Annotated in this window: 60 protein-coding genes (2 of these 60 cut by a window edge); 55 read left to right on the top strand and 5 right to left on the bottom strand. The window is 46.5% G+C overall.

The features are described 5' to 3' along the window. The 6 genes from B1A98_RS08710 to B1A98_RS08685 form a co-directional block, all read left to right on the top strand. Positions 1 to 398 carry the 3' portion of an acyl-CoA dehydrogenase gene (locus tag B1A98_RS08710; RefSeq protein ID WP_063384489.1) on the top strand. Its footprint begins 742 nt before the window's first position, so the window shows 398 of its 1140 coding nt (coding positions 743–1140); its start codon lies off the left edge, out of view; it ends in the stop codon at positions 396 to 398. A gap of 138 nt (positions 399 to 536) precedes the next feature. Beyond that, entirely contained in the window at positions 537 to 1175 is a 639-nt protein-coding gene (locus tag B1A98_RS08705) for a TetR/AcrR family transcriptional regulator (RefSeq protein ID WP_063384490.1), read from the top strand. Positions 1176 to 1187: 12 nt separating this feature from the next. Further along, on the top strand, positions 1188 to 4457 hold the full coding sequence (gene icmF / locus B1A98_RS08700) for a fused isobutyryl-CoA mutase/GTPase IcmF (protein ID WP_063384491.1): 3270 nt from the start codon (positions 1188 to 1190) through the stop codon (positions 4455 to 4457). A gap of 210 nt (positions 4458 to 4667) precedes the next feature. Next, complete coding sequence (locus tag B1A98_RS08695; protein WP_063384492.1) at positions 4668 to 4889, top strand: hypothetical protein; 222 nt, start codon at positions 4668 to 4670, stop codon at positions 4887 to 4889. 91 nt (positions 4890 to 4980) lie between these two features. Then, on the top strand, positions 4981 to 5517 hold the full coding sequence (rpoE, locus tag B1A98_RS08690; protein ID WP_063384493.1) for a DNA-directed RNA polymerase subunit delta: 537 nt from the start codon (positions 4981 to 4983) through the stop codon (positions 5515 to 5517). Between the two features lie 199 nt (positions 5518 to 5716). Then, positions 5717 to 7315, top strand: a complete 1599-nt coding sequence (locus B1A98_RS08685) for a CTP synthase (RefSeq protein ID WP_063384494.1) — start codon at positions 5717 to 5719, stop codon at positions 7313 to 7315. Between the two features lie 51 nt (positions 7316 to 7366). On the opposite strand, the gene B1A98_RS08680 is transcribed toward B1A98_RS08685, so the two are convergent. After that, positions 7367 to 7888 carry a DUF2529 domain-containing protein gene (locus B1A98_RS08680; protein ID WP_063384495.1) on the bottom strand — a complete coding sequence of 174 codons (522 nt, stop codon included), beginning with the start codon at positions 7886 to 7888 and terminating at the stop codon, positions 7367 to 7369. 189 nt (positions 7889 to 8077) lie between these two features. Here B1A98_RS08680 and B1A98_RS08675 point away from each other — a divergent pair, with 189 nt between their 5' ends. The 34 genes from B1A98_RS08675 to spoIID all read left to right on the top strand — a co-directional run bounded on the left by B1A98_RS08675 (position 8078) and on the right by spoIID (position 38404). Further along, positions 8078 to 8440: a response regulator gene (locus B1A98_RS08675; protein ID WP_041095439.1), complete on the top strand. Its 363-nt coding sequence runs from the start codon at positions 8078 to 8080 to the stop codon at positions 8438 to 8440. A 121-nt stretch (positions 8441 to 8561) separates the two neighbouring features. Continuing rightward, on the top strand, positions 8562 to 9428 hold the full coding sequence (locus tag B1A98_RS08670; protein ID WP_041095438.1) for a class II fructose-bisphosphate aldolase: 867 nt from the start codon (positions 8562 to 8564) through the stop codon (positions 9426 to 9428). 129 nt (positions 9429 to 9557) lie between these two features. Continuing rightward, the gene (gene fsa, locus B1A98_RS08665; RefSeq protein ID WP_041095437.1) at positions 9558 to 10205 is read left to right on the top strand and encodes a fructose-6-phosphate aldolase; all 648 of its coding nucleotides are present in this window, start codon (positions 9558 to 9560) and stop codon (positions 10203 to 10205) included. A gap of 126 nt (positions 10206 to 10331) precedes the next feature. Further along, positions 10332 to 11618 (top strand): UDP-N-acetylglucosamine 1-carboxyvinyltransferase, encoded by a 1287-nt coding sequence (locus B1A98_RS08660; RefSeq protein WP_041095435.1) that lies wholly within the window; start codon positions 10332 to 10334, stop codon positions 11616 to 11618. Between the two features lie 105 nt (positions 11619 to 11723). Further along, positions 11724 to 12689 (top strand): class II fructose-bisphosphatase, encoded by a 966-nt coding sequence (gene glpX, locus B1A98_RS08655; RefSeq protein ID WP_063384496.1) that lies wholly within the window; start codon positions 11724 to 11726, stop codon positions 12687 to 12689. Between the two features lie 400 nt (positions 12690 to 13089). Continuing rightward, a complete protein-coding gene (gene rho / locus B1A98_RS08650) occupies positions 13090 to 14373 on the top strand; it encodes a transcription termination factor Rho (RefSeq protein ID WP_063384497.1) in 1284 nt (427 codons plus the stop codon). Between the two features lie 135 nt (positions 14374 to 14508). After that, entirely contained in the window at positions 14509 to 14715 is a 207-nt protein-coding gene (rpmE, locus tag B1A98_RS08645; protein ID WP_041095429.1) for a 50S ribosomal protein L31, read from the top strand. A gap of 103 nt (positions 14716 to 14818) precedes the next feature. After that, the gene (locus tag B1A98_RS08640) at positions 14819 to 15436 is read left to right on the top strand and encodes a thymidine kinase (protein ID WP_063384855.1); all 618 of its coding nucleotides are present in this window, start codon (positions 14819 to 14821) and stop codon (positions 15434 to 15436) included. Positions 15437 to 15666: 230 nt separating this feature from the next. After that, positions 15667 to 16737 (top strand): peptide chain release factor 1, encoded by a 1071-nt coding sequence (gene prfA / locus B1A98_RS08635; RefSeq protein ID WP_063384498.1) that lies wholly within the window; start codon positions 15667 to 15669, stop codon positions 16735 to 16737. A 1-nt stretch (position 16738) separates the two neighbouring features. Then, complete coding sequence (prmC, locus tag B1A98_RS08630) at positions 16739 to 17593, top strand: peptide chain release factor N(5)-glutamine methyltransferase (RefSeq protein ID WP_063384499.1); 855 nt, start codon at positions 16739 to 16741, stop codon at positions 17591 to 17593. Between the two features lie 59 nt (positions 17594 to 17652). After that, positions 17653 to 18354 carry a stage II sporulation protein R gene (gene spoIIR / locus B1A98_RS08625; protein ID WP_063384500.1) on the top strand — a complete coding sequence of 234 codons (702 nt, stop codon included), beginning with the start codon at positions 17653 to 17655 and terminating at the stop codon, positions 18352 to 18354. Positions 18355 to 18565: 211 nt separating this feature from the next. Further along, complete coding sequence (locus B1A98_RS08620; protein ID WP_063384501.1) at positions 18566 to 19618, top strand: L-threonylcarbamoyladenylate synthase; 1053 nt, start codon at positions 18566 to 18568, stop codon at positions 19616 to 19618. A 178-nt stretch (positions 19619 to 19796) separates the two neighbouring features. Then, complete coding sequence (locus tag B1A98_RS08615) at positions 19797 to 20336, top strand: manganese efflux pump MntP (RefSeq protein WP_041095419.1); 540 nt, start codon at positions 19797 to 19799, stop codon at positions 20334 to 20336. Positions 20337 to 20424: 88 nt separating this feature from the next. Continuing rightward, on the top strand, positions 20425 to 20895 hold the full coding sequence (locus B1A98_RS08610) for a low molecular weight protein arginine phosphatase (RefSeq protein ID WP_063384502.1): 471 nt from the start codon (positions 20425 to 20427) through the stop codon (positions 20893 to 20895). Beyond that, a complete protein-coding gene (locus B1A98_RS08605; RefSeq protein ID WP_063384503.1) occupies positions 20885 to 22174 on the top strand; it encodes a methyl-accepting chemotaxis protein in 1290 nt (429 codons plus the stop codon). The genes B1A98_RS08610 and B1A98_RS08605 overlap by 11 nt, the downstream gene beginning before the upstream one ends. Before the next feature lie 78 nt (positions 22175 to 22252). Further along, the gene (rpiB, locus tag B1A98_RS08600; RefSeq protein ID WP_041095415.1) at positions 22253 to 22693 is read left to right on the top strand and encodes a ribose 5-phosphate isomerase B; all 441 of its coding nucleotides are present in this window, start codon (positions 22253 to 22255) and stop codon (positions 22691 to 22693) included. A gap of 20 nt (positions 22694 to 22713) precedes the next feature. Next, entirely contained in the window at positions 22714 to 23286 is a 573-nt protein-coding gene (locus B1A98_RS08595; RefSeq protein ID WP_063384856.1) for a TIGR01440 family protein, read from the top strand. Between the two features lie 175 nt (positions 23287 to 23461). Next, on the top strand, positions 23462 to 24697 hold the full coding sequence (locus B1A98_RS08590) for a serine hydroxymethyltransferase (RefSeq protein WP_041095413.1): 1236 nt from the start codon (positions 23462 to 23464) through the stop codon (positions 24695 to 24697). Positions 24698 to 24894: 197 nt separating this feature from the next. Beyond that, positions 24895 to 25524 carry a uracil phosphoribosyltransferase gene (gene upp, locus B1A98_RS08585; protein WP_063384504.1) on the top strand — a complete coding sequence of 210 codons (630 nt, stop codon included), beginning with the start codon at positions 24895 to 24897 and terminating at the stop codon, positions 25522 to 25524. Positions 25525 to 25545: 21 nt separating this feature from the next. Beyond that, positions 25546 to 26685: a non-hydrolyzing UDP-N-acetylglucosamine 2-epimerase gene (wecB, locus tag B1A98_RS08580; RefSeq protein WP_063384505.1), complete on the top strand. Its 1140-nt coding sequence runs from the start codon at positions 25546 to 25548 to the stop codon at positions 26683 to 26685. 423 nt (positions 26686 to 27108) lie between these two features. Beyond that, positions 27109 to 27327 carry an AtpZ/AtpI family protein gene (locus B1A98_RS08570; protein WP_063384507.1) on the top strand — a complete coding sequence of 73 codons (219 nt, stop codon included), beginning with the start codon at positions 27109 to 27111 and terminating at the stop codon, positions 27325 to 27327. A gap of 6 nt (positions 27328 to 27333) precedes the next feature. After that, positions 27334 to 27723 (top strand): ATP synthase subunit I, encoded by a 390-nt coding sequence (locus tag B1A98_RS08565; protein ID WP_063384508.1) that lies wholly within the window; start codon positions 27334 to 27336, stop codon positions 27721 to 27723. A gap of 6 nt (positions 27724 to 27729) precedes the next feature. Further along, a complete protein-coding gene (gene atpB, locus B1A98_RS08560) occupies positions 27730 to 28455 on the top strand; it encodes a F0F1 ATP synthase subunit A (protein ID WP_041095400.1) in 726 nt (241 codons plus the stop codon). Positions 28456 to 28535: 80 nt separating this feature from the next. Continuing rightward, positions 28536 to 28748 carry a F0F1 ATP synthase subunit C gene (gene atpE / locus B1A98_RS08555; protein WP_006838507.1) on the top strand — a complete coding sequence of 71 codons (213 nt, stop codon included), beginning with the start codon at positions 28536 to 28538 and terminating at the stop codon, positions 28746 to 28748. 208 nt (positions 28749 to 28956) lie between these two features. Next, positions 28957 to 29472: a F0F1 ATP synthase subunit B gene (gene atpF, locus B1A98_RS08550; RefSeq protein WP_041095391.1), complete on the top strand. Its 516-nt coding sequence runs from the start codon at positions 28957 to 28959 to the stop codon at positions 29470 to 29472. Continuing rightward, on the top strand, positions 29472 to 30011 hold the full coding sequence (locus B1A98_RS08545) for a F0F1 ATP synthase subunit delta (protein WP_063384509.1): 540 nt from the start codon (positions 29472 to 29474) through the stop codon (positions 30009 to 30011). Before atpF ends, B1A98_RS08545 begins: the two co-directional genes overlap by 1 nt. Before the next feature lie 79 nt (positions 30012 to 30090). Further along, on the top strand, positions 30091 to 31599 hold the full coding sequence (gene atpA, locus B1A98_RS08540) for a F0F1 ATP synthase subunit alpha (protein ID WP_041095387.1): 1509 nt from the start codon (positions 30091 to 30093) through the stop codon (positions 31597 to 31599). Between the two features lie 90 nt (positions 31600 to 31689). After that, entirely contained in the window at positions 31690 to 32550 is an 861-nt protein-coding gene (gene atpG / locus B1A98_RS08535) for an ATP synthase F1 subunit gamma (protein WP_041095385.1), read from the top strand. A 210-nt stretch (positions 32551 to 32760) separates the two neighbouring features. Continuing rightward, on the top strand, positions 32761 to 34179 hold the full coding sequence (gene atpD, locus B1A98_RS08530) for a F0F1 ATP synthase subunit beta (RefSeq protein WP_063384857.1): 1419 nt from the start codon (positions 32761 to 32763) through the stop codon (positions 34177 to 34179). A gap of 22 nt (positions 34180 to 34201) precedes the next feature. Next, entirely contained in the window at positions 34202 to 34609 is a 408-nt protein-coding gene (locus B1A98_RS08525) for a F0F1 ATP synthase subunit epsilon (protein WP_041095383.1), read from the top strand. A 117-nt stretch (positions 34610 to 34726) separates the two neighbouring features. Then, positions 34727 to 34963 (top strand): DUF1146 family protein, encoded by a 237-nt coding sequence (locus B1A98_RS08520; RefSeq protein WP_041095381.1) that lies wholly within the window; start codon positions 34727 to 34729, stop codon positions 34961 to 34963. Positions 34964 to 35070: 107 nt separating this feature from the next. Further along, positions 35071 to 35892: a YwmB family TATA-box binding protein gene (locus B1A98_RS08515; protein WP_082821701.1), complete on the top strand. Its 822-nt coding sequence runs from the start codon at positions 35071 to 35073 to the stop codon at positions 35890 to 35892. A 29-nt stretch (positions 35893 to 35921) separates the two neighbouring features. Beyond that, entirely contained in the window at positions 35922 to 37223 is a 1302-nt protein-coding gene (gene murA / locus B1A98_RS08510; RefSeq protein ID WP_041095377.1) for a UDP-N-acetylglucosamine 1-carboxyvinyltransferase, read from the top strand. Positions 37224 to 37390: 167 nt separating this feature from the next. Next, a complete protein-coding gene (gene spoIID, locus B1A98_RS08505) occupies positions 37391 to 38404 on the top strand; it encodes a stage II sporulation protein D (protein ID WP_063384511.1) in 1014 nt (337 codons plus the stop codon). Positions 38405 to 38428: 24 nt separating this feature from the next. Here the strand turns inward: spoIID and B1A98_RS08500 are convergent, their stop codons facing one another. Beyond that, positions 38429 to 38863, bottom strand: a complete 435-nt coding sequence (locus tag B1A98_RS08500) for a VanZ family protein (RefSeq protein WP_041095373.1) — start codon at positions 38861 to 38863, stop codon at positions 38429 to 38431. Positions 38864 to 39038: 175 nt separating this feature from the next. Between B1A98_RS08500 and B1A98_RS08495 the strand changes: the two genes are divergently transcribed. The 9 genes from B1A98_RS08495 (at position 39039) to B1A98_RS20425 (ending at position 45498) form a co-directional block, all read left to right on the top strand. Beyond that, positions 39039 to 39866 carry a stage II sporulation protein SpoIIQ gene (locus tag B1A98_RS08495; protein WP_063384512.1) on the top strand — a complete coding sequence of 276 codons (828 nt, stop codon included), beginning with the start codon at positions 39039 to 39041 and terminating at the stop codon, positions 39864 to 39866. 333 nt (positions 39867 to 40199) lie between these two features. Further along, the gene (gene spoIIID, locus B1A98_RS08490; RefSeq protein WP_041095369.1) at positions 40200 to 40481 is read left to right on the top strand and encodes a sporulation transcriptional regulator SpoIIID; all 282 of its coding nucleotides are present in this window, start codon (positions 40200 to 40202) and stop codon (positions 40479 to 40481) included. 208 nt (positions 40482 to 40689) lie between these two features. Continuing rightward, on the top strand, positions 40690 to 41691 hold the full coding sequence (gene mreB / locus B1A98_RS08485; RefSeq protein WP_063384513.1) for a rod shape-determining protein: 1002 nt from the start codon (positions 40690 to 40692) through the stop codon (positions 41689 to 41691). 195 nt (positions 41692 to 41886) lie between these two features. Continuing rightward, on the top strand, positions 41887 to 42723 hold the full coding sequence (locus B1A98_RS08480) for a flagellar hook-basal body protein (RefSeq protein ID WP_041095365.1): 837 nt from the start codon (positions 41887 to 41889) through the stop codon (positions 42721 to 42723). Between the two features lie 22 nt (positions 42724 to 42745). Then, the gene (locus B1A98_RS08475) at positions 42746 to 43564 is read left to right on the top strand and encodes a flagellar hook-basal body protein (protein ID WP_063384514.1); all 819 of its coding nucleotides are present in this window, start codon (positions 42746 to 42748) and stop codon (positions 43562 to 43564) included. A gap of 15 nt (positions 43565 to 43579) precedes the next feature. Continuing rightward, positions 43580 to 43789, top strand: a complete 210-nt coding sequence (locus tag B1A98_RS08470; RefSeq protein WP_063384515.1) for a DNA-directed RNA polymerase subunit beta — start codon at positions 43580 to 43582, stop codon at positions 43787 to 43789. A gap of 18 nt (positions 43790 to 43807) precedes the next feature. Beyond that, entirely contained in the window at positions 43808 to 44230 is a 423-nt protein-coding gene (gene fabZ, locus B1A98_RS08465; RefSeq protein WP_063384516.1) for a 3-hydroxyacyl-ACP dehydratase FabZ, read from the top strand. A gap of 696 nt (positions 44231 to 44926) precedes the next feature. Further along, on the top strand, positions 44927 to 45325 hold the full coding sequence (locus B1A98_RS08455) for a hypothetical protein (RefSeq protein WP_041095355.1): 399 nt from the start codon (positions 44927 to 44929) through the stop codon (positions 45323 to 45325). Then, positions 45325 to 45498, top strand: a complete 174-nt coding sequence (locus tag B1A98_RS20425; protein ID WP_156136542.1) for a hypothetical protein — start codon at positions 45325 to 45327, stop codon at positions 45496 to 45498. The genes B1A98_RS08455 and B1A98_RS20425 overlap by 1 nt, the downstream gene beginning before the upstream one ends. Before the next feature lie 71 nt (positions 45499 to 45569). On the opposite strand, the gene B1A98_RS08450 is transcribed toward B1A98_RS20425, so the two are convergent. Then, positions 45570 to 46001, bottom strand: coding sequence for a YwpF family protein (locus tag B1A98_RS08450; protein WP_041095353.1), 432 nt, complete (start codon positions 45999 to 46001; stop codon positions 45570 to 45572). 238 nt (positions 46002 to 46239) lie between these two features. On the opposite strand from B1A98_RS08450, the gene B1A98_RS08445 reads away from it, so the two are divergent. Together B1A98_RS08445 and B1A98_RS20420 are read left to right on the top strand one after the other, a co-directional pair. Continuing rightward, positions 46240 to 46605: a single-stranded DNA-binding protein gene (locus tag B1A98_RS08445; RefSeq protein WP_063384519.1), complete on the top strand. Its 366-nt coding sequence runs from the start codon at positions 46240 to 46242 to the stop codon at positions 46603 to 46605. Between the two features lie 23 nt (positions 46606 to 46628). Then, positions 46629 to 46799 (top strand): hypothetical protein, encoded by a 171-nt coding sequence (locus tag B1A98_RS20420; protein WP_156136541.1) that lies wholly within the window; start codon positions 46629 to 46631, stop codon positions 46797 to 46799. Between the two features lie 122 nt (positions 46800 to 46921). On the opposite strand, the gene B1A98_RS08440 is transcribed toward B1A98_RS20420, so the two are convergent. Together B1A98_RS08440 and B1A98_RS08435 are read right to left on the bottom strand one after the other, a co-directional pair. Next, complete coding sequence (locus B1A98_RS08440) at positions 46922 to 49711, bottom strand: DEAD/DEAH box helicase (protein ID WP_063384520.1); 2790 nt, start codon at positions 49709 to 49711, stop codon at positions 46922 to 46924. After that, complete coding sequence (locus B1A98_RS08435; protein WP_063384521.1) at positions 49704 to 51344, bottom strand: SWIM zinc finger family protein; 1641 nt, start codon at positions 51342 to 51344, stop codon at positions 49704 to 49706. The genes B1A98_RS08440 and B1A98_RS08435 overlap by 8 nt, the downstream gene beginning before the upstream one ends. Positions 51345 to 51714: 370 nt before the next feature. On the opposite strand from B1A98_RS08435, the gene B1A98_RS08430 reads away from it, so the two are divergent. From B1A98_RS08430 to B1A98_RS08415, 4 genes are all read left to right on the top strand, one after another. Next, positions 51715 to 53121 carry an N-acetylmuramoyl-L-alanine amidase gene (locus B1A98_RS08430; RefSeq protein WP_063384522.1) on the top strand — a complete coding sequence of 469 codons (1407 nt, stop codon included), beginning with the start codon at positions 51715 to 51717 and terminating at the stop codon, positions 53119 to 53121. A gap of 104 nt (positions 53122 to 53225) precedes the next feature. Further along, a complete protein-coding gene (locus B1A98_RS08425; protein ID WP_125474348.1) occupies positions 53226 to 55163 on the top strand; it encodes a S8 family serine peptidase in 1938 nt (645 codons plus the stop codon). Between the two features lie 421 nt (positions 55164 to 55584). Further along, positions 55585 to 56607, top strand: a complete 1023-nt coding sequence (locus B1A98_RS08420) for a C40 family peptidase (protein WP_087903746.1) — start codon at positions 55585 to 55587, stop codon at positions 56605 to 56607. 149 nt (positions 56608 to 56756) lie between these two features. Then, positions 56757 to 57671, top strand: partial view of an S-layer homology domain-containing protein gene (locus B1A98_RS08415; protein ID WP_063384523.1) — the beginning only. It continues 1062 nt past the right edge of the window; 915 of the gene's 1977 nt are visible here — the first part of the coding sequence; it begins with the start codon at positions 56757 to 56759; its stop codon lies beyond the right edge, outside the window.

Here is a 57671-nt window from a genome sequence, read left to right as displayed (position 1 = left end):
CGCAGGCGGTGGGAATTGCTCAAGGAGCGCTGGACGCGGCGGTTGAATATGCCAAGGAGCGCAAGCAATTTGGCAAGCCGATCGCTGCCAACCAAGGTATTTCCTTTAAGATTGCTGATATGGCGACAGCTGTTGAAGCGTCCCGCCTGCTTACTTATCAGGCAGCCTGGCTTGAATCTAATAACCTGCCGTACGGAAAAGAGTCGGCGATGTCGAAGCTGATGGCTGGCGACACGGCCATGAAGGTGACGACAGAAGCCGTACAGATCTTCGGCGGCTACGGCTATACGAAGGATTACCCGGTTGAGCGTTATATGCGTGATGCAAAAATCACCCAAATTTATGAAGGCACACAGGAAATACAAAGGTTAGTCATTTCAAGGATGCTGACGAAATAATCAAAGCCCGGAACCGACAAAATCAGTTATAATGTGAAACAGCAGGATGAATGCAATAAAAATAAATCAGGGAGCAGACAGAGGGAAGTGCCGCTCTGCTGCTCTCGTTTAGGTATTTATTAAAGGCGGTTGATAACATTGAACGCGGGCAAAAGAAAAGTACACGCATCAGTAAAAGACGAACAGCTGATTGAAAAAAGACGATCAGAAATGATCAAGGGAGCCGTTCATCTTTTTAAACAAAAAGGGTTCCACCGTACAACAACGCGAGAGATTGCGAAAGCGGCTGGTTTCAGCATCGGCACGCTCTATGAATATATCCGGACAAAAGAGGATGTTCTCTATCTTGTTTGCGACAGCATTTACGATCAAGTAAAAGACCGTTTGCAGCGAATAGATTTAGAGGCGGGAACACTAGAAAGCCTGAAGCTCGGAATTGGGTATTATTTTAAAGTCGTCGATGACATGCAGGATGAAGTGCTTGTCATGTATCAGGAAGCGAAATCTCTTTCCAAGGACGCGCTGCCGTATGTGCTGAAGAAAGAAATGGATATGGTCGGCATGTTTGAAAGGCTGATCCGCCGCTGTGTAGAAAATGGAGAGCTGGAGATGGAAGAGCGCAAGATTCATATGCTCGCCCAGGATATTTTCGTGCAGGGGCAAATGTGGGGCTTCCGGCGCTGGGCGCTGCAAAAAGAATTTTCAATTGACGATTATATAGATGTACAGACGGATTTATTGTTTTCAGGCATTAACGGCTATAAAGCAAAACAATAAGGGGGAAAAGATATGGGTCAGACAGTGGAGGTTTATAAACCGAAACATCATATTCGTTTTGTGACAGCTTCCAGCCTTTTTGATGGACACGATGCATCGATTAATATTATGCGCCGCATTTTGCAGTCAAGCGGCGCTGAGGTGATCCACCTCGGCCATAACCGTTCGGTGGAAGAGGTTGTCAATGCCGCTATTCAGGAGGACGTGCAGGGGATTGCGATTTCTTCTTATCAGGGCGGCCATGTTGAATATTTTAAGTATATGTATGACCTGCTCAAGGAAAGAGGCTGTCCGCATATCCGTATTTACGGAGGCGGAGGCGGAGTCATTATTCCCCGAGAAATAAAAGAACTCCATGATTATGGCATTGCTCGGATATTTTCTCCGGAAGACGGCCGTGTGAATGGCTTGCAAGGCATGATTAACAGGATGATGCAGGAATGTGATTTCTCCACTGTTTCCGGCAATCTAGGAGAAGAAATCAATAAGCTTCCAAGCGGGGAGATTACAGCTGTGGCGAGATTAATCTCGCTGGCGGAGAACCAGATAGAGGCGAGTAAAGAAGAAAAAGCAGAAGCAGCTGCGGCCTTTGAACAAATTCAGTCTTTAGGGAAAGAAGCGCCGGTGATCGGCATTACGGGTACAGGAGGAGCAGGGAAAAGCTCTTTGACCGATGAGCTGATCCGCCGCTTCCTTAATGAATTATCTGATAAGAAAATCGCTATTTTATCAGTGGACCCAACGAAGCAAAAAACAGGCGGAGCGCTTTTAGGGGATCGCATCCGCATGAATGCCATTTTTTCCGACCGGGTATTTATGCGCAGCCTCGCCACCCGTAATTCCCGCTCGGAGCTGTCGCTCGCGATTCAAGATGCCATTCGTGTGGTTAAGGCCGCTGGTTACGACCTGATTATTGTAGAAACGAGCGGAATCGGCCAGGGAGATGCGGAGATTACTGAAATTTCGGATTTGTCAATGTATGTGATGACAAGTGAATTCGGGGCTCCTTCCCAGCTCGAGAAAATTGATATGATCGACTACGCTGATTTAGTTGTCATTAACAAGTTCGAACGGAAAGGATCGGAGGACGCCAGGCGCCAAGTTCAAAAGCAATACCAGCGCAGCCGCAGCTTGTTTGAGGAGCCGCTCGATAAAATGCCGGTGTACGGAACGATTGCCAGTCAATTCAATGATCAGGGGACGAACGCTTTATTTGCCGCCCTGGTTGAAAAGATCAATGAAAAAGCTGGGACCGACTGGGAAGTGTCTTTCAGCAAAGAAGTGGATGTCGAAAAGCAGAATGTCATTATTCCGAACGACCGCCGCTACTATTTGCGGGAAATTACAGAAACGGTCCGGCGCTATCATCAGAAGGCAGAGGAGCAGGAGCACCTTGCCCGCCGGCTGTTCCAGCTGGAGGGAGCACTGGAGGAAGCCAAGGCGAACCGTGCAGGCCAGGAGGTGATCCGTCCGCTGGAAACATTTAAAGCCGCAGTTGAGGAGCAGCTGACGCCGGAATCGAAAAAGATATTGGCCGGGTGGAAAGAACTGAAGGAAACGTATGCCGCTTCTAAGTATGTTACTAAAATCCGCGACAAAGAAATTGTTACTGAGCTGACAACGACGAGCTTGTCCGGACTTAAAATTCCGAAAGTCGTTCTGCCGAAATTTACAGACTACGGAGAAATCCTGCGCTGGGTGTATAAAGAAAACAGGCCGGGCTTCTTCCCATATACCGCTGGTGTCTTTCCGTTTAAGCGGAAGGGAGAAGATCCGAAGCGGCAGTTTGCCGGAGAGGGCACGCCGGAGCGGACGAACCGCCGTTTTCACTATCTGTCTAAAGATGACGATGCCAAACGGTTAAGCACCGCTTTTGATTCGGTGACGCTATATGGAGAAGACCCGGATTACCGTCCGGATATTTATGGGAAGGTCGGCGAAAGCGGGGTCAGCATCTGTACGCTTGAGGATATGAAAAAGCTGTATGACGGTTTTGATCTTTGCCACCCGTCCACCTCAGTATCGATGACGATTAACGGCCCGGCCCCGATCATTTTGGCGATGTTTATGAATACAGCGATTGATCAGCAGGTGAAGCGCAAAGAAGAAGAGCTTGGCCGCGTGCTGACGGTGGAAGAATTTACTGAAGTGCGGGCCCAAACGCTAAAGACAGTCCGGGGAACCGTCCAGGCTGATATTTTGAAAGAGGATCAGGGGCAAAATACATGCATCTTCTCAACAGAATTTGCCTTGCGGATGATGGGGGATATCCAGCAATATTTCATTGATTACGCAGTTCGCAATTATTATTCTGTCTCCATTTCCGGCTACCACATCGCTGAAGCCGGCGCCAATCCGATTTCGCAGCTTGCGTTCACATTGGCAAACGGATTTACGTATGTGGAGTATTATTTAAGCCGCGGCATGGCGATCGATGACTTTGCGCCGAATTTATCCTTCTTTTTCTCCAATGGCCTTGATCCTGAATACACAGTCATTGGGCGTGTAGCACGGCGGATTTGGGCAGTAGCCATGCGTGAGAAATACGGGGCCAATGAGCGCTCTCAAAAGCTTAAGTATCACATTCAAACATCGGGCCGGTCCTTGCATGCTCAGGAAATTGATTTCAATGATATCCGGACCACGCTGCAGGCGTTAATGGCTTTGCAGGATAACTGCAACTCTCTGCATACAAATGCATATGATGAGGCGATTACAACTCCGACCGAGGAATCGGTCCGCCGCGCGATGGCCATTCAATTGATTATTACCAAAGAACATGGATTGTCGAAAAATGAAAATCCTCTTCAAGGCTCTTTTATTGTTGAAGAATTGACGGACCTTGTGGAAGAAGCGGTATTGAAGGAGTTTGAACGTCTGGATGACCGCGGGGGAGTGCTTGGCGCAATGGAAACGCAATATCAAAGGGGAAAAATCCAGGAAGAGTCCATGCATTATGAAATGCTGAAGCATACGGGAGAGCTTCCGATTATCGGCGTGAACACATACTTGAACCCCAACCCGCCATCTGAAGAGGAAATTAACAGCATGGAGCTGGCACGAGCCACGAAGGAAGAGAAAGAACACCAGATCACTGAACTGCAAGCTTTCCAGCAAAAGCATAAACAAGAGGCCGAAAAAGCATTGAAGCGCCTCAAGGAAACAGCTGTAAACGGGGGCAATATTTTTGCCGAGTTAATGGAGACGGTGAAAGTGGCCAGTCTTGGCCAGATTACAACTGCTCTCTATGAAGTCGGCGGACAATACCGAAGAAATATGTAAAGCAGGACAGCCGTGAAAGAATGGCCTTTCTTTCACGGTGTTTTTTTCATTAGGTAAGATTATAATTGTAAAATAAAGGGTAACTTAATGGGAAAAGGCCGATTTTTGCGCAATTGCCCCTAAAGTTTTTTATAAAATGGGCGGATTTTTACTTTTATAATGATTGCTGAAGAGTATACAATAAGAAAAGGGTAAAAGGCGGGGTGTGAAATGATGAAGCAAATAGTGAACTTTATAGTGATCGGCGCCTGCGTGCCTGCCGCTGTTTGGCTTTATCAAATCCAGCTTGGAGCAGTGCCTTTTCTTGTACTGGCCCTTTTCTTGTTTTATCTCATGCGGACAGAGATGAAAAAAGACCGTCCATCCGCCGCTTCTTCTGAAGAAATCCTTCCGGAGAAGACGGACAAAAAAAAAGCGGAAATCGTTACATAAATATGGCATAATGAAAGCGTCGATGTTTATAATGGTGAATATGACCTTTTTCACTCAATAGAGTGCGTAAATAGAGAAGGGAAGTGCGGATGTGAATTTGAAGCAACTGTCTAAAGAAGAATTGAAGGAAATGTCCTTTATTGAAATCGCTTATGCTCTTTTGAAAGAGAGCAGAGAGCCTGCAGCATTTCAGGAAATACTTTCTCAAATCCAGGAGTATCAAGAGTTGAGCGAGGCTGAATTAAAAGCGCGCATGATTCAATTTTATACGGATCTGAATATCGACGGCCGTTTTATTACATTCGGAGAAAATCGCTGGGGCCTTCGTGCTTGGTATCCAGTGGATCAGTTAGAAGAGGAAGCAGCGCCGGCTGTAAAAGCGAAAAAGAAGAAAACGAAGAAAGTGGTAAAAGAAGAGCCGGATTTCGAAGAAGAAGAGCTCGAGGAAGAGGAAGAGCTTGAGGATGATCTTGACTTTGAAGACGAGGATCTTGACGAGCTTGACGAAGAAGTGGACAGCCTTGACGACCTAGATGATTTGGAAGAGGACGACGACGAATTCGAAGAAGATCTCGGCGAAGAGGATGAGTACGATTTAGATGACGAAGAGGAAGAAGACTTAAAATAAAGAAAATTAATCTTTTCTTGACTTCCTTTATCTCAAATTGTAGTATTTTATTTGGGCTCTCGAAAGAGACATGATTAATGCTTATAACGCTCCCTTTACTTTTTAAGTAATGGGGCGTTTTTGTTTTTTTTGCCCCAATAAGATTTGTGTATTCATTTAATCAATAAAAGAAACAATAGATTGAAGGGGGCTTTTCAAGTTGACTAAATATATTTTTGTGACAGGCGGGGTTGTTTCTTCTTTAGGAAAAGGGATTACAGCTGCTTCTTTGGGACGCTTGTTGAAAAACCGTGGGTTAAAGGTGACTATTCAAAAGTTCGATCCATACATTAACGTCGATCCCGGAACAATGAGTCCCTACCAGCATGGAGAGGTATTCGTAACCGATGACGGAGCGGAAACCGATTTAGACCTTGGCCACTACGAACGTTTCATTGACATTAACTTAAATAAGTACAGCAATGTCACTACAGGTAAAATCTATTCAACAGTATTGCGCAAAGAGCGCCGCGGCGAATATTTAGGCGGAACAGTCCAAGTCATTCCGCATATTACAAATGAAATCAAAGATCGTGTCTTCCTTGCAGGCAGAGAGACAAAAGCGGATGTCGTCATTACAGAGATCGGCGGAACAGTAGGGGATATCGAGTCTTTGCCGTTCTTGGAAGCTATCCGCCAAATCAAAAGCGATGTGGGTGCCGATAATGTAATGTATATCCACTGTACGCTGATTCCATATTTAAAAGCGGCGGGCGAGATGAAAACGAAGCCGACTCAGCACAGCGTGAAAGAACTGCGCAGCCTGGGCATTCAGCCAAATATTATTGTCGTTCGGACAGAGCTTCCTGTTTCACAGGAAATGAAAGACAAGCTGGCTTTATTCTGTGACATCGCGCCTGAAGCGGTCATTGAAGCGATGGATGCAGACACGCTATATGCCGTTCCGCTTTCTCTTCAAGAGCAAAAGATGGATGAGCTGGTTTGCCGCCATTTAAAACTTCAATGCCATGATGCAGAAATGGATGATTGGACAGCGCTCGTTGATAAAGTGCGCAACCTGTCCAAGAAAACCAAAATTGCTCTTGTTGGTAAATATGTAGAGCTGCAAGATGCATACATCTCTGTAGTGGAAGCTTTGCGCCACGCAGGTTATGCCTTTGATGCAGATATCGAGATCGACTGGGTAAATGCAGCTGAACTACTTGCTGAAGATGTAGAAGAGCGCTTGAAAGACGCAGACGGAATTTTAGTGCCGGGCGGTTTCGGTGATCGCGGAATCTCCGGTAAGATTGAAGCAATTAAATATGCGCGCGAAAACAAAGTGCCGCTATTTGGCATTTGTCTCGGCATGCAGCTTGCTTCCATTGAATATGCGCGAAACGTTGTTCAGCTAGAGGAAGCGAATTCATCTGAAATTGATCCAAAAACTCCATATCCGGTAATCGACTTGCTTCCGGAACAAAAAGACGTTGAAGATCTTGGCGGAACACTTCGCCTCGGCCTGTACCCATGTAAATTACAAAAGGGAACAAAGGCTTACGAAGCTTATCAAGATGAAGTAGTATATGAGCGTCATCGCCATCGCTACGAATTTAATAACGAGTTCCGCGAGGTTATGGAGAAAAAAGGATTCATTTTCTCCGGTACAAGCCCGGACGGCCGTTTAGTGGAAATCATCGAGCTTGAAGATCATCCGTGGTTTGTGGCAGCTCAGTTCCATCCGGAATTCACGTCACGTCCGACTCGTCCGCAGCCGCTTTTCCGTGCGTTCGTTGGAGCGACTTTGGCGAATAAATAAGATTGAAAAAAAGCCTTTAAAGCGCCATGCTTTAAAGGCTTTTTCAGTCTACTATTCCAGCTCCTGCAAAATTTCCTCAATGGTCAGTTTGAGGGCAAAGTAAATATAAAGCGCGGCGAGGCTGGAAGGAAACCCTGTCCGGCCGCCATTTTCGTCAGGAAGCAGTCCTTTAGTCAGCTTTGTATCAATAAAGACGTCGGCCATTTCAGCTAATGACGGCTCCTCATTTGGCATGCGTCCGGCAGCGGCAACGAAAGGAATGCCCCGCTCCCTGAGAGCAGCGGCGGCCGCTGCAGCTTCAGGGTCATGGGCAAAGCGGCTGACAAGCAGCACCCGGTCGTGTTCGGCCAGATCATCCATTGAATCCAATGGACAGCCGCATGGCAGCGGTTCGGCCCCTGACACTGCTTCGGCTTCTACAGCTTTCATTTCCTGAAATCCTTTTATGTGAATCTTTCCTTCACCGACAGCGGCTTGCGCAAGCAGGCGGGCACCATCTTCTATTTGGTCCGCTTCTTTATCGGCAATTCGCTGGAAAAGGCCATTTAATTGAGTGGTCAGCATTTTTAACATGGTTCGTCCTCCTTGATTGTGAAGTATATTATACATGTCTTTGAACTTTGGAGCAAAAGTCATAAATTATTTCCGCAGGCAGGAATTTCTAGTAGCTAACTAGAATTAAATTAGACATAAAGGGGAAAGAGTCAGTTGTTTTAAACCGTACATAGCAGAAAGACAATAAAGATCAAAGGGGCGAGGCAATTGAATGGGAAAATACTTATTGTAGATGATCAGTTTGGGATACGCATCCTGTTAAACGAAGTGCTTCAAAAGGAAGGGTATGAAACATTTCAAGCGGCGAATGGCATACAAGCTCTCGAAATTGTAGATAATCATTCGCCGGATCTGGTGCTGCTGGATATGAAAATCCCCGGGATGGACGGCATTGAGATTTTGAAGCGGATGAGACAGAAAGATGAAAGCATCCGAGTGATTATTATGACGGCTTACGGGGAGCTGGATATGATTCAAAAGGCGAAAGACCTGGGGGCGCTGACTCACTTTGCCAAACCTTTTGACATTGACGATATTCGCAAAACAGTGAAAGAATACATAGTTTCTTAAAGTGAAACCGGCTGCTTTTACATTGGTAAAGGGCCGGTTATTTTGGTATGATACAAATGTAAATTTATTCGAAAGTGTATACTAAGATGTGTATTTTAGTTCATCAAGGAGGAAAATCATTATGCCTTTAGTTTCCATGACAGAAATGCTCAATAAAGCAAAAGAAGAGAAATATGCTGTTGGCCAATTTAATTTGAACAACCTTGAATTTACACAAGCTATTTTACAAGCAGCAGAAGAAGAGAAATCACCGGTTATTCTTGGTGTATCTGAAGGGGCAGCGCGCTATATGGGCGGCTTCAAGTTTGTTGTTGCTATGGTAAAGGCGTTAATGGAAGAGTATAAAGTGACGGTGCCGGTCGCTATTCATTTAGATCATGGCTCCAGCTTTGAAATGTGTGCAAAAGCGATTCAAGCAGGCTTCACATCTGTTATGATTGATGGCTCTCACCATCCATTAGAAGAAAACATTGCTTTAACGAAAAAAGTGGTAGAGCTTGCTCATATTCACGGAGTATCTGTTGAAGCAGAGCTTGGCCGCATCGGCGGGCAGGAAGACGATCTGATTGTGGAAGATGCGGAAGCTGCTTATGCGATTCCAGCAGAATGTGATCAATTGGTGCGTGAAACAGGAGTGGATTGCTTTGCTCCAGCTCTTGGCTCCGTTCATGGCCCATACAAAGGAGAGCCAAAACTGGGCTTTGACCGCATGGAGGAAGTTATGAACCTGACAGGTGTTCCGCTCGTGCTTCATGGCGGAACAGGCATCCCGACAAAAGATATTCAACGCGCGATTTCACTTGGAACGGCCAAAATTAATGTGAATACAGAAAATCAAATAGCGTCAGCGAAAACAGTGCGCGAAGTTCTTGCCGAAAAACCAGATCTGTATGATCCGCGTAAATACCTAGGACCGGCGCGTGAAACGATTAAAGAAACTGTTAAAGGAAAAATGCGCGAATTCGGTTCATCTGGAAAGGCGCAATGATTGGATAAAGACGCATAAAGAGACCGCCTTAGTTACATAAGGCGGTTTAAATTTAGAAAAGCGGAAGGCGCCCGTTCTGAAATTTTCTTTCGGCATGGGAGCCGCCCAACAATAAGGAGAGAATGAATCATGAAATTATTTATCGATACAGCGAATATGGAAGAAATTAAAGAAGCCCATTCTTGGGGCATCTTATCCGGCGTGACAACGAATCCGTCCCTGGTGGCAAAGGAAACTGTTCCTTTTCATGATCGCCTTCGCGAAATCACTGATCTAGTCAGCGAGTCTGTCAGCGCCGAGGTTATTTCCCTTGATGCAGAGGGAATGATTAAAGAGGGCCGCGAATTAGCAAAGATTGCCCCAAATATTACGGTAAAGGTGCCAATGACGCCAGACGGATTGAAAGCGGTCGCGGTTTTTGCGAAAGAAGGCATTAAAACTAACGTCACATTGATTTTTAGTGCCAACCAGGCGCTATTGGCCGCCAGAGCCGGAGCTTCTTACGTTTCTCCATTTTTAGGCCGCCTCGACGACATCGGCCACAACGGATTGGATCTGATTGAAACCATCGCTTCTATTTTTGCGATTCATGGGATTGAAACAGAAATTATTGCCGCTTCTATCCGTCATCCGCAGCATATTACGGATGCAGCATTGCGCGGTGCCCACATTGCAACGGTGCCGTTTAAGGTGTTAAATCAAATGTTTAATCATCCATTAACCGATAAAGGAATTGAAGCTTTTCTAGCTGATTGGGAAAAGCGCCAAGTAAAATAAAATCATTTTTTTACATGTTTTTACTTGGTTGGGATAAACTATGACCAACGAAAATTTTTGCCAAGGTATGATGGAATAATTCTTTTTTTCGATGCTTAGCCAGTGCGTGAAGGAAGGGAGCATAACATGGAAAAGCTGAAAATTGTAGGAGGGCATCCGCTAAGAGGCACAATTAAAGTAGACGGGGCAAAAAACAGCGCGGTTGCTTTAGTGCCTGCTACTATTTTGGCGGAATCCCCAGTAACAATTGAAGGAATGCCCGATATTTCCGATATTCATATTCTGAAAGGATTGCTTGAGGAGATCGGCGGCCAAGTCACCTTTCAAAACGGTGAAATGGTTGTTGATCCGGCAGGCATGGTAGCTATGCCTTTGCCGAATGGCAAGGTGAAAAAGCTGCGCGCTTCCTATTACTTAATGGGGGCCATGCTCGGAAAGTTTAAGAAAGCGGTTATTGGCTTGCCGGGAGGGTGCCACCTTGGCCCGCGGCCGATCGACCAGCATATTAAAGGGTTCGAAGCTCTTGGAGCAGAAGTGACAAATGAGCAGGGCGCCATTTATCTGCGGGCGAATGAGCTGCGGGGAGCAAGAATTTATCTTGATGTAGTCAGTGTAGGAGCAACCATCAATATTATGCTGGCCGCTGTCAAGGCAAAAGGGCAGACCGTTATTGAAAACGCGGCAAAAGAACCGGAAATTATTGATGTGGCTACACTTTTAAATAACATGGGCGCCAAAATTAAAGGTGCGGGCACCGATATTATCCGTATTGATGGTGTGGACAAGCTGGACGGCTGCCGCCACACGATTATTCCCGACCGGATTGAAGCAGGAACATTTATGATTTTGGCAGCAGCGGCAGGGGATGGCATTGTGATTGATAATGTCATTCCTCTTCACTTGGAGTCGTTGACAGCGAAGCTCCGGGAGATGAATGTACCGGTAGAGATCGGCGATGACCAAATTTTCGTCGGCCGGGCTGAAAAGCTGAAGGCCGTTGATATCAAAACACTCGTTTATCCGGGGTTTCCGACCGACCTGCAGCAGCCGTTTACTTCACTTTTAACAAGGGCAGAAGGCTCTTCAATTGTTACGGATACAATTTATTCCGCGCGTTTTAAGCATATCGATGAATTGCGCAGAATGAATGCTGTCATGAAAGTAGAGGGCCGCTCAGCTGTCATCAATGGGCCGGTTCAGCTTAAGGGAGCGAAAGTGAAGGCGAGCGACCTGCGAGCAGGGGCTGCTCTTGTGATCGCCGGCTTAATGGCGGAAGGATTAACAGAAGTGACCGGACTTGAGCATATTGATAGAGGCTACAGCATGCTTGTGGAAAAACTGAGACTCCTTGGTGCCGAGCTTTGGCGTGAAAACTTATCAGAGGAAGATCTTGGACAAATGAAAAGCGGCTGAATTCTTCCCCTCATTTCCCGTTTAATGTGTTACAATATATATGTTAATTAGGTTATACTCATGAGAATGTAAAATTGTAGCTCTAATACGGGAGGAAAATATAAAATGGAAAGAAGTTTATCAATGGAGCTTGTCCGTGTAACGGAAGCAGCCGCTTTATCATCTGCACGCTGGATGGGCAGAGGACAGAAAATGGAAGCGGACGATGCTGCTACGACCGCTATGCGTAACGTGTTTGACACGATTCCAATGAAAGGCACCGTAGTCATCGGCGAAGGAGAGATGGATGAAGCTCCAATGCTGTATATCGGTGAGAAGCTTGGCACCGGATCTGGCCCGCTTGTGGACATCGCCGTAGATCCGCTTGAAGGCACAAACATCGTCGCTTCAGGCGGCTGGAATGCCTTGGCAGTACTTGCCGTAGCAGACCATGGCAACTTGCTCCACGCACCTGATATGTATATGGATAAAATCGCAGTCGGTCCCGAAGCGGTCGGACAAATTGATATTAATGCCTCTGTGATTGATAATTTAAAAGCGGTCGCTAAAGCGAAAAACAAGGATATTGAAGATGTGGTTGCTACGGTGTTAAACCGTCCGCGCCACGAAGAGATCATTGCTCAGCTTCGCGAAGCGGGCGCCCGCATTAAATTAATAGAAGACGGCGACGTAGCAGCGGCGATCAACACGGCCTTTGATCAGACAGGTGTCGATATTCTATTCGGTTCCGGCGGCGCTCCTGAAGGGGTTATCTCAGCCGTTGCGCTCAAATGCCTCGGCGGAGAAATCCAAGGAAGATTGCTTCCGCAAAATGAGGAAGAAATTAAACGTTGTGAGAAGATGGGCATTGACTTGAAGCAAGTGCTTCGCATGGAAGATCTTGTGCGCGGTGACGATGCCATTTTTGCAGCGACTGGCGTAACAGACGGCGAATTGCTTCGCGGTGTTCAATTTAAAGGTTCGCACGGACAAACTCATTCTGTTGTTATGAGAGCAAAATCCGGCACGGTCCGTTTTGTTGACGGCCGTCACAGCTTGGAGAAAAAACCGCACTTAGTTATGAAGCCTTAATCAACGAATAACTGTTTTTATTTATGATCATTCAACAGCATGGAGCGGGCTTGCGCCGGGAATTACCGGCTCTTCAGCCTGCCTTTGCTGTTTTTCAACACCACTCACAATATCGCCCGGTATGGATACCAGTGAAAGATTCCCTCCTTTTTTATTCAGTGATTGCGGCATTTACCCGAACAGGTTAAAATAGATATTATTTTAAGCAAAAGCCGATCATGCCTGGGGCAAGATGGGAAATCGATGTTTCCCTTCATGGAAACGGCCCGGCATCGAGCAGGCTGAGAATACGGTCATCGACCGGCCTGAATAGGAGCACAGATCAGGCGCGGCTGGCGAAAGAAAGAACCGCTCATCTTATCTATATAGGATGAGAATTAAATAAAAGTGTGGTGCCCAAATGGAAGAGTTAACAATTTCTTATTTAGAGAATTTAAAATTAAAGGAACTTTATGAGCTTGCGCGCACATACAAGATTTCCTATTACAGCAAACTCACGAAAAAAGAATTAATCTTTGCAATTTTGAAAGCGCGCGCCGAGGAACAGGGCTTCTTTTTTATGGAAGGCGTTCTTGAAATTATCCAATCTGAAGGCTTTGGTTTTTTAAGACCGATCAACTATTCGCCAAGCTCTGAAGATATTTATATTTCTGCTTCACAAATCCGCCGGTTTGATTTAAGAAACGGTGACAAAGTATCTGGTAAAGTGCGCCCTCCGAAAGAAAATGAGCGTTACTATGGCCTCCTGCACGTTGAAGCGGTAAATGGAGATGATCCTGAATCTGCTAAAGAGCGTGTCCACTTTCCAGCATTAACTCCTTTATATCCGGATCGCCAAATTAAGCTTGAAACGACTCCAAGAAATCTGTCAACGCGAATCATGGACTTAATTTCACCTGTCGGCTTTGGCCAGCGGGGATTAATTGTGGCGCCGCCAAAAGCAGGGAAAACCATTTTGCTGAAAGAGATCGCCAATTCGATCACCGCTAACCATCCAGAAGCAGAATTGATTGTTTTGCTTATCGATGAGCGTCCAGAAGAGGTAACTGACATTGAACGGTCTGTTGAAGCGGAAGTGATCAGCTCGACCTTTGATGCCGTGCCGGAAAATCATATTAAAGTAGCTGAACTTGTGCTGGAGCGGGCAATGCGCCTCGTCGAGCATAAGCGCGACGTCATTATTTTGATGGACAGCATCACAAGGCTGGCTCGGGCCTATAACCTTGTCATTCCGCCGAGCGGACGCACGCTTTCCGGGGGGATTGATCCGGCCGCATTCCATCGCCCGAAACGCTTTTTCGGCGCGGCGCGCAACATCGAAGAAGGCGGCAGCCTGACGATCTTGGCGACGGCCCTTGTTGATACCGGCTCACGGATGGACGATGTGATTTATGAAGAATTTAAAGGAACTGGAAACATGGAGCTTCATCTGGATCGTTCCCTTGCTGAGCGCCGCATCTTCCCGGCTATCGATATTAGACGCTCAGGCACTCGGAAAGAAGAGCTGCTTATCGACAAAGAACAGCTTGATATGATCTGGTCGATCCGCAAAACAATGTCTGATTCACCGGATCTTGCTGAGAAGTTCTTGCGCCGTCTCCGCCAGACAAAAACAAATGAGGAATTTGTTTCCCAGCTGGCAGAGGAAATAAAATCCGGCGGTTCTTCTAAACGAATTTTATAATTGCTATTTGATTTTTGGACAAACCCTTGTTATAATAATACAGTGTGCTTAGCCTATAAGTACGGGGTAATCTTGCCGTACTTCGTATAGACAACTCTGTTTCGAAATGATTCAGGGCGGAAGGAGATGACAAGAATGAAAGCAGCTATTCATCCAGATTATAAAAAAGCAATGGTGAAATGTGCATGCGGAAACGAGTTTGAAACTGGTTCCGTAAATCAGGAAATCCGCGTAGAGGTTTGCTCTGAGTGCCACCCATTCTATACTGGCCGTCAAAAATTCGCTGATGCTGGCGGACGTGTTGATCGCTTCAACAAAAAATACGGCATGAAGAATAAGTAATTGAACAATAAAAAACAGGCAAGGAGTTATCTATAACTGCTTGCCTGTTTTTTGCCTTTTGGGACTAAATGCAAAGCGGAAAGTTGAAAGTGAGGCTTATTCGATGTATGTGATGAAACAAACCGGGTGGGTGGAAGTCATTTGCGGCAGCATGTTTTCCGGGAAATCCGAGGAACTGATCCGCCGTGTCAGACGCGCTCAATTTGCCAAACAAGAGATCATGGTATTTAAGCCTAAAATTGATGATCGTTATAGTGAAGAGTCTGTTGTATCGCACAATGGCTCGGCGGTTATTGCTGTGCCGGTGGCAGAAGCAGCAGCTATTTTGGCGGCTGTCTCGTCAGATGTGGACATTGTTGCGATTGATGAGGCTCAGTTTTTTGATAAAGAGATTGTGTCGGTTGCCCAGCTGCTGGCCAACCGCGGCCATCGTGTCATCTTAGCCGGGCTTGACCAGGATTTCCGGGGAGAGCCGTTTGGGCCGATGCCTGCTTTGATGGCTATTGCTGAATTGGTCACGAAGCTTCAGGCCGTGTGCGCTGTCTGCGGATCGCCAGCCAGCCGGACCCAGCGTCTAATTAATGGCCAGCCGGCAGGCTATGATGATCCGGTTATTTTAGTAGGAGCATCCGAGAGTTATGAACCGCGCTGCCGTCACCATCACGAAGTGCCCCTTAGTTCTGTACATACACAGAAGGCAGCCGTAGAAAAAACTCAATAAGCAGCTAACAAGCGAGCGTCCGCGATGCTCGCTCAGCCGGCAGGCAAACTCATGTTTTATCGAGTTTGCCTGCCGGCTTTTTTAGTTTGTGTGAGGGTGGGAACGATTGATTTCCATTCGAGGCGCTTCGCTTTCCGCGGGGCAGCGGGCGCTGCTTTTCTTTTTACATTGTGCTGGTTTTTTCTATATATTATAATGATAACATTATGGACGAAATTTGAGGTGACGCTATGTTTGACCGTTTACAGGCGGTAGAGGACCGCTATGATAAGTTAAATGAACTGTTAAGCGATCCGGAGATTGTGAATAACCCGGCCAAGCTGAGAGATTATTCGAAGGAACAGTCGGACATTCAAGAGACCGTACTCGTGTATCGTGAATATAAAGAAGCAAAGCAGCAATATGAGGATGCCAAGGCGATGCTTGATGAAAAGCTGGATGCCGAGATGCGCGAAATGGTGAAAGAGGAAATTGGCGAATTAGAAGAGCAGCTTGAACAGCTGCAAGAGCGGCTGAAAATTCTTTTGATCCCGAAAGACCCGAACGATGATAAAAACGTGATCATGGAAATTCGCGGAGCAGCCGGCGGGGATGAGGCGGCGCTGTTTGCTGGTGATTTGTACCGCATGTATAGCCGTTATGCTGAGATGCAGGGCTGGAAAACCGAAGTGATTGAAGCGAATTCAACGGGACTTGGCGGCTATAAAGAAATTATTTTCATGATTAATGGAAAAGGCGCGTTTTCAAAAATGAAGTATGAAAATGGAGCGCATCGTGTGCAGCGTGTACCGGAAACGGAATCAGGCGGCCGTATTCATACATCCACAGCGACAGTGGCCTGTCTTCCTGAAGCGGAAGATGTGGAAGTGGACATTCACGAAAAAGATATTCGCGTGGATACCTTTGCGTCCAGCGGACCAGGCGGGCAAAGTGTCAATACCACGATGTCTGCTGTTCGTTTAACGCATCTTCCAACTGGCATTGTTGTTTCCTGCCAGGATGAAAAATCACAAATCAAAAATAAAGAAAAAGCCATGAAAGTGCTCCGCGCCCGCATATATGATAAATTTCAGCAGGAAGCTCAGGCAGAATATGATGCGCAAAGAAAATCAGCGGTCGGTTCAGGTGACCGTTCTGAGCGTATTCGCACATACAACTTCCCGCAAAACCGTGTGACTGACCATCGCATCGGATTAACCTTGCAAAAGCTGGATCAAATTTTGGAAGGCAAGCTGGATGAGGTGCTTGATGCCCTTATTATGGAAGAACAGTCTTCCAAGCTTGAGAACTTGCAGGATTAATATGACACAAAAGATATACGAGGCCCTGCGATGGGCTTCTTCTTTTTTACAAGAGCGGCAGCGGGATGAGAATGCGGGCGAGCTGCTTTTGCAGCACATATTAAAGATGAAACGGTCAGAACTCTTGGCGAATGTGCGCGAATCGCTGACAGAGCAGCAGCAGCACGCATTTGTGGAAATGGTCAGCCGTCATGGAGAAGGCGTGCCGATTCAGCATATGATTGGCGAAGAGCAGTTTTATGGACGAGACTTTATTGTAAATGAAGAGGTGTTAATTCCCCGGCCGGAGACAGAGGAGCTTGTTTGGCACGCGCTTGAGGGCATCCATCAGCATTTTGCCAAGAAGGAATTGACGCTGGCGGATATCGGCACCGGCAGCGGCGCAATTGCTGTAACGATGAAGCTTGAATGTCCGGAGCTTGCTGTATATGCTACGGATCTCTCAGAAAAAGCGCTACATACAGCGAAGCAGAACAGTGAGGCATTAGGGGCGGATATTTCTTTCTTCCAGGGCGATTTGCTGGCCCCGTTTATTGAAAAGGAAATCAAGCTCGATGTTGTTCTTTCTAATCCGCCCTATATTCCGCTGGCAGATCGGGAAGAGCTGTCAACGGTGGTGATCGATCATGAGCCGGAAATGGCTTTGTTCGGCGGAGAGGATGGGTTAGATATTTACCGGCGGCTGTGCAGGCAGCTGCCGGATGTGCTCCACTCGAAAGCCCTAGTCGGCTTTGAAATCGGAGCGGGCCAGGGAGAAGCGGTGGCGGCTTTGCTGCAAAGCGCTTTTCCGCAGGCGGCCGTCAGTGTGAAAAATGATATAAATGGCAAAGACCGAATGGTTTTTGCAAAAATTTAATAGTTTCATTGTTTAAGTTTTTCTTTTCTGGACAGACTGGTTTCCAGGAGGGGAAAACAATGAATAGATTAATTGCAGGCATTTATTTACTCATATTATCAATTGGTACAATCCTAAGTTTATATATTCCTGATCATGCAGCAGAGGCGGAGGAAACAATTGTCATTCCAAAGGAAGCCATCCGGCTGCGCATTCTTGCCAATAGTGACAGTGCTGCTGATCAAGAACTGAAGCGAAAAATCAGAGATGACGTGAATAAAGAAATTACCAAGTGGGTAGCCGGTTTAGATTCTTTGCCGGAAGCCCGCCGCCTTTTAAAAAGCAAATTGCCGGAAATTGAAGAGATTGCTATGAAACGTGCTGAAAAAGAAGGCATACAAGCTCCTATTAAAGTGAACTTTGGAAAAGCTAAGTTTCCGACAAAGCTATACGGACAATTTTTGTATCCTGCCGGCGAATACGAAGCAATCGTCATTACGGTTGGAAAAGGCGAGGGGGCCAATTGGTGGTGCGTACTCTACCCGCCGCTTTGCTTTCTCGACTTTTCAAACGGAGCAGCGGTTAGCCCGGGTGTGGAAGAAAGCAGCCAGCCGGATCAAGATCCGAACCTAAAGCAAGCTTCAGACCAAGATCCGAACCAAGATCCGAATCTGAAGCAAGAGCCAGAACAAGAGCGAGAGCCGGTATATGCAGAGGGAGAACCGGAACAGCCGGAGATAAAACTGGCGATTGTGGAGCTTTTCAAGCGGAAAGATTCATAGACTTTTCCACTGTGGATAAAATAGCGATCACTAATTTTTCTGAAATTTATCCACAGTTACCCACAGGTTTATAAACAAAGCGGAAATAATTATCCACACAATGTGGATAAGAAAGAGGATTTTGTGCATATCTTTCCAATAAAAACGAATTTATGCACAAGAAACATAGAATTTATCGAAAATAACAAGAAATGAACGATAGGTGAGCAAAATGCGAACAAAACATTGGCATGTGGATAACAGTGTGGATGTTTTAGACACATATCCACAAATTGAAGAAGCGGCAGAGTTATTAAAGCAGGATGAGGTAGTAGCTTTCCCTACGGAAACGGTTTATGGATTAGGAGGCAATGCGTTATCAGATCAGGCGGCTGCCAAAATATTTGCGGCAAAAGGCCGGCCGGCTGATAATCCGCTTATTGTCCATATTGCCTCAAAGCAGCAAGTAGCAGACATAGCAGTTAACCTATCCCAAACAGCTGAACGTCTAATGGAGGCGTTTTGGCCGGGCCCGCTGACGGTTATTCTGGAAAAGCAGCCGAACCGGCTGTCTCAGCTTGTCACTGCCGGGCTGGAAACGGTAGCTGTGCGTATGCCGGATCATCCCGTAGCGCTGGCTGTGATCCGTAAATGCGGCTTGCCGATTGCTGCTCCAAGCGCAAATCGTTCAGGCAAGCCGAGCCCTACATCGGCCAGGCATGTCCAAGACGATCTTGATGGCGTGATCGCCGGCATTATTGACGGAGGCGATACCGGAGTCGGTGTGGAGTCTACTGTGGTAGACTGTACCGGAAGCATTCCAGTGATTTTGCGGCCAGGCGGCATTACAAAGGAAGACATTGAAGCGGTAGTGGGAGAAGCAGCTATTGACGCTGCTTTAACAGATATGAATCAGCAGCCGAAATCGCCGGGAATGAAATATAAGCATTATGCCCCGGAGGCCCCTGTTTATTTGCTGGATGGGAGCCGCAGCTGGGTCCAGTCCAGGATTAACGAACAGCGGCAGGAAGGAAAGAAGGTCGGTTTGTTAACAACAGAGGAGAATCTCCCCTTCTATGAGGCGGATGTCATTTTGCCTTGCGGACGCCGGGACGATTTACGGACGGTCGCTCATTCTCTATATGAGGTGCTGCGGGCTTTTAATGAAACCGATGTCGATATCATTTATTCCGAAATCTTTCCAACAGATGGAGTGGGGCTCGCTATTATGAACCGGCTCGAAAAAGCGGCGGCTCACCGCTGGCTGCATGAAAAACAAAAATAAAGAGAAAAGATTTCGGACAGCAGTGTCAGACTGCATGATCCGGAGTCTTTTTTTATTTACCCGAAGAGGCTTCAAAAGGGAATAGACCGTTTCTTCCTGGAACGGCAAGAAAGTATTTCTGCCTTCCTGCATATGTTGGAAAGAGGCACGTCCAACAAGGAAGGGAATGAAATAGAACATGGGTGAAGTGGTTACATTAAGCACGCTGGCTTTAGCATTAGGCATGGATGCTTTCTCGGCAAGCCTGGGGATGGGCATGGCGCCAATCAGGCTGCGGCGGATTTTTTTTATTGGCATTATTATCGGCAGCTTTCATATTATTTTGCCGCTTCTTGGGATGGTGGCCGGCCGGTTTGTGACAGATACGTTTGGCACGATTGCGGCTTTGATCGGCGGCTTGCTGTTAATTATTGCCGGCGCCCAAATGATCATTGCTTTTTTCCAGCGGGAAGAAGAAGAAAGAACAGCGCCTGTCGGCTGGAAACTAATGCTCTTCTCTTTAATTGTCAGCCTGGATAGTTTCTCTGTCGGTCTGACGCTTGGGATTTATGGGGCTAAAGTTCTGCTTGTGCTCATGCTATTTGGCGGTATCGCCGCAGCCTTAACATGGAGCGGGTTATTGGCTGCCAGAAAGGCCGGCAGGTGGCTGGGGCCATACAGCGAAGCTTTTGGCGGCTGTGTGCTGCTGGCGTTCGGGTTCAAGTTGCTTTTTCTTTAATTGGAAAAATATATAGAGCTTTTTACCCTCTTTTGGGAAAAATCTTATATAATAAAAACATAAGACGACAGCTGGAGGGTGAAAACAGTTGAATATATTGTTTGTATGTACAGGAAATACGTGTAGAAGTCCGATGGCAGAAGCGATTTTGAAGGATAAAAAGCAAGAATGGGAGGTACGTTCTGCGGGTGTTTATGCCGCAGCAGGCAGCGGGGCATCCGCGCATACAATGGCAGTTTTAAAGGAAAATCACATTTCTTTTCAACATGTTTCCCAAGGGTTAGGCAAGGATATAGTCGAATGGGCGGATGCTATTTTTACTATGACAGCCAGCCATAAGCAAGCTGTTCTTTCTTTATTTCCGGATTGTTCAAATAAGTTATGGACATTAAAGGAATTTGCTAAAGGAGAACGCGGAGATGTAGCTGATCCGTATGGAGGCTCGATTGAAGAGTATCGGCAAACATATGAAGAACTGGATGAATTGATTACAGAAGCTCTTAAGAAAATGCAAAGTGAAGCAGGGGACGTTCCGGAAAGGGGCCATCATGGAGAATAGACGTGCAGCGAAATTCGGGCTAAGAAAGAAACTGGTTGTTCTTGTTACGCTTTTAGCTCTTATTACTTATACGACGAGCGGCTTTTTTATTTATTATATTTATCCTACTTACTTTTCGTGGATGGATCAAACGCTGTTCACGGTGGTCACCTTGTTATTGGGAATTATGTGGTCGGGGATTCTTGCCTATGTAGCCGGCGGCTATTTCGTTAAGCCGCTGAAACGGCTTGAAGCGGCCACACTAGCAGCTGCTCAAGGAGATATTAAAGAGGACGTTGAACTTCCGGAAAGCGAAGATGAAATTCGTTCGCTCGGTATAGCGTTTAATCATATGCTTGGTAATTTGCGGCACATGGTTCATAGCATTGACAACAATTTTGCTTTAACAAACGAAAGTGTTGTTCAGATATCTGCAGAAGCGACAAAAGCTTCTCAACGGGCAGAAGAAATATTCCGGACAGTCGACGAAATTTCCGCCGGAGCTGAGAATTCGGCAGCAGCCATTCAATCGACGGCAGAATCCGTTGAGGACGTAACGCATCTGGCCGCAGAAGTGCAGTCGAAGGCGAAGGCCTCCGCCGTGCAGGCAGAAGAGATGGTGGAGGATTTGCAAGTAAACAAAGCGATTTTTCAGTCGCTGATTTCCGGAATGGAGAAGCTGTCGGCGGAGAATGAGGAGTCACTTGAAGCGGTTAAGCGGCTGGAAACTAATGCGCGCAAGGTCGAACAAATTATTCAGCTTGTCGGCGATATGGCAGCCCAGACGAACCTGCTGGCCTTAAATGCTTCCATCGAAGCGGCACGTGCAGGCGAGCACGGCAAAGGCTTTGCGGTCGTTGCTGAAGAAGTGCGCAAACTTGCTGATGAAAGCGCCAAGGCAGTCAGCGGCATTTCTGAACTGATCCAGCATATTCAGCAGGAAGTAGATCAGGTTGTCCAAAAAATCTCCTCGCAAGTGAGAACAGTCAGCAAAGAAGTGCAAAACGGATCTCAGGCCAATTCAGCGATCGAACAAATGACCGGAAAGATTCATGAGGTGGCAGAGGTGGTGCAGATCATTTCAAGGCTTGTGGACAAGCAGCTGGACAGCATTCAGCAAACCTCTAACCAATCAGAAGAGGTGGCAGCGATTGCCGAAGAAACGTCTGCAGGAGCGGTGGAAGTGACCCGGGCGACGAAAGATCAAACGGACGTGATGCATGACATTGAAAGAGCCGCTATGCAGCTGAAGAAGCAAGCGGAAGAGTTGAAATCAACCATTACGAAATTCCAGCTTTGAACGTCTTAGCCTTTTCATTTTTCTTCTCCTGTGACAAAATAGAAGAAAAATCGGCTATGCCAAAAGGAGATTAAACATATGAAAATTGCCATTGCATCCGATCATGGCGGAATCAATATCCGTGAAGAAATCAAGGGCTTGCTTGAGGAACTCGGGTTAGAATATGAGGACTTCGGCTGTGAATGCGGCACGTCTGTCGACTATCCTGATTATGCGCTTCCGGTAGCAGAAAAGGTCGCCAATGGAGAGTTTGACCGCGGCATTTTAATATGCGGAACAGGGATCGGGATGAGCATTGCCGCCAATAAAGTGAAGGGCATTCGCTGTGCGCTTGTTCATGATGTGTTCAGTGCCAAGGCGACAAGGGAACATAATAACAGCAATATGCTGGCGATGGGAGAGCGTGTCATTGGACCAGGGCTTGCCCGGGAAATTGCCAAAGTATGGCTGACAACTGATTATGAAGGCGGCCGTCATGAAAACCGTCTTAATAAGATTACATCGTATGAAGAAAAATAAAAGGGGAGGGATGAGCGTTGTTGCAGCTTAAAGAGTGGGAGCAGCAGCTTGACCGTCTGCTGCAGGAGTTTCAGCAGCAGGCCCGTCTCCAAAAAGGACAGACTGTTGTGATCGGCTGTTCAACTTCAGAAATTGCCGGCGAGAAGATCGGAACAGCCGGCACGCTGGAAATTGCTGAAATGGTGTACCGGCAATTGCAGGCATTTGCAGATGAGCATGAATGGCATCTCGCCTTTCAGTGCTGTGAGCATTTAAACCGGGCGCTCGTTGTCGACCGGGAACAAATCCAGCGGCTGCAGCTTGAAGAAGTGGCTGTGGTGCCGGTTCGGCAGGCCGGCGGATCGATGGCTGCGTATGCATTTAATCACAAGAAAGATAGCGCAGTGGTTGAATTTATCAAGGCTGACGCCGGCATTGATATCGGCGATACATTTATCGGCATGCATTTGAAACATGTGGCCGTTCCGCTGCGGACAAGCGTCAAAGAAGTGGGACACGCGCATGTGACAATGGCCACGACGCGGCCGAAGCTGATCGGCGGTGCCCGCGCTGTTTATGAAAAAACGAATGCCAATGAGAAGTGTTCTGGATAATGTTAAGTTTTGACCGGCTTTTCACGGAGAAGCCGGCTTTTTTTATTGAAAAAGATCGGCTTTTCTATTTATTTCATTTGAAACGTGAAGAAAACATGTTAAAATATAAATGAATTTTAAAAATTGGCAATACATAAAGGCATATATCACGTTTAAAAACGGAAGGGGTTTGGAAATGAGTATTCTTAAAGAGCAGGACTCGGCTGTATTTGCGGCCATTCAAGACGAGTTAAAACGCCAGCAGTCGAAAATTGAATTAATCGCTTCGGAAAACTTTGTCAGCCAAGCGGTCATGGAAGCACAAGGCTCTGTATTAACGAACAAATATGCAGAAGGTTATCCAGGCAAGCGTTATTATGGCGGCTGCGAGCATGTGGATGTGGTGGAAAACCTGGCCCGCGACCGTGCGAAGCAAATTTTCGGCGGCGACCATGTGAACGTACAGCCTCACTCTGGTGCTCAAGCGAATATGGCTGTTTATTTCACTATATTGGAGCATGGTGATACTGTTCTTGGAATGAACTTATCACACGGCGGCCATTTAACTCACGGAAGCCCGGTTAACTTCAGCGGAGTGCAATACAACTTCATCGAGTACGGCGTCAGCAAAGAAAATCAGCAGATTGATTATGAAGATGTCCGCCAAAAAGCAGTGGAGCATAAGCCGAAGCTGATCGTTGCAGGCGCGAGTGCTTATCCACGTGCTATTGATTTTGCGAAATTCCGTGAAATTGCAGATGAAGTCGGTGCCTACCTAATGGTCGACATGGCTCATATCGCCGGCCTTGTAGCAGCAGGTCTTCATGAAAGCCCGGTTCCTTACGCTGATTTCGTGACAACCACTACCCATAAAACGTTGCGCGGTCCGCGCGGCGGCATGATTATTTGTAAAGAAGAATTTGCTAAGAAAATTGACAAGTCTATTTTCCCTGGCATCCAAGGCGGCCCGCTTATGCACGTAATTGCAGCCAAAGCGGTTGCTTTCGGAGAAGCGCTCGATGACAGCTTCAAGACGTATGCACAGAAAATCATCGACAATGCTAAGCGTCTGGGAGAAGGCCTGGCGAAAGAAGGCATTCAGCTTGTATCAGGCGGCACCGATAACCACCTGCTGCTTATTGATCTGCAAACTCTTGGTTTAACAGGTAAAGTAGCAGAAAAGGTGCTAGATGATATTGGAATCACTTCTAACAAAAACACAATTCCATTTGATCCGGAAAGCCCGTTTGTCACAAGCGGTATCCGTATCGGTACGGCAGCAGTCACTTCACGCGGATTTGATTTAGAAGCAATGGATGAAGTCGCAGCTATCATCAGCTCAGCATTGAAACATCATGAGGATGAAGCAGTTCTTAAAGAATTGAGCCAGCGTGTGGCGGACTTAACAGCGAAATATCCTTTATATAGTTAAATGAGCAGCTCTGGAATGAAAAATTTTCATTCCGGGGCTTTTTATATTTTCCCATTTGTTCTTCTTGGGCTTTTTATGTAAAATTAGAAGGAAGCTTGCTGAAAGAAGTTGAAGAATGGCTGCGTGTGCGGCTTATTTTTTTGCCATCGGAAGCTAGCATGGATCAGTTGATACATTAATACAAGGGAGCGATAATTTTGGGAAAAGTATATGTGTTCGATCACCCATTAATCCAGCATAAGTTGACTATTATACGCGACAAAGAAACAGGAACGAAAGAATTCCGTGAATTAGTAGATGAAGTATCCACGTTAATGGCCTTTGAAATTACACGTGATCTGCCGCTTCAGGAAGTGAAAATTCAAACACCGGTATGTGAAGCCAATGCAAAAACGCTTGCCGGCAAAAAGCTCGGCATCGTGCCGATTCTGCGCGCCGGCATCGGCATGGTAGACGGCATTTTAAAGCTGATTCCAGCTGCCAAAGTCGGCCATGTCGGCTTGTATCGCGATCCAGCTACGCTAAAGCCTGTTGAATATTACGTGAAACTTCCATCTGATGTCGAAGAGCGTGATTTCATCGTTGTTGATCCAATGCTTGCTACAGGCGGATCAGCCATTGAAGCGATCCACTCTTTGAAAAAACGCGGCGCGCAAAACATTAAATTTATGTGTTTAGTGGCTGCGCCTGAGGGAGTAGAGGCTCTGCAGGAAGCCCACCCAGATGTAGATATCTATATTGCTGCTTTAGATGAGAAGTTAAATGAAAAAGGCTACATTGTACCAGGATTAGGAGATGCAGGCGACCGCCTGTTTGGAACAAAATAATTAGAAGTAGGTGCAAATAAGATGAACCGCCCGATTAAAGTAATGACTATTTTTGGAACGCGTCCGGAAGCAATTAAGATGGCTCCGCTCGTTCTGGAATTGCAGAAACATCCCGAGCAGTTTGAATCGATTGTGACCGTAACCGCACAGCACCGGCAAATGCTGGACCAAGTGCTGGAAATCTTTAAAATCACTCCTGATTTTGATTTAAACATTATGAAAGACCGCCAGACGCTGATTGATGTGACAACGCGCGGGCTGGAGGGGCTTGACCGGGTAATGAAGGAAGTCAAGCCGGATATCGTGCTCGTGCATGGCGACACGACGACAACGTTTGTGGCGAGCCTGGCTGCTTTTTATAACCAAATTGCGGTTGGCCATGTGGAAGCCGGACTTCGCACATGGAATAAATATTCTCCATTCCCGGAGGAAATGAACCGTCAATTAACCGGAGTCATTGCTGATCTCCACTTCTCCCCGACGGGTCAAGCGGAGGAGAACCTGCTGAACGAAGGAAAAAAAGCGGAAACGATTTTTGTTACGGGCAACACGGCGATCGATGCGTTAAAGACAACCGTCAAAGACAGCTACAGCCACAAAGTGCTTGATCAGCTGGGCAGCGACCGTCTTGTCCTGATGACGGCCCACCGCCGGGAAAACCTCGGCGAGCCGATGCGCAGCATGTTCCGGGCGATCAAGCGGCTTGTGGAAGAAAACGGCGACATTCAAGTCGTTTACCCTATGCATATGAATCCGGTTGTTCGAGAAATTGCCGGCGACATTCTTGGCAATGACCCGCGCATTCATCTCATTGAGCCGCTCGATGTAATTGATTTCCATAACTTCGCGGCAAGAGCCCACTTGATTTTGACTGATTCCGGCGGCGTGCAGGAGGAAGCGCCTTCCCTCGGTGTGCCGGTTCTCGTTCTTCGGGATACAACGGAGCGCCCGGAAGGAATTAAGGCCGGCACATTAAAGCTTGCCGGTGTAGATGAAGAAACGATTTATCAAATGGCAACTGAACTGCTGAAGGATGAAGCAGAATATGAAAAAATGTCCAAAGCATCCAATCCTTACGGAGATGGCGAAGCGTCCCGCCGAATTTGCGAGGCGATCCGCTATTATTTCCAGGCAGCGACTGAAAAGCCTGACCGGTTTTAATGTAAGAGAGCTGTTGAATACGTCTCTAAAATAAACACAGATGAAGGTGTCCTGGCGGATTGAAATGAAGCCGGTTTTAGAGAAGAAAGAGGGGCCGACCCAAAAAGTCATGTTTCATGACCTTTCGGGACAGCCCCTTCTTAAAGTATTCAGCGGCATCATTCCACCGAAGGCACTAGCGAAAAGATGTAATTTTTGCAATTATTTTTTACTTATCGTCCTTTATAAGCAAAACTTATGGGAAGATTTGAAATTTGATCAATTTGTGAAATATAAGCTACAATTTTTGAGGTTTTTTTTAGTATGCGTTGACATTAAAATACCCCTATTGTATGCTTACAAAGGGAAAAGAGCAAATACTATGAACTGAGCGTAAACGCTTTTTTTTTAGGTAGAACCCACGGTGGGCAGGAGTGTTATTAGATGAAGGGCCGTAAAAATGCGTTTAAGGCAATGGCGTTATACAGCACGATTTTAGCGCAGCTGACAGGATCCATCCTGATTGGAATATTTGCCGGACGCTGGCTTGACGGAACATGGAAAACTGAACCACTTTTTTTAATCGTCGGACTGCTCTTAGGATTAACTGCGGGCATTTTTTCTATGCTTAAGACAGTTAACCATTTCAATTCGGAGGATTAATCAATTATGGGGGAACTCCAGCACTCGCTGACCAGACATAGAAAATACTTAATATATTTGCTCGCCATCTTTGTTTTCTGCTGGGGAACTACGTCTTATAAGGCGGTTTTCGGCGGCCTCATTCTTGGAACGGCTTTTAGCCTGTTCAACCACTGGTTAATGTTGAAGCGAATGCACCGTTTCAACACCGCACTTGAGCGCGGCAATAAAGTTCAATCGCTGGGCACTATGTCTAGAATGGCATCCGCTGGCGTTGCTGCTATCATTGCCCTTCGTTATCCGGACCATTTCAACATGATCAGTACAGTTTTGGGATTAATGGCATCCTATATTGTCATTATGATAGATTTTTTTATTCATTTTCTAATAAAGAGAAAAACCGGGGAAGAGAGGTGAAAACAGTTGCATCACGAAAATCCATTATATCATTGGGAAGTGTTTGACGGTTTTACATTAACTTTCAACTTGGCCAACGTATTAATGATTACCGTTGCCAGCGCAATCGTTTTCTTGATTGCAGTCATTTCCACAAGAAAATTGGCAATGAAGCCTACTGGGCTGCAAAACTTTTTTGAGTGGATCATGGACTTTGTGAAGGGGATCGTCAAGAGTAACATGGACTGGAAAACAGGAGGACGTTTCCATGTTCTTGGAATTACGCTGCTTATGTACATTGCAGTTTCCAACTTTCTTGGTCTTCCATTTTCAGTGGTAAAAGATGGCGTGCTCTGGTGGAAATCTCCAACAGCAGACCCGGTGATCACTTTAACGCTTGCCGTTATGGTTGTCGCTCTGTCACATTACTATGGAATTAAAATGAAAGGCTTTGCCGAATACGGAAGAGATTATTTCCGTCCAATGGGATTTTTATTCCCATTGAAAATTGTAGAGGAGTTCGCTAATACGCTCACTCTCGGCCTACGGCTTTACGGGAACATCTTTGCCGGTGAGATTCTTTTAGGTTTGCTGGCAGGAGGTCTTGCGACAGGATTTGGCGGAACTTTAGCCGCGATTATCCCTACATTAGCATGGCAAGGATTCTCGGTCTTTGTCGGTGGAATTCAGGCTTTTATCTTCACTATGTTAACAATGGTTTATATTGCTCACAAAGTGAGCAGCGACCATTAAAATATACCCAGTTCATTTAATGAACAAACCTATTTTTAAACAAATACATTATTTATACATTTAAAGGAGGAAATTTTAAAATGGGTCTTTTAGCAGCAGCAATCGCAATCGGTTTAGCCGCACTTGGTGCAGGTATCGGTAACGGTCTTATCGTATCTAGAACAGTTGAAGGTATCGCTCGTCAACCAGAAGCTCGCGGTATGCTTCAAACAACAATGTTCATCGGGGTAGCGTTAGTAGAGGCGATTCCTATCATCGCTGTAGTTATCGCGTTCATGGTTCAAGGCCAATAATAACAGCACAAGCGCCTGGCCTGTCCAGGCGCCATAGCTGGACAAGGTTAAAATATTCAGGGATTTTTGTTCCAATGGCGAAGATCATTCCAAGCGAACCTTCGCCATTGCTTTATGTTCGAAGTGTAACAAGCAGTTCCATTCTTTTTATACAGACCTTTCCCTTGAGAAGGGGAGGGGGGAAACTCTTGAAAGGAGTGAAGTGGGCGTGTTAGCAAACGCATTCGTACTTGGATCGTCAGCTGGTTTTAACGGCGGCGACATCTTGTTCCAATTAGCAATGTTCATTATTTTACTAGCGCTGATTAAGAAGTTTGCTTGGGGACCTTTAATGGGAATCATGCAGCAGCGTGAAGATCATATCGCATCCGAAATCGATGCGGCGGAAAAAAGCCGGATCGAAGCGAATAAGTTATTGGAAGAAACTCGCGCAGAATTAAAAGCCTCTCGCCAGCAAGCTCAAGAAATTATTGAGAATGCTAAGAAGGTGGGCGACAGCCAAAAAGCAGAAATCATTGCGGCTGCTCGTGCAGAAGCTGAGCGTCTGAAAGAATCTGCTAAGATGGAAATCGAACAGCAGACTGAACAGGCAATGGCAGCGCTTCGTGAGCAAGTGGCTTCTTTATCTGTATTGATTGCTTCTAAAGTAATTGAAAAAGATTTAAGCGCAGCAGATCAAGAAAAATTAATTAACGAGTATATCCAAGAGGCAGGGGAAGAGTGATGAGTGATTCCGTAGTGGCGAAACGCTATGCGCTGGCTCTTTTCGAAATTGCCAAAGAACATCAGCAGCTCCAAGAAATTGGTGAAGAGCTGCAAGTGGTGAAAGCGGTATTTGAGGAAAACAAAGGATTGCTTCCTTTGCTTGAATCGCCAAAGCTGACAATTGAAGAAAAACAAGCACTCGTAAAGAATGCTTTTTCAGAAGCTTCAATTTATGTAGCTAATCTATTAATGCTTTTAATAGAGCGGCACCGTGAAGGAGATATTACGGCTGTTGCCGAGGCTTATGTGAATTTAGCGAATGAAGAGCAGGGGCTTGCAGAAGCAACTGTTGAATCGGTGCGTCCTTTAACAGAAGAAGAAACACACCAAATCTCTATTAAATTCGCGAAGAAAGTCGGCAAGCAAGCATTAAAGATTAACAACATTGTTAATCCGCAATTACTCGGCGGCTTAAAAGTCCGCATCGGCAACCGTATTTTCGACGGCAGCCTGCGCGGCAAACTAAACCGTTTAGAGCAGCAGCTTATTACGAAGTAACAAGAAAAGCGAGAGGCGCTGCTTGGCGGCGTCCTTCGATCGAATACAACTACTATAATTATTATGAGGGGTGAAATTCATGAGCATCAAAGCTGAAGAAATCAGTGCGCTGATTAAAAAGCAGATTGAGAACTTCCAGTCAGATATTACAGTAAACGATGTTGGTACAGTTATCCAAGTTGGTGACGGTATCGCTCGTGCTCATGGCCTCGACAATGTCATGGCTGGAGAACTGCTTGAGTTCTCAAACGGTGTCATGGGTATGGCACAGAACTTAGAAGAAAACAACGTAGGTATCATCATTCTCGGACCTTTCAGAGATATCCGTGAAGGCGATGAAGTCCGCCGTACTGGCCGCATCATGGAAGTACCGGTTGGGGAAGAATTAATCGGACGCGTTGTAAACTCTCTTGGACAGCCTGTAGACGGTCTTGGCCCAATCAATACAACGAAAACTCGTCCAATTGAAAGCCCGGCAACTGGCGTTATGGACCGTAAATCTGTTCATGAGCCATTACAAACCGGTATTAAAGCGATTGATGCCCTTGTGCCAATCGGACGCGGACAACGTGAATTAATCATCGGTGACCGCCAAACAGGTAAAACAACTGTAGCGATCGATACAATCCTTAACCAAAAAGACCAGGATATGGTTTGTATCTATGTAGCGATTGGACAAAAAGAATCAACTGTTCGCGGAACGGTTGAAACGCTCCGTAAACACGGTGCTCTTGACTACACAATCGTTGTTACAGCTTCTGCCTCTTCACCTGCGCCAATGCTTTTCCTTGCTCCATATGCAGGTGTATCAATGGCTGAAGAATTTATGTTTAACGGCAAGCACGTTCTGATTGTATATGATGATTTATCTAAACAAGCAGCTGCTTACCGTGAACTTTCCTTATTATTACGCCGTCCTCCAGGTCGCGAAGCTTATCCTGGTGACGTTTTCTACTTGCATTCCCGTTTACTTGAGCGTGCAGCTAAATTGAACGATGACTTAGGAGCAGGTTCTATTACCGCTCTTCCATTCGTTGAAACACAAGCGGGCGATATCTCTGCTTACATTCCAACGAACGTTATCTCTATCACTGACGGACAGATCTTCTTACAGTCTGACCTCTTCTTCTCAGGCGTGCGTCCTGCGATCAACGCCGGTCTTTCTGTATCCCGTGTTGGTGGATCTGCCCAAATTAAAGCAATGAAAAAAGTAGCCGGTACACTTCGTCTGGATTTGGCTGCTTACCGTGAACTTGAAGCGTTTGCTCAGTTCGGTTCTGACCTTGATAAAGCGACGCAAGCGAAGCTGAATCGCGGAGCGCGTACAGTTGAAGTATTGAAGCAAGACTTGAACAAACCGCTCAAGGTTGAAAAGCAAGTAGTTATTCTTTATGCGCTGACACGCGGTCTTCTGGACGATATTCCAGTTAAAGATATCCGCCGCTTTGAAGATGAGCTATTAAGCTGGTTAGATCACAACCATACAAACGTGTTAGATCATATTCGCAAAACGAAAGAACTCGCTTCTGATGACGATATGAAAGCAGCGATCAACGAGTTCAAAAAATCGTTCGCGAAATCTGAATAATTATCCAGAACTTTAAAAGCGGGAGTGGATCCTCAAGATCCTTCCCTCTTTCTAGGTAAATTTCTAACATAAAAAGGGTGGTGAGAACCAGTGGCATCGTTACGCGACATAAAGACTCGGATTACTTCTACTAAAAAGACGAGCCAGATCACAAAAGCGATGGAAATGGTCTCCGCTTCTAAATTGAGCCGTGCTGAAACAAATGCTAAATCATTTGTTCCTTACATGGAAAAAATTCAGGAAGTAGTCGCCTCCATTGCTCTTGGCAGCAAAGATGTAACACATCCGATGCTAGTCTCCCGCCCCGTTAAAAAAACCGGGTATTTGGTGATTACCTCAGACCGCGGTTTGGCGGGAGCTTATAACAGCAGCATTCTTCGCCTTGTCAGCAACACAATTAAAGAACGTCATTCTTCTCCAGATGAATACGTGATTATCGCAGTTGGACGCATGGGCCGCGACTATTTCCTTCACAGAGGAATGAATGTGGCTTTAGATATCGTAGGCCTGCCTGATCAGCCTGTTTTCTCTGACATTAAAGACATTGCGAACAAAGCGGTCAGCTTATTCTCCGAAGGAATGTACGATGAATTGTACATGTACTATAACCACTTTGTCAGCGCGATCCAGCAAGATGTTACAGAAAAGAAAGTGCTGCCTTTAACAGATATTGCTCCTTCTTCTAACAAACTGACGGCTTATGAATTTGAGCCGGCAGCCGAAGAAATCATGGAAGTCCTTCTTCCGCAATATGCAGAAAGCTTAATCTATGGTGCACTTCTTGACGGCAAAGCCAGTGAACATGCTGCCCGGATGTCTGCGATGAAAACAGCAACAGACAACGCGAAAGAATTAATTGATACACTAACATTGCAATATAACCGTGCACGCCAAGCGGCAATCACACAAGAAATTACAGAGATTGTCGGTGGGGTAGCGGCGTTAGAATAGTCAAGAAAAGCGAGCCGACTGTTTTGTCCCGACAAGCATAAGACGATCCAATTGGAAGGTTGTTCTGTAACCTTCCGGGTGGAACGGCTTATGACCTCGAGGGGCAAGGAGGCGCAGCTGGACAAAAGAAAAGCGGAAGGCGCTGTTTTGCGCCTGCCGTTCGACATAAACATCACGATAGATTGGACGATTACGATAGGAGGGAAAGAGATGAACAAAGGACGCGTTCTTCAAGTTATGGGTCCGGTTGTTGACGTAAAGTTTGAAAGCGGTCAGCTGCCTGATATCTATAACGCGTTAAAAGTGCAAATCGGTGCACAATCTGATAAAGACGCTGTTGAATTAACATTGGAAGTGGCGCTTCACTTAGGTGATGACACTGTACGGACAATTGCCATGGCTTCAACAGACGGCTTACAGCGTAACACAGAAGTAATTGACATGGGTCAGCCAATCTCTGTACCAGTAGGAAATATAACCCTCGGACGTGTATTTAACGTACTTGGTGAAACAATTGACTTAAATGAAGAAATCCCTGCAGAAGCTGAGCGCAATGCGATTCACCGCGCGGCGCCTACTTTCCAGCAGCTTTCTACAGAAGTAGAAATCCTGGAAACTGGTATCAAAGTAGTAGACTTGCTTGCTCCGTACATCAAAGGCGGTAAGATTGGTCTCTTCGGAGGTGCCGGTGTAGGTAAAACAGTTCTTATTCAGGAATTGATTAACAACATCGCCCAAGAGCATGGCGGTATCTCTGTATTCGCCGGTGTTGGAGAGCGTACTCGTGAAGGAAACGACCTTTACCACGAGATGAGCGACTCTGGCGTTATCAGCAAAACAGCGATGGTCTTCGGACAAATGAACGAGCCTCCTGGCGCACGTATGCGTGTAGCGCTGACAGGTTTAACAATGGCGGAATACTTCCGTGATGAGCAAGGACAAGACGTTCTTTTCTTCATCGATAACATCTTCCGTTTCACACAAGCAGGTTCTGAGGTTTCTGCCCTTTTAGGCCGTATGCCTTCTGCCGTTGGTTACCAGCCGACACTTGCTACAGAAATGGGTCAATTGCAAGAGCGGATCACATCTACAAGCGTAGGTTCTGTTACATCTATCCAAGCGATTTACGTACCGGCCGATGACTACACGGACCCGGCTCCGGCTACAACATTCGCTCACTTGGATGCAACAACAAACCTTGAGCGTAAACTCTCAGAAATGGGTATTTACCCAGCGGTGGATCCATTGGCTTCTACATCTCGTGCCCTTTCTCCGGAAATCGTTGGAGAAGAGCATTATAATGTAGCTCGCCAAGTGCAGCAAACATTGCAGCGTTACAGAGAGCTTCAAGATATCATTGCGATCCTTGGTATGGATGAGCTTTCTGAAGAAGATAAATTGGTCGTAGGCCGTGCCCGCCGCATCCAATTCTTCTTATCACAAAACTTCCACGTGGCCGAGCAGTTTACTGGTCAGCCAGGTTCTTACGTGCCGGTTCAAGACACAGTTAGCGGATTCAAAGAAATTCTTGAGGGCAAATACGACAACCTTCCTGAAGATGCTTTCCGTCTTGTCGGCGGCATCGAAGAGGTTGTTGCAAAAGCAAAAGAAATGGGCGTAGAGGTATAATACGGGACCAGGGGGTTAAACAATGAAGACATTTAAAGTCAGTATCGTCACTCCTGATGGCCCGGCGTACGAAGCGGATGTTGAAATGGTAAGTGCCAAAGCTCAAAGCGGTGAGCTTGGCATTTTACCGGGACATATTCCGATGGTCGCCCCTTTACAAGTTGGCGCTGTTCGCTTAAACAAAGGCGCTGGAAAACCTGATTTGGTCGCGGTCAGCGGCGGATTTTTAGAAGTCCGTCCAGATCAGGTGACGATATTAGCACAAGCGGCTGAAACAGCGGAAAATATTGATGTTGCCCGGGCGAAAGAAGCTAAGATGAGAGCGGAAAACCGCCTGAGCAATAAACAAGACAATATAGATATTCAACGTGCTGAATTAGCATTGAAACGGGCAATTAACCGTATTGACGTTTATGAAGGCAGAGCGTAACAAATGAAAAAAACCTTCCGGAAACGGGAGGTTTTTTCACTCATAGAAAAACCAGCACTGCTTTCGTCAGGAGCTAGATGGTAAATATTTTAATTAAGTAGATAAGGGGGGATAGGGATGATGGCAAATTTCGGCCAAGATGCATTGTTCAGTATTTTGTCACATTTGGTGTTTATCGGTTTATCGTTTTGGGCGCTTCAGGCCGTTCGCCTAGATCAGCTCATCAAAGCTAACCACATCTTCCAAGCACGCTTGTTATTCGTGGTTTTGTCCATTGCAATCGGTTCAACGGTTAGCAATTTCTTCCTTGATTACTTCTTGTGGTCCCGCCAATTGCCGCTTTTATTCCAATAAAATTTTAAAATAGTTCTTCCTACAGGCTTGTATTTTTTTCTATTTTGTATATTATTTCTTTAGGGAGTTTTTATATTCTCCCCCATTTCTTATAAACAAGTGAATAGATGAACAAATCATATTGTCGACAAAGCATGCAATTTGTCGTGTTTTTCCCTGTTTATCTTTTCCCAGCCAGGCCAAACTGGTTGCTAAGGGAGAGGATATCAATGAATCTACTAAAAAATAGATATTATGTTTTGTTGGGGTGTTTCATTGTAATTTTGTTAGGGAATAACACAATGGCAGATAGTGAAAGCAAACCTTTGCTGCTTTTGACTGACAGTGTGAAAGGTGTGGATGGATCGATTGAAGAGTGGACCTTACATACTCGCGAACGCTTAACAGAAAAGCCGGATGAGGCAGCGAATCGGCTGCACGCATCGTTAACCGGTTGGCAAGAGTCAGCCTTTAACAAAGGGAATACAGACGGCTACATCTTTGAACATACGCAAGGATCGGTTCAACAGAAGATCGAAATTGTTTCTTCAGACACAGCCGGCGGTGTTGCCTATATGCTTTACTCGGTTACTGCTGCTGACGAAGAGGAAATAAGAGCCTTTTTTTCAAAGGAATTTACCGCTACATATTCACAAATCTTTCACGGAAAGCCACGGGTATTTACTTGTATAAAAGGGAAGTTTGATGGTACACTTGAAGAAGTTTTGTCAAATCAACTTTCTACATTGTTATCAGGCTGGAAAGCCGAAAAAAGAGAAGCAGTTTCTGAAAAGAATTTTTATTCTTTATCTATGTATTCCGAGCGTTTTGGGAGCGACCTTCCGCTTTCAAAGCGTGAAATGAATGTACAAGTTGGACTAAGAAAAAAACAGAGAGGCTCTGAGACAAATTTTGTGATAGGCACGCCTCTCATTACGATTGAATATTAATATATAAATTGGACGCGGAGGGGAAAAGTTTGGAAAAAATTATCGTCCGCGGCGGTAATAAACTAAGTGGAACTGTGAAAGTCGAAGGAGCAAAAAATTCAGTTCTGCCAGTCATCGCCGCTACATTATTAGCCAGTAAAGGAAAGAGTGTGATTCGGGATGTACCGACTCTCTCTGATGTATATACAATAAATGAAGTACTTCGCCATTTAAATTGCCAAGTGCATTTTGAAAATAATATCGTCACAGTAGACGCATCTGAAGAGTTATTCGTTGAGGCGCCATTTGAGTATGTACGCAAAATGCGGGCGTCTGTTCTTGTCATGGGTTCATTGCTTGCGCGCACAGGAAAAGCGAGAGTGGCTCTTCCGGGCGGCTGTGCCATCGGTTCTCGCCCAATCGACCAGCATTTAAAAGGCTTCGAAGCTATGGGTGCAGTGGTACGGGTAGAAAACGGCTTTATCGAAGCAGAAGTAACCAAGCGGCTAAAAGGCGCGAAAATCTATCTTGATTTTCCGAGCGTCGGCGCAACAGAAAACATTATGATGGCTGCTGCATTGGCTGAAGGCACGACTATTCTTGAAAATTCAGCGAAAGAGCCTGAGATTGTCGATCTTGCTAATTTAATTAATGCAATGGGCGGAAAAATCGTCGGTGCCGGAACAGAAACGATTCGGATCGAAGGCGTTGAAGAACTTCAAGGAGCCGACCACGCGATCATTCCTGACCGCATTGAAGCCGGCACGTTTATGGTAGCTGCAGCGATCACAGGCGGAGATGTGGTCGTTCAGGGAGCAGTGCCGGAGCACATGTCTTCATTAATTGCTAAAATGAAGGAAATGGGTGTGCAAATTATCGAGGAAGATAATGGTGTCCGTGTGATCGGTCCTGAAACATTGAAGCCGGTTGACATCAAAACAATGCCTCACCCTGGGTTCCCGACAGATATGCAGTCACAGATGATGGCGCTTCTGTTAAAAGCCCAAGGAACAAGCATGATTACCGAAACCGTGTTTGAAAATCGCTTTATGCATGTCGAGGAATTCCGACGCATGAATGTCAACATTAAAATTGAAGGCCGTTCGGTCATCATTAATGGCCCGTCTGATGTACAAGGGGCTGAAGTAGCAGCAACGGACTTGCGTGCAGCAGCTGCGCTGATTTTAGCTGGGCTTGTTGGCGAGGGTTATACACGCGTGACAGAACTGAAGCATCTTGACCGCGGATATGTGAACTTCCACGGCAAGCTGGCAGCTCTTGGAGCGGATATTATTCGCGTAAAAGAAGAAACACCTGCTTCTGAAAAAGTCATTACAGATATTAATGCTTAAGAACAAAGAACTGTTCTGCCTGCGGGCGGGACAGTTTTTTTTATTTACCTCCTGCAGGTACTTCCAACTAAAAGAAGATATGGGTGTCATATCCAGGGGGTGTCCGCCATATCCTTAAATGTGGGTAACCTTTGTACCCAATCTGATAAATGGAGGCCTCTGATTTGATGAAAAAACGACATTCACTTTCTTTTTTGCTTGCCGGACTTGTCGCAGTTGCTGTTATTCTCCCTTCACTGCTCGTTATCTTGTTTTCATCAGGAAAAGAGGAGCTAGCCGCCGGACTGCCGCACGAGAAGGCGCCTAAAGAGGTGCAGGAGCAGCCTGCCCTGGATGTGGCAGTGTTTCGTTCCGGCACAAAGAAAACGGAAACGTTTCCGTTGGAGGAATATGTGGCTGGTGTCGTGGCAGCGGAAATGCCGGCTTCCTTTGAGAAAGAAGCACTGAAAGCCCAAGCGTTAACAGCAAGAACATTTATTATTAAACAAATGATGAGCGGAAGCAAAGTGAACGGCCAGGCGAATGTCACCGATACCGTCGCGCATCAAGTGTTTAAAACGAAGGAGGAGCTGAAACAGCTCTGGGGAAAAGATTTTGACTGGAAATCCAAAAAAATCAATGAAGCTGTTCAGGAAACAGCTGGTCAGGTCATTACATATAACGGTGCCCCTATTACAGCTTCTTTTTTTTCGACAAGCAACGGCTACACAGAGAACTCAGAGGATTACTGGAACGAGCCGCTGCCTTACTTAAAAAGCGTGGCCAGTCCGTGGGATGAATCGTCCCCTGAATACAGCACGAAGCAAACGATGCCTCTTGCCGAGTTTGAAAGAAAGCTTGGAATATCCGTCAATGGCAAAGGGGAGGCGGGAACGATTACAGGACGTACAGAAGGCAAGCGCATCGCCTCAGTGAAAATCGGCGGGAAAGAATTTTCAGGCCGGGAAGTGAGGGAAAAGCTGGAGCTGCCTTCTTCTGATTTCAACTGGGTGCTGAAGTCGGGTGATGTCATCATCACGACGAAGGGCTACGGGCACGGCGTTGGAATGAGTCAATACGGAGCCAACGGAATGGCGAAAGAAGGAAAAAACTATAAACAAATCATCGCCCATTATTATCAGCAAACCAAAATCGAAACAGCCAAAAACTTTGTCAAGGAAACCGTTACGGCCAAAAAATAACTCCTTGCCGATAGAGGCAAGGAGTTAGGAGCTGACCCAATGGGTGAACTTATTCATCAGGCGGCTGATCAAGCTGTTCGGCCGCTGAAAGTACGTGAACTGGACGATCAAAAAGCAGACGAATACGCCGGTTACATCTTTCACAGCATCAATGACCGTTGCGGAACGGGAGGGAACAAACGCCTGGTGAATTTCATCGATGAATCCGTAAAAGCAGGCGATTAAAGCAGCCGCTAAGTGGGCCGCGCTCGTAAAGCGTCCGTGCGCTAAAAACGCATGAACAATCAAAATATATAAAATCGCAAATTCAATTAAATGCAGGGACTCTTTAAAAAAGCGGTCCGCTTCGCTTTGAGGAAGTTCAATAATCGCGTTATCCGGCATACTGGACATGATCCATACTGCCGCCATATAAACGAACGGAGCGATCGTGGACAAGCCCTTTGCCAACTTTTTCAATTAACTACACCACCTTAGCCGAATATAAGATTGATCTCATTCTATCATGATTTTCTGCGCTCTCATTTTTGGTTTTGTGGCATATTTATAACGATTTTTCCAGAAACGAAAATTTTTCCAAATTGACGTATAGATTCCCTGAAATGTGTTCACACTGGTTGCTGAGGTGATGAACATGAGAGAGGAAGAAAAGAAAAACACTTCTCAAAAAATGAAGAAAGTCTTTAAAAATCGCTGGGTCTTCCCTGCTGTCTACTTAATGAGTGCCGCCATTTTAATTTCAGGCATTATCTGGTACCAAATGGCAGGATCGGGGAAAGAGCAAGTGAAGGGACCGCAAGAAAGCGCAGTCGATGAAGGAATGTTTAATCAGCCGGCGGAAGAAGTCAATTCATCTGTAGAACCAATGGCTTTGCCTTTCAAGCATGAAGACAAAGCAGTGATTAAGACGAATTTCTATGATGAAAAGGCCTCTGCAAAGGAACAACAAGAAGCACTCGTAGTCTATAATAATACGTACCATCCAAACACAGGAATTGATTATGCAGTGAAGGGCGGCAAAACATTTAATGTGACGGCAGCCTTAAGCGGAAAAGTAGTCAAGGTTGAGGAAAACGATGCATTGCTTGGCAACGTCATTGTCATTGAGCATGCTGACGGTTTTGTGACACAATATCAATCGGTGCAAGATATCCAAGTAGAAAAAGGCGATCAGGTGGCGCAAGGAGATGTCATCGCGAAAGCCGGCAAGAGCCTGTTAAATGAAAAAGCGGGCACGCATCTTCATTTTGAAGTGCGCAAGGATAAAGTCGCGATCAATCCGCAGGACTGCTTTGACAAAACAGTAGCGGCGATTCAAGAGTCTATCCAGCCGGTGCAAGCGGAAAAGTCAGCGGATAAAGAATCAGAAGAATCTGTGGAGCAAACGGAAGAAAGCCCTTCTGATCAGGAACAAAACAGCAGCACAATCGAAGAGAAAGAACAAAGCGACAGCAATTCGTAACAGGCGGGGCAGCTCTTGATGGGCTGCTTTTTTCTTTTTATGCAGAAAGCCGCCTGACTGGACATTTATTTCCCCTTCCTGTACATATTTTTCCTGCTTCGTCAATATAGTAATAATAAAACCTGTATAAAGACAAAGGGATGGTTTGAGGTGAGGAATCGTTAGACGGACAAATACCTGATGATAACAAGAGCAGTCTAGTTGCGGAAGAAAAGAAAGTGAAAGCTTTCTTTCCGTGTGCAGGCACTGCTGCATGCGGATTTATATTATTTCATTCAAGCGAAAGCGAGTCTCATTTCACACGTCTCACATCCAATGAAGGAGGCGAGCGGTGTGCACGATTACATCAAGGAGAGGACGATCAGGATTGGCAAGTATATCGTGGAGACAAGAAAAACTGTGCGGGTGATTGCGAAAGAGTTTGGTGTATCGAAGAGTACAGTGCATAAAGACCTGACAGAACGCCTTCCGGAGGTGAACCCGGAGCTGGCTCAGCAGGTGAAGGAGATCCTGGACTATCATAAGTCGATTCGCCACCTGCGCGGGGGGGAAGCGACGAAGAAGAAGTATTCGGCCGCCTTAAAAAAGGCGAGCGGTTCAGGAGCTGAAGTGTGATCAGTCGCATAAATAAAAAAGGAAATCTGCCTCCTGCGGGCGGATTTTTTTGCGCGGAAAGAAACAAAGAAAGTTTACAAATAATCCGGCTTTTTCCTGGCAAGTATGATAAAATAAAAAATTGGGAACTCCTCATCTTTGTACGAAAATAGACATAAAAAGATGGAAATAAATAAAAACTATCGAATAAAAAAGGGGGGCTGCTCTAATGATTTCAAAAGATATTGGAATTGATTTGGGGACAGCAAATGTATTGATTCATGTAAAAGGACAAGGAATCGTATTAAACGAGCCATCAGTCGTAGCTATTGACAAGAACACCAACAAGGTGCTTGCTGTCGGCGAAGAGGCCCATCGCATGGTCGGCAGAACGCCGGGGAATATCGTGGCTATCCGCCCGCTGAAGGACGGGGTTATCGCTGACTTCGATGTGACAGAGTCTATGCTGAAATATTTTCTGAACAAACTGAATGTTAAGGGCTTACTTTCTAAGCCGCGCATTTTAATTTGCTGTCCGACAAATATTACAAGCGTTGAGCAAAAAGCGATTCGTGAAGCGGCAGAAAAAAGCGGCGGAAAAACGGTCTATTTAGAAGAAGAGCCGAAGGTAGCAGCAGTTGGAGCCGGCATGGATATTTTTGAGCCAAGCGGCAACATGGTTGTTGATATCGGCGGCGGCACAACAGATGTGGCTGTGTTATCAATGGGTGCCATTGTGACAGCGGCTTCGATTAAAATGGCTGGCGACAATTTCAACAATGAAATTTTAAATTACATTAAGAAAGAATATAAATTGCTGATCGGTGAACGGACAGCTGAAGATATCAAGATTACAATAGGCAGCGTGTATCCGGGCGGCCGCAGTGAAGAGATGGAGATTCGCGGACGTGACATGGTTTCCGGGCTTCCGCGCCTATTAATCGTCAATTCTGAAGAAATCGAAATGGCGCTCAGGGAATCAATCGCCGTCATCGTGCAGGCAGCGAAAGATGTACTGGAACAAACGCCTCCTGAGCTGTCAGCTGACATTATTGACCGCGGGGTGATCTTGACCGGAGGCGGAGCCTTGCTTCACGGCATTGACCAGCTGCTGGCCGAGGAATTGAAGGTGCCGGTGTTTATCGCTGAAAACCCAATGGACAGCGTTGCAGTAGGCACAGGTATTATGCTTGAGAATATTGATAAATTATCAAAAGTCAAATTGGCATAAACGAGGTGAGTTGCTCATCTCGTTTTTTTTTCAAATGTGTATTTAAATTCACCTATATTATTAATCTTTTCTAGTTTTTGGCCGATGAAAAAGAGTGGTATAATAAAGCAAGCCATTTGAAATTACTTGTAAAGAAATCCACAGTTTCTAGAAGATAAAGAGTGAGAAAAGAACCTATGTTAATGAGGTGGATATATGTTTCGCGGATTTTATACAGCAGCTTCAGGAATGATTGCCCAGCAGCGGCGGACTGAAATGCTTTCTAACAATATGGCTAATGCCAACACCCCAGGCTATAAGGCGGACCGTTCTTCATTGCGCGCTTTTCCGGAAATGCTCTTGCAGCGGATGGACCAAGTGTCTGTGCCTGTCCAAAAACAGTTGAATCTTCCGCTTGAGCGGCGCGTCGGTGCCGTGAATACTGGTGTCTATATGCAGGAGACCATGCCGGATTTTTCCCAGGGAGATCTGCGGGAAACCGGGCTGAGAACGGATGTGGCTCTGGTGGATGTCAATGTTCCTGTGAATGAAGATACTGGACAAAAAGGAATGCTTTTCTTTAAAATACAAGGTCAAGACGGCGTTGAGCGCTATACGCGCAACGGCAACTTTACCCTGGACAGCGCCGGCTTTTTAACAACGGCGGCCGGCCATTATGTTCTTGATCCGGCTGGAAACCGGATTCAGCTGAACTCAGACAACATAGCGATTGATGAAACCGGCCAGATTACGGAGGAAGGAAGACCGGCTGGCCGGATCGGCCTGGCTTTTGCGGAAGACCCGAACCGTTTGATTAAGGAAGGGAACGGCTTGCTTCGTCTCCAAACGGGCACGCTTCCGGCTGCTGCCGGCCAAAACAATGTGCAGTTTCGGATGCAGCAAGGCTTCCTGGAGGGCTCCAATACCGATGCCGGCCGCTCGATGACGGATATGATGTCCGCCTATCGGACATTTGAAGCGAATCAGAAGGTCTTAGCCGCTTACGACCGCAGCATGGAGAAAGCCGCAAATGAAATAGGCCGAGTGAACTAATCTTCCCGGGAGAGGATACTGAATGAATCAAACACTGATTACATCTGCTAATACATTAAGCCAATTACAGCAAAGGCTGGACATACTCAGCCATAATATCGCAAACATTGATACAACTGGATACAAGCGTCGGGAAGCTACTTTCACAGACCTGATGAATCAAAATGTGCAAAACATGCTGCGCACAGACGCGGAGACGGGCCGCTTAACCCCGAATGGCATTCGCGTGGGGACAGGAGCAAGAATTAGCCAGTCACAGCTTGTGGGGGCGCAAGGGTCCATCATACAGACAGGCCGCAAGCTCGACTTGGCGTTCACGAAAGAAAATCAATTTTTTAAAGTGCTGGTGCAGGAGAATGGCCGCGGCAAGGTGCATTACACACGCGACGGATCATTTGCTGTTACTCCGGTGAACGGCAATGAGGTGATGCTCGTAACAAAAGAGGGGCATCCAGTTCTCGATGAAAGAAACCAGCCGATTACCTTCAACTCCAATAACGGTGACATCATGCTGGAAGCCGGGGGCAGGCTGCGGGCAGGCGGACAAGCGTTCAACCTTGGAGTCGTTGAGGTGAACCGGCCGCAATTTTTGACGCAAGCAGGATCCAATTTGTTAACGCTGCCGGATAATCCGGCTGTGGCGGAAAACGAAATTTTGCAGGATGTAACAGCTGCGGGCCGTACCGATATCGCCATACAGCAAAGCGCATTGGAGAAATCGAATGTTGACCTTGCGAAAGAAATGGCGGACTTGACGAACGTGCAGCGCTCCTATCAATTCCAGTCCCGCTCGATCTCTCTGGCCGACCAAATGATGGGGCTTATTAACGGCGTACGCTAGAGGGGACGAAACGACGTGACTGACGACTTACACAAAAATAAGAAAAAGCGCACCAGGCTGACGCCGTTAGGCCGATTGGTTGTTAGTTTGTTTTGGCTTATCGTTTTTGCGACAGCTGGAGCGATCGTTGGCTACAGCATCGTTGGCAATGGAAACCCCCTTGAGGTTTTCCTGCCTCAAACATGGATCCACTTAGTGGAAGTGCTAGTGAATAGCTTATTATAACGTGCATGGAGGAGAAAAATGTTAGATATTCAGCAGATTAAAGAAATTATTCCGCACCGCTACCCCTTTCTTCTTGTTGACCGCATCCTTGAAGTGGAAGAGGGAAAGAGAGCCGTCGGCATCAAAAACGTAACGGCGAATGAAGAGTTTTTTAACGGTCATTTTCCGGACTACCCGGTAATGCCGGGCGTTCTGATTGTTGAGGCGCTCGCTCAAGTAGGAGCAGTAGCTATGCTGATGAAAGAGGAAAATCGCGGCAAGCTCGCTTTTTTCGGGGGCATTGACAGCTGCCGCTTTAAGCGTCAAGTCGTGCCTGGAGACCAGCTTCGCCTCGAAGTGGAAATGACGCGCTTGCGGGGACCAGTCGGCAAAGGCAAGGCTGTGGCCACAGTAAATGGCGAATTGGCCTGCGAAGCAGAAATTACATTTGCTTTGAAATAATCAACAACAAAGGAGTTCGGAATGGTCTTATTCCGAGCTCCTTTTTGTGTGTTAAAACAATCCAAGTAATAGGCCCTTTCATCCTAAAAAAATAGCCTCAATTTGGCAACGCCCGCAAACCCCATACTCCAAGAGCCAGTCCATTTTCCTGATGGGAGAGCGCCCCTATTTTGTAAATCCCGCTGATTGCAATGGAAGGCGCGCAGACTCCTGCGGGATCAGCAGGACAGGAGAGACCCTGCAGGCGCTTGAGCGCAGAGGAGGCTCACCGCCTGCCCCGGGAAAAGCGAAGCGTCTGAAATGGAAATCAGCCGTCCGGGTCCACAAATAAAATAAAAAGGACGTCTGATTGTTTATTCAGCCGCTTGATGATTCCATTTTTCATCCGTATGATTTCACGACTTCCCTATATTGTCCCTAAGTTGATTGAATGGAAGGCGCGCAGACTCCTGCGGGATCAGCAGGACAGGAGAGACCCCGCAGGCGCTTTGGCGCTGAGGAGGCTCGCCGCCTGCCCCGCGGAAAGCGAAGCGTCTGGAATGGAAATCAACCATCCCCACCCGCACAAAAAACAAGGATTTTCTTCCTAGGTATTGTGAAAAAACTTTGTCAAATCTTGTATAGGTATGTTAAAGTAATAGATGTTACCATTTTTACAAAGTTTCATCAGGACTCTCTAGGAGGTACTTATTGTAAATGTTAAGCAGTTTATCTCAAGGTATAAAAATAAGTATCACTCGTTCGATTAAAACGGCATTTGAACAATATATGGCCAAAATTTCATGGGATGAAAAAGCGTATTCCTTCGAAGACTTCATGGATGAATGGAGAACATACATTCATACAAGCTCTTCCTGGTATGGCAAAGTGGACAGCGACATTAAATCGAGTCCTGAATTTCATGAAGAATTGGCGGCTAAGATTAATGAAGTGATTGAAAAGATCCTTTCAGAAGAACCGACAGCCGATCAATTGGAAGAAATGGCCCGCTTGCAAGAAGAGATGAACACGGATGTGGATTTCTCCTGCCGAGCAGAAGCCAAGTTTTATATCGACCTTTTGAACGATCAGCTAAAAAAAAAGAAGAGCAACTGATGCCTGCTAATGAATTTGAGCTATCCCTTGCAGCGCTTCTTTATTATCATGTATACGAAAAAGAACTACCAGTCCGCGACTATCGCAAACAGGACATTCAATATATTATCCAAAAGCTTCATCATAAAATCGATACCGGCCGCGATGAGCTAGAATCCGGCGTTATTCATTAAAGAGCAGCCTTCAACAGCTGCTCTTTTTCAGTATGCTTTGGCAGAATCGTCCCAGCTGCTGGAGGAGGGGATCACGCTTTTTGGACGGGCGGGACGTTTTTCCTTTGTTTGAGGCGGTTATTGAAGGCATCCACTAGTTCTTCTCCGCTGATTCCCTGGCTAATCAGGTCAGAGAGAACTTGCTTAGCGTATTCGTTGCGCATTTGCCGGAGTTTCCCCTCGAGGAGAATGTTGATTCCGTCCTGCAAGATGTTCATCTCCCTCATTTGCGCTGAAAAGAGAGCAGGATCGTTGTTCGGATGTGTGATCAGCACCTGAACTTTCATCTCTTCTTGGTTTTCATGCTGGCGAAAGGCCTCTTCGTATTTAGGATCAACAAACAGCTCAATGAGCCACGACCGCTTATCATCCTCTCGATTGATAATCAATCCATCCAACAACTCGATTTCCTGGGCATCACCTTGCCAGGCGAGATAGAAGCCCGCAATCTTAAAGGTTTTCATGCAAGTATGCTCCCTTCCTTGTCAATTGCTTCCTAATCAAAAGTATAGCACGTTCTGAAGCAGAACCATAAAAACTTGAATAGACAGGTTTTTTTATGTTCTCCAAAGCAATCTGTCTTTTTTCATAGAAATCCCCCAATTGTTTGGATATGGCCGCATGTAAAAGAAAAAATGCATCGTTTACTCTCCGGGCTTCCTTGATTATGATGAAGGCATCTTTGAGGAAAGGGGGGATAGAATGATCAATCAGGTAACGCTCGTTGGCAGGCTTACAAAAGATCCGGTGGTGAAATATACGTCGGATGGCCGGCCGCTGTTAAATATGACGGTAGCTGTAAACCGGCCGTACCGCAATCAGGAAGGGGTGGCAGAAACCGATTTTATCTATTGCACAGTTTGGAATAAATCCGCTGAGAACACGGCAAAATATTGCAAGAAAGGATCGCTCGTTGGCGTACTTGGTACGATCCAAACACGGAATTATGAAGATGAAACCAGAAAGAAAGTATATGTTACCGAAGTAAATGTTCATACGGTGCGTTTTATGGATAAAAAACGTTCTGAACCTTCTTCTGAGCTGTTGCCGATTTTGACTGTTCCTTAAGGAAAAGAGAGAAGGAGAAAAGAATGAGTGCAAATGAACGTTTGGAAAAAAGATTAGAAGAATTAACTTTCTGCCTCGGCAAAACTCTTGCCAGACTTCGTGTTGTTGAAGAGAAGCTGAACAGGATCGAACAGCAGAAACTTCAAAACACTCCGCAACCGGCCACTCCACGATTGTCATCCCTTGTTCAATAATGATTTTGCAGTAACCATCCACTCAGCGAAGCCGAACAGGCTCCCCGATTGACCGATCCCCGGAAGATCGTCCCCAACTAAAAAGAGCCGGTTCTTCCTCAGAACCGGCTCTTTCGTATGGATTAGGTTAAGGTCAAAAGCTCTTTTAATTCGTTATCCGTCATTTCGGTAATCCACTGGTCGCTGCTGATGATTTCGTCATTCAGTGCTTGTTTTTTCTCAAGCATAGCATCAATTTTTTCTTCGAGCGTTCCGGTCGTAATCATTTTATGCACATGAACAAAGCGGTTTTGGCCGATACGGTACGCCCGGTCAGTCGCCTGGTTTTCAACGGCAGGGTTCCACCAGCGGTCAAAGTGGATGACGTGATTGGCCGCCGTCAGATTGAGACCCGTGCCGCCGGCCTTCAAAGACAGAAGAAAGACAGGGAAATCCCCTTCCTGAAACTCGGCAACGAGACGGTCGCGCTGCTCTTTCGGTGTGCCGCCGTATAAGAAAGGCACCTTAAAGGCGAAGCGCTTTTCAATTTCTTGCTTTATCATTTCTCCCATGCCGATATATTGAGTGAAAATTAAACAAGCCTCCCCGCGATCAATAATGTTATTGATCAACTCAACGAGCTTATTCATTTTTTCGGAGCGTTCCACGAGATGGGCTGGCTCCTGTTCTTTTAAATAAAGGGCCGGATGATTGCACAGCTGTTTAATTTTGTTCAGCATTTGCAAAATTAATCCCCGTCGTTCAAAGGCGGAGAGCCGCCGCACTTCCTCCATCGTTTCGTTGACGAGCTGCTCATACAAGACAGCCTGCTCAGTGGTGAGCGGGCAATATTCCTTTTGCTCCAGCTTCTCTGGAAGATTCAGCTCCACATCCGGGTCACTCTTCGTCCGCCGCAGCAAAAACGGGCGTATTTTGGCCTGCAGCTGTTCAATTCTAGCGGTCAAGCCGTCTTTTTCAATCGGCGTGATATAGTGCTTTTGAAAGTGAGCAAGGCTGTTTAAGTAGCCATGGTTCGTGAAGTCAAAAATTGACCACAGTTCAGCGAGCCGATTTTCCATTGGTGTTCCTGTCAAAGCGATATGATGCCGTCCTTTCAGCTTTCGCACAGCACGCGATTGTTTCGTTTGGGCGTTTTTGATGTTCTGCGCTTCATCAAGTGCTACCGTGCTCCACTCCACAGCTGACAATGTATCAAAATCGAGATGAGACAAGCTGTAAGTCGTTAAGACCACATCGGCTTCGGACGCCAGCTGTTTAAAGAGATCTCCTTGCTTCCGGTTGTTCCCGTAGTGGGAAATGACCCGCAAGCCGGGAGCGAAGCGTTCCAGTTCCTTTTGCCAGTTTCCAAGAACGGAAGTCGGGCAAATAATCAGCGCAGGTGCTTGAAGCGGCTCCTGCTGCTTGACATGAAGCAAGTACGCGATCAGCTGAATCGTTTTGCCGAGCCCCATATCATCTGCAAGTACAGCCCCGAATCCGCAGGAGCGCAAAAATAACAGCCAGCTCATGCCAAATTGCTGATAGGGCCGCAGCTCAGCATGCAAGCCTGCCGGGGCCGGCAAGATCGGGATAGAAGAGACGTCTCTCAGCTGGGCAATCATTTTGCGGAAAGAGCGGTTCAGTTCAATCTGAATGTGTGCAAACAGCCGCGGATCGGTCCAGTCATCAGCCGGCTCCTCCTCAGGAACAAATTCCTGCTCCAACAGGTCCTGCAGGCGGAGCCCTTCTTTTTTGGCTTTTTTCATCAGGCCTTGAATTTTGCGCACCATTTCCGGGTCTAATTGAATCCATTCTCCATTTACCTTGACTAGCCGGCGGTTATTGGCCGTCAGCTCCAGAAATTCTTTTTCCGATAAATCAGTGCCGTTCATGGACAGCCGCCAGTTAAAGTCCAGAATAGCCTGCAGCCCGACAAACGAAGGACGGCTTCCAGCGGTTGAAGAAACCTTCGCAGAAAGCGACAAGGAGGCTTTCCGGATAGATTCCCACCAAGATGGCAGCAGAATAGGGACGCCAAGCTGAATTAGTTTTTCGCTCGCTTCCGTTAGAAAGAGAAAAGCTAGCTCCTCCGGCAAGCTGGATCGGAGAGTGCCGTCGTTTTCCAGCCACGGAAACAGGCGCAGCCAGCGGGTTTGCTCTTGCTCTGCTTCTGGAAGATAAGCCTGCCAGCTTTTCGGAACTCTTTTATTCAAAAGGTAGATCTTTTCAGTGTCTTTTCTGTTAATCAATACCGGTTCAAGTACCCAATCTTCATTGTCATTGGCTGGCTCTATTAAGCGCAGGCCGGCAGTAAATGGAGCGCTGCTGGCTTCAATGCCAAGCCACTGGCGCCAGCGGCTGGCATCGAAATAGCGGTTTAATTCCTCAGCGGTCAGCTTTCCTCCGGCCAGCCGGCTGACTTGTGCCTGAGCGCCGCCGGCTGCTTGGAAGGCCTGTTCGGCGCAGGCTTGAAACAAGGAGGAGACCAATTCGCGATTGCTGATGCCGGCAACCGACTCTTCCCAGAAGCCAGGGGCGAATTCCTCCCACACAGAGTCCGGAACTTGAAAGATTAAGCCGTCTTCATGGAATTCCGGCAAAAAGCCGCTCTCAGCGACCGCTTCATAAATAGCCGGGGCAACAGCGAGGCTGAAGTCTCCGGTTTCATCCCATTCCCAGCGGATGAAGCGGTTGAACCGTTCACTTTTGAAGAGAGTTGCCCATTGCCAGGCTGACAGGAGAACACCGGCTTCCCCATGGTAAGAAGCTTCCTCCAGCAGGGAGCCGTAAAAGCTTTCCTCGTGGCTGAGAAACAGCTGTTTGACCCATTCGGATGGGGGAAGGGTTCGGCCGTTTTCGGCGGCAGCTTTAAGAAAAAACTGCTGATTGTCGAGCCATTGACTATGAATGATGATTGTTCTTGTTTTAAGCATCCGTTAACTGACCCCTTCTGCATTCTTCCTGGAAAGCCCGCAGCCGTTTTTTCTGCTCCAGCAAGATCTGAATATAGACGTCCCAGCGATCGGGCCGTTTTAATTTTTTGTACAGCGTGCGCAGCCGTTTCAAATAGCGGACGGCTTTTTTGTAGCTTGCCCGGTTGCGTTCTTCAATTAACCGCAGGATGCCGTGGTGATAAAGCGGCAATACTTCCTCGGGGGCGTACTTGGCTGCTTCCTTCAGGCCGTTGCGGTCAAGCTCGGGCAGCTCACTGTCCATCCACAGCTGAAGCTCCACCCATTCTGTGTACCGGCTGGTGTGAATGAAGTAAGTGCTCAGTTCGGTATAGCTGTATGGAAGCATGTGCTCCAGCAGGCTTTTGTAAAGCACAGGCTCTTTCTCCATCAGCCAGTCGGCATCAATGTGCGTTAGGAACCAATGAACAAACCGCCGGCTTTGCATGCTGCCTTCCTGTTCCAGCTGCTCCAAATAGCCTTCCAGCTTCTGGTCAACGATTTTAATGAGCATGCGTGCTTTTTCAAAGGCTTTTGTACGAAACGCTTCCATCAGCCAAAACAAGTACAATTCGACTCCTGTATCCGGCAGCTGTTTGGCAAAATCGGCAAAGCCGGCCAGATCATCGGCCAAATAGAGGTGATGCAAGTAGCCGATCGCCACCGGCATTTCCTGTGCATCCTCCAATCGAAGCTGAAGGCGCAGCCGCTCCTCTTTCCGCCACGCTTCCCGCTTAAATAAAACGGTCCACAGCTGGCGATACAGATCGGTTTGCTGGCCGGCAAATACATGGTTCTTCACCGCCAGCAAGCCAGCTGTTTCCTGCCGCAAAAAGTGGATATATGGATCAAATTCAAAAGGCAGGGCGCGCAGGCCGAGATCTTCCGCCGCCTCTGACGCCTCCTCTACTAAATAGAATAAAAAAGAGGAACAAGAGCGCTGCAGCACGGCTGGCGGAATGGCGGTATCATTAAATAGGTTCGTAATAAACGACAGCAGCCCAAAGCTTACATATAATTCATAAAGCGGCTGCCATTCCCTTTTGGCTGGCCGCTGCGTTAATAAGTGTTCATAGACATGCTTGCCCTCGTATTCAACGATATAAGGGTTTTTTTGGACAGAATGGACCGCCAGCCGTTCACGGGCCGCCCGTTCGATGCGTTCCATCCACGCCTCCGGTCCCTCATTGCCGGCCGCCGCTGCTTTCAGTAAATCGCTTGCCCGCATGACCCCGGGAATAGCGAGGGGCGGCTGCTTGCCTCTTGTCTCCCAGTCGTTCAAGCATTCCCGGGCAGACATTCCCGCCTCCTGACAGGCTTGAAAAAAAAGAGCCAGCTGATGAATACACCAGCCCTCCTCACGGCAAGAACAGCTGCTTAGCAGCGGGGAGGATAAATCAAGATGCACCCGGAATCGTTCACCGTCCGGTTCGGCGACCGAGCCGCTGACGAGCCCCGCAGATACGTGGCTTAGTGCCGCCTGTTCGTTCAAGTACCGTTGAAACCCTGTTTCCATCAACAATTGATTGCGGGGAAGGGAGGAGTCTAAGCTAGTTTTTAAATCTGATTTGAAATCTTCTAATTGACTTTTCATGACCGCCAATTCAACAGACATATATAGGTGTAACCTCCTTAAAGGGGCGATTTCCGTAACAAAATCAACTGCTTCCAAAAACGTGCTCGCAGAAATTTCATATCTTCTCATTATAAAACAAAAAACAAGGAGAAAAAAGATGGTTTGCTAAAACCCAAGCTTCTGCCAATGAAGAGCAAAAAGACGAAAAAAGAAGAAAGATAGAAAATTCAGTATCTTTTCGTCGAAATTACGGTTATTACGAATTTGTGGCAAATTAAGGATGAAACTACTTTTATTTAATTTTAAAGTAATATTATTCAATTAAATTTAAAAGGAGGTTTTCCTAGATTCACGTTTGTTTTTAAATAGATATGTTAGAATGGAAAAAAATAAGAAAGGAGGTAGAGGTGTGAAGAAAAGAGCTTTTTTAGTCCTTTTGTCATTTCTTTTGGCCATTCCTCTATTCGGAGTTAATAATACAGCGAAAGCTGCAACCACTTTTACAGATGTAGGCGCTTCCCACAGGGCAGCGAAGGAGATTTATTATTTAGCGCAAGGCGGAATTGCCCAGGGGGCGTCAGCTACTGAGTTTGGACCGAATAAACGGATGACTCGCGCAGAAGCTGCAGCATTGATTGGCCGTGCGTTGCAATTGAACGGCACTAAACGGGTAACTTCTTTTAAAGATGTGGGCTCAGGCATGTTTGCTTCAGGCTACATTCAGTCTGCCGCTGAGAAAGGCATTCTTTCCGGATACAGCGACAAGACATTTCATCCTTATCAAGAAGTAACACGCGGTGAAATGGCTGTTATGATCAGCAAGGCATTTGGATATGAATATGGCAACACGCTGTCTGGTGCGGCGAACGCACTGAAATCCCGCGGCATTGCTCAAGGGAAAACAGACGGCTCTTTTGGTGCGAGCGAACGGATTATCCGTGCGGACTTTTCCGTGTTTTTGGCGCGCGCAATTAACCCTAAATTTCGTTTAGTGGAAAATACGGTTACTTTTAAAGATGCTCGCTGGATTAATGTAGACAGCTTAAATGTCCGTACAGGACCAAATGACGCGTATCCGAAAGTTGGAGCGGTCAAGCAAGACCAACAAGTAAAAAGCGCTTATAAAGTAGGCGCATGGAATTACATTCAATATGGATCCATCGAAGGATTCGTACACGGCTCTTATTTGCGTGATACTGCTGAAGCGAAGCCGGCCGGCGTTGACCCGCGCATCGCCAAGCAAGTAGTGGTACTTGATCCGGGACATGGCGGCCATGATTCCGGTGCAACCGGGTTTGGCATTTATGAAAAGAATGTTGTGCTTGATACAGGATTGAAGGTTAATAACCTATTCAAGCAAACGCCATTCCAAGTAAAAATGACACGTTCAACTGATAAATTTGTCGAATTAAGAGACCGTGTCAGCTATGCAAAATCTGTTGGTGCCAATACGTTTATCAGCATTCATGCCAATGCCGGGGGCGGTACTGGCTCAGAAACCTATTATTACTCAGCGTACCAAAATCCAAATGTAGCTGACAGCAAGCTGCTCGCTACAAAAATTCAAAACCGCCTGGTTGCTGCATGGAACTTAGCGGACCGCGGCGTGAAAAACGGCAACTTCCATGTAATTCGTGAAAACACGATGCCGGCTGTGCTTGTCGAGCTTGGCTTTATCGACCGTAAAGCTGACAACGACAAGCTCCGTTCAGATTATTGGAGAAACGCAGCGGCCAAAGCGATTTATCTCGGCACTTTGGACTACTATAAGGCCAAAGGCTACGAAGTGGATGGTCTGTACGACGTTGCAAAATAGGAAAATAATAAAATAGAATTCTACTAGAATAAAAGTTACAATAAAGGGGAGACAGCTTGCTGTCTCCCCTTTATTTTAGTTCAGTGAAAAGAGAGGTGTTCGCTTTGGGTAAGACGATGAAATACATTCTTCTAGTGTTTGCTGCGCTTCTCTTCCTTCATATTTTCCCTGCAGATGCAAATGCAAACATGATTGCGAAAAAAAGAGCAGTTATTTTATTCAATGAAGAAGTGGATCGTCAGTTATTAGAGAAATATACAGAAGATATTAAGTATGTATTTGATGAATTGCCGGCGGCGGCTGTCGAGTTAACAGACGCCCAGAAGAAGCTGCTCGAATTTTATCCGGGCATCCATTCAATCAGGTACGACAAACCCGTGCAGCAAAGCGCCCAGCGGGTAGAGTGGGGCTATAAAGCTGTAGAAGCCGACAAGCGTGTGCCAGGCACATTGACGGGGAAGGGGATAAAAATCGGCATCCTTGATTCCGGCATTGATACAAAGCATCCGGATCTTCAAGTAGCCGGCGGCGCTTGTATGATGAATCTTCTTCGCATAGACGGCTGCAAAAATTCTTACAATGATGACAATGGGCATGGCACTCATGTCGCTGGGATCATCGCCGCAAAAAATAATTCGCTGGGCGTAGTCGGCGTGGCGCCGAACGCACAAATTTATGGAGTGAAGGTGCTCAACAAATTAGGTGACGGCACGACATCCACTATGATGGCCGGGGTGGAATGGGCCATTAAAAATAAGATGGATATTATCAATATCAGCATCACATCGCCTTTTGAAGATGACTATTTGCATCGGATGATCCAGCGCGCCTATGACAGCGGGATTCTCGTGGTCGCTGCTGCCGGAAACGAAGGCAAGCCGCTGACGGGAGAACCATCCTCTGTCCAGTACCCGGCTAAGTTTCCGGAAGTGATCGCTGTTTCTTCTATAGATGAGAATAAAAGGCATGGCCCGCTTTCTTCTATTGGGAAGGAAGTAGAGCTTGCCGCTCCGGGAGAAAGAATTTACAGTACATATCCGACAACGATCAACACAACGGAAGAAGTTGGGTATAAAACACTTTCAGGCACTTCGATGGCCTCTCCTTATGTAGTGGGCCTGGCTGCTTTGTACAAAGAAAAATATCCGGATATGACAAACAAGCATCTCCGCATGCTGCTACAAAAAAATGCTCTTGATCTTGGTGCACCTGGCAGAGATGATTTCTTCGGCTATGGTCTGGCACGAACAGACAAGAATCCGGCTGATTCTGCTGTGAAGCTGTCTTACAGCACGGACGGCAAAGGAAAGATAACCATGAATACAAGCGAGGCAGCGGCTCAATTCATCACTTATAACGTCTACCGGTTCGACAGGCTGATCGCAAGCGGAATCACCTCTACGGAATTTGTTGACTATGCGACGCAAGGGACGCTGCAATACTATATCCATCCTGTAGTAAACGGGAAGGAAAGCCAAAACTTTGCTTCGCTGAAGGTGACTAATCCAGCGCCGGCGCTGAAGGACGTGGTGCTCGATAAGTGGTATAACCGCTTTATCGCTTATCTTCATCATGAAGGGATCATGAAGGGCTATACAAACGGCGAATTCCGGCCGGAGCGCTCGATTTTGCGGAGCGAGGCGGCCATCCTGCTTGGCAACGCGCTCAATCTGGACGGCACAAAGAGAAATACAAGGTTCAAAGATGTAACGGCGGCTGTCAGCTCCTCCGGCTACGTGGAAGCATTGGCGGAAGCGAAGATTATCTCCGGATTCCCGGATGGCACGTTCCGCCCGAATGAGCCGGTCACCCGGGCAGAAATGGCGATTTTGATTGCAAAAGCTTATCAGGTTGCCGGCCAAACAACCGGTCCGTTTAAAGACATTAATTCGAAAGTAACCGGCTATCAATATATCAATGGCCTGGCTGCCAAGAAGATCATCAGCGGATTTGAAGACGGCACCTTCCGTCCTTCTGAGGCGATTAACCGCGCCGGCTTCGCTGCTTTCCTGGCAAAAACAACGAACGAACAATTAAGATAAGACAGCTGCCCTTAAGAACGGGCAGCTCAGACTACAGACAAGCTTCGATGAAAGTCGAGTTTGCCTGTAGTCTTTTTTGTTGTGTGCGGGAAGGAGAACGGTTGATTTCCCTTCCAGGCGCTTCGCTTTCCGAGGGGGAGACGCTGGGTCTAAGAAATCAGTTAATGTTACAAAAGTGTTACAATGTTGCAATTTAATGTACATATCGATTAAAAATAGACATTTTCCTTCAAAGTCTGCTATTTCTATCGAAAGAAGAGATTGGAAGCGTTGTAAAATCAGTGTTTTTGTAGATTACATAGGAAAATGCGAATGTAATGCAAACGTAAAAGAATACTAGGTTTATATTTGCTACAATAACCTCAGTGAGAAAAAACAGGAAAAAAAACAAAAATTTTTAAAACAATGCAGGGGGTTTACAGTGGGTAAGTTTAAAAAAATCGTAGCAAGTGGATTAGCTTCGTTTATGTTAATGACAACCGCACCAGTCGCCATACCAGCACTTTCACATACAACAGAAGTTCAAGCAGCGTCACTCGGACAATCATTAGTCGATTATGGAAAGAAATTCATGGGTGTTCCTTATGTCTTCGGCGGCACAACGCCAAGAGGCTTTGACTGCTCAGGCTTCACACAATATGTTTATAAAAATACAGCAGGAATTACACTTCCAAGAACAGCCGATCAGCAGTACAAAGTCGGTACAGCTGTTTCCAAAAGCAAGCTCGTACCTGGAGATCTAGTATTCTTTGCTAATACATACAAGCCGGGAATCTCCCACGTCGGCATTTATGCAGGCAACAATATGGTATTAAACGCCACTTCTAGTCACGGCATTGCTTTAGTTTCCTTAAGCAGTAAATATTGGGGCCCGAAATATGCCGGCGCGAAACGCGTAGTTGAATACTATGACGGATTTAAGGATGTTACTAAAAACGATCCAACATATGATGCAATCATGACGTTGACTGATAAAAATGTCATTCAAGGATTCGATGATTATACTTTCAGACCGGATCAGCCGGTAACCCGCGGACAAGCGGCAGCGATCATCAACCGCGTATTGCAGCAAAAACCTGTCGTGATGAGCCACTTCAAAGATGTTCCGAAAATGCACCGTTTTGCAGTAGACATCGCAGCGATTCGTGAAGCAGGCATCATCAACGGTTTCCCTGACAAGACGTTCCGCCCGGATGAATACATGAGCCGTACGGAAATGGCGGTTATTGTCCAAAAAGCATTTGAATTAAAACTTGGAAACGCAGGCGCTGCCTCTAACCCGTATGCTGAAATCAAGAACACTTACTGGGCATACGAAGCCATCGTAACGATGAGCGCTATTGATAAAACAGGCATTTTCCAAACGGAAAAATATTACGGCGACCACCGTGCAACGCGTGAAGCGTTCTCAGCCGCTATTTATAATGCCATGAACGCCAAATAAGCAGAAGACCGATAGCCTTGGAGATTATTCCTTGGCTATTTTTTAATAAAGATGATATAAAAATTATCCATTTATTCTATGAAATTCTTTATTTTATCCGATAGAATAAAAGAGTCCCAAAAAGCGAAGTTTCCTGAAAGGAGTAGGACATGAAGAAAAAGAAAGTACTAGCTCTAGCTCTGTCACTTAGTTTATTATTCCCGGCTTTTACACCTTTAAACGCGGAAGCGGCAATGAAGGATGAGATACAGGCAATGATCGATATGGGGGTTATGCAAGGGTACCCTGACGGGGATCTCAGACCTTACCAAAGCGTCACAAGAGCCGAGTTTGCGGCGTTCTTAACGAGAGCTCTGGAATTGCCTTCAGGACCGCCAACCTTTAGAGATGTGCCGCCGTCCTTGAAGCTGGCTTCCGGCGTCAATGCGGCAGCAGCAGCGAAAATTGTTAACGGCGGATCAGATGGCCGTTTTCATCCAGATGCTTTAATCACAAGAAAAGACATGGCGCTGATGATCAACAATGCGCTGAATTACTTGAACATCAATGTAACATATGAGCCGGCGCCTTTTACAGATATTAATGACTTAAGCTCTACTCATAAAGTGGCCATCGGCAAAAACTATAAACTGGACATTATTAAAGGGTATTCGGCCACTACGTTCAGCCCGCTGGAAAATGTGCGGCGCGATCATGCCGCCGCCTTTATCTACCGCTTGCTGGAAGCTCAGAAGACATCGGGCAGCACAGATCCGGTAACTCCAACCGATCCGGAACCGCCGGTTGATCCGGAGCCTGAAAATCCAGGGCCAGCCCCGGCGGACGCCTATCAAGTCGCAACGATCGATGCGAAAGGCACCATCACCTACGCCTCCGGCTGGTACACCAGCTTTGATACGGCGAAGCAAGCGATGGGCCAGCGCGGGCAGGAGCTGATCCTGAAAAAGAATAAAATTATTCATATGCAGGAAAACAGCGGCATCGTGTTTGTAGGTAATAGCGGGGCAACCGTGAACTTATACAGCGATCCAGCCCTTACGAACGCGAGATCATATGCGACAAAA

Origin of the sequence: Pseudobacillus badius, from assembly GCF_002189605.1 — a bacterium.
GTDB classification, from domain to species: Bacteria; Bacillota; Bacilli; order Bacillales; family Domibacillaceae; genus Pseudobacillus; species Pseudobacillus badius.
The sequence above is the reverse complement of the archived record's forward strand: the minus strand, read 5'-3'. Positions and strand labels throughout refer to the sequence as shown.

Coding starts and splice junctions, on each gene's coding strand:
- icmF (WP_063384491.1), top strand. CDS start 1,188: ATGGGTCAGACAGTGGAGGTTTATAAACCGAAACATCATATTCGTTTT.
- B1A98_RS08695 (WP_063384492.1), top strand. CDS start 4,668: ATGATGAAGCAAATAGTGAACTTTATAGTGATCGGCGCCTGCGTGCCT.
- B1A98_RS08680 (WP_063384495.1), bottom strand. CDS start 7,888: ATGTTAAAAATGCTGACCACTCAATTAAATGGCCTTTTCCAGCGAATT.
- B1A98_RS08670 (WP_041095438.1), top strand. CDS start 8,562: ATGCCTTTAGTTTCCATGACAGAAATGCTCAATAAAGCAAAAGAAGAG.
- fsa (WP_041095437.1), top strand. CDS start 9,558: ATGAAATTATTTATCGATACAGCGAATATGGAAGAAATTAAAGAAGCC.
- B1A98_RS08660 (WP_041095435.1), top strand. CDS start 10,332: ATGGAAAAGCTGAAAATTGTAGGAGGGCATCCGCTAAGAGGCACAATT.
- glpX (WP_063384496.1), top strand. CDS start 11,724: ATGGAAAGAAGTTTATCAATGGAGCTTGTCCGTGTAACGGAAGCAGCC.
- rho (WP_063384497.1), top strand. CDS start 13,090: ATGGAAGAGTTAACAATTTCTTATTTAGAGAATTTAAAATTAAAGGAA.
- rpmE (WP_041095429.1), top strand. CDS start 14,509: ATGAAAGCAGCTATTCATCCAGATTATAAAAAAGCAATGGTGAAATGT.
- B1A98_RS08640 (WP_063384855.1), top strand. CDS start 14,819: ATGTATGTGATGAAACAAACCGGGTGGGTGGAAGTCATTTGCGGCAGC.
- prfA (WP_063384498.1), top strand. CDS start 15,667: ATGTTTGACCGTTTACAGGCGGTAGAGGACCGCTATGATAAGTTAAAT.
- prmC (WP_063384499.1), top strand. CDS start 16,739: ATGACACAAAAGATATACGAGGCCCTGCGATGGGCTTCTTCTTTTTTA.
- spoIIR (WP_063384500.1), top strand. CDS start 17,653: ATGAATAGATTAATTGCAGGCATTTATTTACTCATATTATCAATTGGT.
- B1A98_RS08620 (WP_063384501.1), top strand. CDS start 18,566: ATGCGAACAAAACATTGGCATGTGGATAACAGTGTGGATGTTTTAGAC.
- B1A98_RS08615 (WP_041095419.1), top strand. CDS start 19,797: ATGGGTGAAGTGGTTACATTAAGCACGCTGGCTTTAGCATTAGGCATG.
- B1A98_RS08605 (WP_063384503.1), top strand. CDS start 20,885: ATGGAGAATAGACGTGCAGCGAAATTCGGGCTAAGAAAGAAACTGGTT.
- rpiB (WP_041095415.1), top strand. CDS start 22,253: ATGAAAATTGCCATTGCATCCGATCATGGCGGAATCAATATCCGTGAA.
- B1A98_RS08590 (WP_041095413.1), top strand. CDS start 23,462: ATGAGTATTCTTAAAGAGCAGGACTCGGCTGTATTTGCGGCCATTCAA.
- wecB (WP_063384505.1), top strand. CDS start 25,546: ATGAACCGCCCGATTAAAGTAATGACTATTTTTGGAACGCGTCCGGAA.
- B1A98_RS08570 (WP_063384507.1), top strand. CDS start 27,109: ATGAAGGGCCGTAAAAATGCGTTTAAGGCAATGGCGTTATACAGCACG.
- B1A98_RS08565 (WP_063384508.1), top strand. CDS start 27,334: ATGGGGGAACTCCAGCACTCGCTGACCAGACATAGAAAATACTTAATA.
- atpE (WP_006838507.1), top strand. CDS start 28,536: ATGGGTCTTTTAGCAGCAGCAATCGCAATCGGTTTAGCCGCACTTGGT.
- B1A98_RS08545 (WP_063384509.1), top strand. CDS start 29,472: ATGAGTGATTCCGTAGTGGCGAAACGCTATGCGCTGGCTCTTTTCGAA.
- atpA (WP_041095387.1), top strand. CDS start 30,091: ATGAGCATCAAAGCTGAAGAAATCAGTGCGCTGATTAAAAAGCAGATT.
- atpD (WP_063384857.1), top strand. CDS start 32,761: ATGAACAAAGGACGCGTTCTTCAAGTTATGGGTCCGGTTGTTGACGTA.
- B1A98_RS08525 (WP_041095383.1), top strand. CDS start 34,202: ATGAAGACATTTAAAGTCAGTATCGTCACTCCTGATGGCCCGGCGTAC.
- B1A98_RS08520 (WP_041095381.1), top strand. CDS start 34,727: ATGATGGCAAATTTCGGCCAAGATGCATTGTTCAGTATTTTGTCACAT.
- B1A98_RS08515 (WP_082821701.1), top strand. CDS start 35,071: ATGAACAAATCATATTGTCGACAAAGCATGCAATTTGTCGTGTTTTTC.
- spoIID (WP_063384511.1), top strand. CDS start 37,391: ATGAAAAAACGACATTCACTTTCTTTTTTGCTTGCCGGACTTGTCGCA.
- B1A98_RS08495 (WP_063384512.1), top strand. CDS start 39,039: ATGAGAGAGGAAGAAAAGAAAAACACTTCTCAAAAAATGAAGAAAGTC.
- mreB (WP_063384513.1), top strand. CDS start 40,690: ATGATTTCAAAAGATATTGGAATTGATTTGGGGACAGCAAATGTATTG.
- B1A98_RS08480 (WP_041095365.1), top strand. CDS start 41,887: ATGTTTCGCGGATTTTATACAGCAGCTTCAGGAATGATTGCCCAGCAG.
- B1A98_RS08475 (WP_063384514.1), top strand. CDS start 42,746: ATGAATCAAACACTGATTACATCTGCTAATACATTAAGCCAATTACAG.
- fabZ (WP_063384516.1), top strand. CDS start 43,808: ATGTTAGATATTCAGCAGATTAAAGAAATTATTCCGCACCGCTACCCC.
- B1A98_RS08455 (WP_041095355.1), top strand. CDS start 44,927: ATGTTAAGCAGTTTATCTCAAGGTATAAAAATAAGTATCACTCGTTCG.
- B1A98_RS20425 (WP_156136542.1), top strand. CDS start 45,325: ATGCCTGCTAATGAATTTGAGCTATCCCTTGCAGCGCTTCTTTATTAT.
- B1A98_RS08450 (WP_041095353.1), bottom strand. CDS start 46,001: ATGAAAACCTTTAAGATTGCGGGCTTCTATCTCGCCTGGCAAGGTGAT.
- B1A98_RS08445 (WP_063384519.1), top strand. CDS start 46,240: ATGATCAATCAGGTAACGCTCGTTGGCAGGCTTACAAAAGATCCGGTG.
- B1A98_RS20420 (WP_156136541.1), top strand. CDS start 46,629: ATGAGTGCAAATGAACGTTTGGAAAAAAGATTAGAAGAATTAACTTTC.
- B1A98_RS08440 (WP_063384520.1), bottom strand. CDS start 49,711: ATGCTTAAAACAAGAACAATCATCATTCATAGTCAATGGCTCGACAAT.
- B1A98_RS08435 (WP_063384521.1), bottom strand. CDS start 51,344: ATGTCTGTTGAATTGGCGGTCATGAAAAGTCAATTAGAAGATTTCAAA.